At 45.6% G+C, this 54,665-nt stretch carries 63 protein-coding genes, 6 tRNA genes and 4 pseudogenes; 47 read left to right on the plus strand and 26 right to left on the minus strand.

What is annotated here, in order from left to right:
* Positions 1–132 precede the first annotated feature (132 nt).
* The 30 genes from C7N83_RS01010 (at position 133) to C7N83_RS01155 (ending at position 26,908) form a co-directional block, all read left to right on the plus strand.
* The gene (locus C7N83_RS01010; RefSeq protein ID WP_106739974.1) at positions 133–414 is read left to right on the plus strand and encodes a hypothetical protein; all 282 of its coding nucleotides are present in this window, start codon (positions 133–135) and stop codon (positions 412–414) included.
* A gap of 13 nt (positions 415–427) precedes the next feature.
* Positions 428–682 carry a hypothetical protein gene (locus tag C7N83_RS01015; protein WP_146135065.1) on the plus strand — a complete coding sequence of 85 codons (255 nt, stop codon included), beginning with the start codon at positions 428–430 and terminating at the stop codon, positions 680–682.
* Positions 672–929, plus strand: coding sequence for a lipopolysaccharide heptosyltransferase (locus C7N83_RS01020; protein ID WP_106739978.1), 258 nt, complete (start codon positions 672–674; stop codon positions 927–929). The genes C7N83_RS01015 and C7N83_RS01020 overlap by 11 nt, the downstream gene beginning before the upstream one ends.
* A 9-nt stretch (positions 930–938) precedes the next feature.
* Positions 939–1,151 carry an excisionase family DNA-binding protein gene (locus C7N83_RS15600; protein WP_245911080.1) on the plus strand — a complete coding sequence of 71 codons (213 nt, stop codon included), beginning with the start codon at positions 939–941 and terminating at the stop codon, positions 1,149–1,151.
* A gap of 115 nt (positions 1,152–1,266) precedes the next feature.
* A complete protein-coding gene (locus C7N83_RS01030; RefSeq protein ID WP_245911081.1) occupies positions 1,267–2,238 on the plus strand; it encodes a tyrosine-type recombinase/integrase in 972 nt (323 codons plus the stop codon).
* Positions 2,239–2,531: 293 nt separating this feature from the next.
* Positions 2,532–3,212 (plus strand): lytic transglycosylase domain-containing protein, encoded by a 681-nt coding sequence (locus tag C7N83_RS01035; RefSeq protein WP_106739980.1) that lies wholly within the window; start codon positions 2,532–2,534, stop codon positions 3,210–3,212.
* 66 nt (positions 3,213–3,278) lie between these two features.
* Positions 3,279–3,596: a hypothetical protein gene (locus C7N83_RS01040; protein WP_003759653.1), complete on the plus strand. Its 318-nt coding sequence runs from the start codon at positions 3,279–3,281 to the stop codon at positions 3,594–3,596.
* A gap of 20 nt (positions 3,597–3,616) precedes the next feature.
* On the plus strand, positions 3,617–4,048 hold the full coding sequence (locus tag C7N83_RS01045) for a VirB3 family type IV secretion system protein (RefSeq protein WP_106739981.1): 432 nt from the start codon (positions 3,617–3,619) through the stop codon (positions 4,046–4,048).
* Between the two features lie 7 nt (positions 4,049–4,055).
* On the plus strand, positions 4,056–6,338 hold the full coding sequence (locus tag C7N83_RS01050; RefSeq protein WP_106739983.1) for a VirB4 family type IV secretion/conjugal transfer ATPase: 2,283 nt from the start codon (positions 4,056–4,058) through the stop codon (positions 6,336–6,338).
* Positions 6,339–6,497: 159 nt separating this feature from the next.
* Positions 6,498–7,160: a TrbJ/VirB5 family protein gene (locus tag C7N83_RS01055; protein WP_106739985.1), complete on the plus strand. Its 663-nt coding sequence runs from the start codon at positions 6,498–6,500 to the stop codon at positions 7,158–7,160.
* Between the two features lie 21 nt (positions 7,161–7,181).
* Positions 7,182–7,388, plus strand: a complete 207-nt coding sequence (locus C7N83_RS01060; RefSeq protein WP_003759644.1) for a hypothetical protein — start codon at positions 7,182–7,184, stop codon at positions 7,386–7,388.
* A 59-nt stretch (positions 7,389–7,447) separates the two neighbouring features.
* Positions 7,448–8,428: a TrbL/VirB6 family protein gene (locus C7N83_RS01065; RefSeq protein ID WP_106739986.1), complete on the plus strand. Its 981-nt coding sequence runs from the start codon at positions 7,448–7,450 to the stop codon at positions 8,426–8,428.
* 21 nt (positions 8,429–8,449) lie between these two features.
* Complete coding sequence (locus C7N83_RS01070; RefSeq protein WP_106739988.1) at positions 8,450–8,911, plus strand: cytochrome C oxidase subunit III; 462 nt, start codon at positions 8,450–8,452, stop codon at positions 8,909–8,911.
* Positions 8,912–8,929: 18 nt separating this feature from the next.
* Entirely contained in the window at positions 8,930–9,091 is a 162-nt protein-coding gene (locus C7N83_RS01075) for a pesticidal protein Cry5Aa (RefSeq protein WP_106739990.1), read from the plus strand.
* Between the two features lie 194 nt (positions 9,092–9,285).
* The gene (locus tag C7N83_RS01080) at positions 9,286–10,026 is read left to right on the plus strand and encodes a VirB8 family type IV secretion system protein (protein WP_106739991.1); all 741 of its coding nucleotides are present in this window, start codon (positions 9,286–9,288) and stop codon (positions 10,024–10,026) included.
* The gene (locus C7N83_RS01085; protein WP_106739993.1) at positions 10,023–10,862 is read left to right on the plus strand and encodes a TrbG/VirB9 family P-type conjugative transfer protein; all 840 of its coding nucleotides are present in this window, start codon (positions 10,023–10,025) and stop codon (positions 10,860–10,862) included. Before C7N83_RS01080 ends, C7N83_RS01085 begins: the two co-directional genes overlap by 4 nt.
* On the plus strand, positions 10,859–12,088 hold the full coding sequence (virB10, locus tag C7N83_RS01090) for a type IV secretion system protein VirB10 (protein ID WP_106739995.1): 1,230 nt from the start codon (positions 10,859–10,861) through the stop codon (positions 12,086–12,088). The genes C7N83_RS01085 and virB10 overlap by 4 nt, the downstream gene beginning before the upstream one ends.
* A 93-nt stretch (positions 12,089–12,181) precedes the next feature.
* Positions 12,182–13,279 carry an ATPase, T2SS/T4P/T4SS family gene (locus tag C7N83_RS01095; RefSeq protein ID WP_106739996.1) on the plus strand — a complete coding sequence of 366 codons (1,098 nt, stop codon included), beginning with the start codon at positions 12,182–12,184 and terminating at the stop codon, positions 13,277–13,279.
* Positions 13,280–13,461: 182 nt separating this feature from the next.
* Positions 13,462–14,241, plus strand: coding sequence for a hypothetical protein (locus tag C7N83_RS15105; protein ID WP_245911082.1), 780 nt, complete (start codon positions 13,462–13,464; stop codon positions 14,239–14,241).
* Positions 14,242–14,244: 3 nt separating this feature from the next.
* Positions 14,245–14,619, plus strand: coding sequence for a hypothetical protein (locus tag C7N83_RS01105; RefSeq protein ID WP_106739998.1), 375 nt, complete (start codon positions 14,245–14,247; stop codon positions 14,617–14,619).
* Positions 14,620–14,693: 74 nt separating this feature from the next.
* On the plus strand, positions 14,694–15,098 hold the full coding sequence (locus tag C7N83_RS01110; protein ID WP_106740000.1) for a single-stranded DNA-binding protein: 405 nt from the start codon (positions 14,694–14,696) through the stop codon (positions 15,096–15,098).
* Positions 15,099–15,175: 77 nt separating this feature from the next.
* Positions 15,176–17,227, plus strand: coding sequence for a type IV secretory system conjugative DNA transfer family protein (locus C7N83_RS01115; protein ID WP_106740002.1), 2,052 nt, complete (start codon positions 15,176–15,178; stop codon positions 17,225–17,227).
* Between the two features lie 71 nt (positions 17,228–17,298).
* Positions 17,299–17,940, plus strand: a complete 642-nt coding sequence (locus C7N83_RS01120; RefSeq protein ID WP_106740004.1) for a hypothetical protein — start codon at positions 17,299–17,301, stop codon at positions 17,938–17,940.
* A 21-nt stretch (positions 17,941–17,961) separates the two neighbouring features.
* The gene (locus tag C7N83_RS01125; RefSeq protein ID WP_170064753.1) at positions 17,962–20,391 is read left to right on the plus strand and encodes a UvrD-helicase domain-containing protein; all 2,430 of its coding nucleotides are present in this window, start codon (positions 17,962–17,964) and stop codon (positions 20,389–20,391) included.
* A 94-nt stretch (positions 20,392–20,485) separates the two neighbouring features.
* Positions 20,486–23,506, plus strand: coding sequence for an LPD7 domain-containing protein (locus C7N83_RS01130; protein ID WP_106740007.1), 3,021 nt, complete (start codon positions 20,486–20,488; stop codon positions 23,504–23,506).
* Positions 23,507–23,574: 68 nt separating this feature from the next.
* On the plus strand, positions 23,575–24,171 hold the full coding sequence (locus C7N83_RS01135) for a hypothetical protein (protein WP_106740009.1): 597 nt from the start codon (positions 23,575–23,577) through the stop codon (positions 24,169–24,171).
* Between the two features lie 107 nt (positions 24,172–24,278).
* Positions 24,279–24,815: a ribbon-helix-helix domain-containing protein gene (locus C7N83_RS01140; RefSeq protein WP_106740011.1), complete on the plus strand. Its 537-nt coding sequence runs from the start codon at positions 24,279–24,281 to the stop codon at positions 24,813–24,815.
* 11 nt (positions 24,816–24,826) lie between these two features.
* Positions 24,827–26,062 (plus strand): relaxase family protein, encoded by a 1,236-nt coding sequence (locus tag C7N83_RS01145; protein ID WP_106740013.1) that lies wholly within the window; start codon positions 24,827–24,829, stop codon positions 26,060–26,062.
* A 187-nt stretch (positions 26,063–26,249) separates the two neighbouring features.
* The gene (locus tag C7N83_RS01150; protein WP_049231193.1) at positions 26,250–26,480 is read left to right on the plus strand and encodes a FitA-like ribbon-helix-helix domain-containing protein; all 231 of its coding nucleotides are present in this window, start codon (positions 26,250–26,252) and stop codon (positions 26,478–26,480) included.
* Complete coding sequence (locus C7N83_RS01155; protein ID WP_106740014.1) at positions 26,480–26,908, plus strand: type II toxin-antitoxin system VapC family toxin; 429 nt, start codon at positions 26,480–26,482, stop codon at positions 26,906–26,908. The genes C7N83_RS01150 and C7N83_RS01155 overlap by 1 nt, the downstream gene beginning before the upstream one ends.
* Positions 26,909–27,382: 474 nt before the next feature.
* Here C7N83_RS01155 and C7N83_RS01160 read toward each other — a convergent pair whose 3' ends face one another.
* The 5 genes from C7N83_RS01160 to C7N83_RS01180 all read right to left on the minus strand — a co-directional run bounded on the left by C7N83_RS01160 (position 27,383) and on the right by C7N83_RS01180 (position 30,940).
* Positions 27,383–28,378: a CBASS cGAMP-activated phospholipase gene (locus C7N83_RS01160; RefSeq protein WP_106740016.1), complete on the minus strand. Its 996-nt coding sequence runs from the start codon at positions 28,376–28,378 to the stop codon at positions 27,383–27,385.
* Complete coding sequence (locus C7N83_RS01165; RefSeq protein WP_106740018.1) at positions 28,365–28,793, minus strand: hypothetical protein; 429 nt, start codon at positions 28,791–28,793, stop codon at positions 28,365–28,367. The genes C7N83_RS01160 and C7N83_RS01165 overlap by 14 nt, the downstream gene beginning before the upstream one ends.
* A gap of 50 nt (positions 28,794–28,843) precedes the next feature.
* A complete protein-coding gene (locus tag C7N83_RS01170) occupies positions 28,844–29,239 on the minus strand; it encodes a ThiF family adenylyltransferase (protein ID WP_170064754.1) in 396 nt (131 codons plus the stop codon).
* Positions 29,240–29,696: 457 nt separating this feature from the next.
* The gene (locus tag C7N83_RS01175) at positions 29,697–30,485 is read right to left on the minus strand and encodes an N-6 DNA methylase (RefSeq protein ID WP_106740021.1); all 789 of its coding nucleotides are present in this window, start codon (positions 30,483–30,485) and stop codon (positions 29,697–29,699) included.
* 56 nt (positions 30,486–30,541) lie between these two features.
* Positions 30,542–30,940, minus strand: coding sequence for a phosphoglycerate kinase (locus C7N83_RS01180; protein ID WP_106740022.1), 399 nt, complete (start codon positions 30,938–30,940; stop codon positions 30,542–30,544).
* 603 nt (positions 30,941–31,543) lie between these two features.
* Here C7N83_RS01180 and C7N83_RS01185 point away from each other — a divergent pair.
* Positions 31,544–31,930: a hypothetical protein gene (locus C7N83_RS01185; protein ID WP_106740024.1), complete on the plus strand. Its 387-nt coding sequence runs from the start codon at positions 31,544–31,546 to the stop codon at positions 31,928–31,930.
* 45 nt (positions 31,931–31,975) lie between these two features.
* Here the strand turns inward: C7N83_RS01185 and C7N83_RS01190 are convergent, their stop codons facing one another.
* On the minus strand, positions 31,976–32,380 hold the full coding sequence (locus C7N83_RS01190) for a type II toxin-antitoxin system VapC family toxin (protein ID WP_003759582.1): 405 nt from the start codon (positions 32,378–32,380) through the stop codon (positions 31,976–31,978).
* On the minus strand, positions 32,377–32,664 hold the full coding sequence (locus tag C7N83_RS01195) for an AbrB/MazE/SpoVT family DNA-binding domain-containing protein (RefSeq protein WP_106740026.1): 288 nt from the start codon (positions 32,662–32,664) through the stop codon (positions 32,377–32,379). The genes C7N83_RS01190 and C7N83_RS01195 overlap by 4 nt, the downstream gene beginning before the upstream one ends.
* A 263-nt stretch (positions 32,665–32,927) precedes the next feature.
* Here C7N83_RS01195 and C7N83_RS01200 point away from each other — a divergent pair, with 263 nt between their 5' ends.
* Positions 32,928–33,167, plus strand: a complete 240-nt coding sequence (locus C7N83_RS01200) for a hypothetical protein (protein ID WP_106740028.1) — start codon at positions 32,928–32,930, stop codon at positions 33,165–33,167.
* 3 nt (positions 33,168–33,170) lie between these two features.
* On the opposite strand, the gene C7N83_RS01205 is transcribed toward C7N83_RS01200, so the two are convergent.
* Together C7N83_RS01205 and C7N83_RS01210 are read right to left on the minus strand one after the other, a co-directional pair.
* The gene (locus C7N83_RS01205) at positions 33,171–33,938 is read right to left on the minus strand and encodes a hypothetical protein (protein ID WP_106740029.1); all 768 of its coding nucleotides are present in this window, start codon (positions 33,936–33,938) and stop codon (positions 33,171–33,173) included.
* Between the two features lie 6 nt (positions 33,939–33,944).
* Positions 33,945–34,130, minus strand: a complete 186-nt coding sequence (locus C7N83_RS01210) for a Cro/CI family transcriptional regulator (protein ID WP_003759576.1) — start codon at positions 34,128–34,130, stop codon at positions 33,945–33,947.
* A 104-nt stretch (positions 34,131–34,234) separates the two neighbouring features.
* On the opposite strand from C7N83_RS01210, the gene C7N83_RS01215 reads away from it, so the two are divergent.
* The 4 genes from C7N83_RS01215 (at position 34,235) to C7N83_RS01230 (ending at position 36,824) form a co-directional block, all read left to right on the plus strand.
* Complete coding sequence (locus C7N83_RS01215; RefSeq protein ID WP_245911083.1) at positions 34,235–34,891, plus strand: LexA family protein; 657 nt, start codon at positions 34,235–34,237, stop codon at positions 34,889–34,891.
* A 646-nt stretch (positions 34,892–35,537) separates the two neighbouring features.
* Complete coding sequence (locus tag C7N83_RS01220; RefSeq protein WP_106740032.1) at positions 35,538–35,834, plus strand: hypothetical protein; 297 nt, start codon at positions 35,538–35,540, stop codon at positions 35,832–35,834.
* A 5-nt stretch (positions 35,835–35,839) separates the two neighbouring features.
* A complete protein-coding gene (locus C7N83_RS01225; protein ID WP_106740034.1) occupies positions 35,840–36,214 on the plus strand; it encodes a hypothetical protein in 375 nt (124 codons plus the stop codon).
* A 331-nt stretch (positions 36,215–36,545) separates the two neighbouring features.
* Positions 36,546–36,824 (plus strand): hypothetical protein, encoded by a 279-nt coding sequence (locus C7N83_RS01230; protein WP_170064755.1) that lies wholly within the window; start codon positions 36,546–36,548, stop codon positions 36,822–36,824.
* 3 nt (positions 36,825–36,827) lie between these two features.
* On the opposite strand, the gene C7N83_RS01235 is transcribed toward C7N83_RS01230, so the two are convergent.
* On the minus strand, positions 36,828–37,202 hold the full coding sequence (locus C7N83_RS01235) for a hypothetical protein (protein ID WP_106740037.1): 375 nt from the start codon (positions 37,200–37,202) through the stop codon (positions 36,828–36,830).
* Between the two features lie 186 nt (positions 37,203–37,388).
* On the opposite strand from C7N83_RS01235, the gene C7N83_RS14440 reads away from it, so the two are divergent.
* From C7N83_RS14440 to C7N83_RS01270, 8 genes are all read left to right on the plus strand, one after another.
* Positions 37,389–37,556, plus strand: coding sequence for a hypothetical protein (locus C7N83_RS14440; protein WP_019271420.1), 168 nt, complete (start codon positions 37,389–37,391; stop codon positions 37,554–37,556).
* Positions 37,557–37,684: 128 nt separating this feature from the next.
* Positions 37,685–38,236 carry a TrbM/KikA/MpfK family conjugal transfer protein gene (locus C7N83_RS01240; RefSeq protein WP_106740039.1) on the plus strand — a complete coding sequence of 184 codons (552 nt, stop codon included), beginning with the start codon at positions 37,685–37,687 and terminating at the stop codon, positions 38,234–38,236.
* A 224-nt stretch (positions 38,237–38,460) separates the two neighbouring features.
* Positions 38,461–39,225, plus strand: coding sequence for a P-loop NTPase family protein (locus C7N83_RS01245; RefSeq protein WP_106740041.1), 765 nt, complete (start codon positions 38,461–38,463; stop codon positions 39,223–39,225).
* Positions 39,203–39,661, plus strand: a complete 459-nt coding sequence (locus C7N83_RS01250; RefSeq protein WP_245911084.1) for a hypothetical protein — start codon at positions 39,203–39,205, stop codon at positions 39,659–39,661. The genes C7N83_RS01245 and C7N83_RS01250 overlap by 23 nt, the downstream gene beginning before the upstream one ends.
* 1 nt (position 39,662) lies before the next feature.
* Positions 39,663–39,893 carry a hypothetical protein gene (locus C7N83_RS01255; RefSeq protein WP_106740042.1) on the plus strand — a complete coding sequence of 77 codons (231 nt, stop codon included), beginning with the start codon at positions 39,663–39,665 and terminating at the stop codon, positions 39,891–39,893.
* Complete coding sequence (locus C7N83_RS01260; RefSeq protein WP_009311191.1) at positions 39,887–40,150, plus strand: hypothetical protein; 264 nt, start codon at positions 39,887–39,889, stop codon at positions 40,148–40,150. The genes C7N83_RS01255 and C7N83_RS01260 overlap by 7 nt, the downstream gene beginning before the upstream one ends.
* A complete protein-coding gene (locus C7N83_RS01265; protein ID WP_094105974.1) occupies positions 40,147–40,476 on the plus strand; it encodes an excisionase family DNA-binding protein in 330 nt (109 codons plus the stop codon). Before C7N83_RS01260 ends, C7N83_RS01265 begins: the two co-directional genes overlap by 4 nt.
* Positions 40,359–41,402, plus strand: a complete 1,044-nt coding sequence (locus C7N83_RS01270) for a tyrosine-type recombinase/integrase (RefSeq protein ID WP_146135068.1) — start codon at positions 40,359–40,361, stop codon at positions 41,400–41,402. The genes C7N83_RS01265 and C7N83_RS01270 overlap by 118 nt, the downstream gene beginning before the upstream one ends.
* 35 nt (positions 41,403–41,437) lie before the next feature.
* Here the strand turns inward: C7N83_RS01270 and C7N83_RS01275 are convergent.
* The 16 genes and pseudogenes from C7N83_RS01275 to C7N83_RS01365 form a co-directional block, all read right to left on the minus strand.
* Positions 41,438–41,527: transfer RNA gene (locus tag C7N83_RS01275), tRNA-Leu, on the minus strand.
* A gap of 31 nt (positions 41,528–41,558) precedes the next feature.
* A tRNA-Cys gene (locus C7N83_RS01280) sits at positions 41,559–41,632 on the minus strand.
* 39 nt (positions 41,633–41,671) lie between these two features.
* Positions 41,672–41,747, minus strand: a tRNA-Gly gene (locus tag C7N83_RS01285).
* A gap of 28 nt (positions 41,748–41,775) precedes the next feature.
* A tRNA-Gly gene (locus tag C7N83_RS01290) sits at positions 41,776–41,851 on the minus strand.
* Between the two features lie 28 nt (positions 41,852–41,879).
* Positions 41,880–41,955: transfer RNA gene (locus C7N83_RS01295), tRNA-Gly, on the minus strand.
* 17 nt (positions 41,956–41,972) lie between these two features.
* Positions 41,973–42,048: transfer RNA gene (locus C7N83_RS01300), tRNA-Gly, on the minus strand.
* Between the two features lie 90 nt (positions 42,049–42,138).
* Positions 42,139–42,711 carry a CDP-diacylglycerol--glycerol-3-phosphate 3-phosphatidyltransferase gene (pgsA, locus tag C7N83_RS01305; protein ID WP_106740046.1) on the minus strand — a complete coding sequence of 191 codons (573 nt, stop codon included), beginning with the start codon at positions 42,709–42,711 and terminating at the stop codon, positions 42,139–42,141.
* Between the two features lie 136 nt (positions 42,712–42,847).
* A complete protein-coding gene (locus C7N83_RS15605) occupies positions 42,848–43,921 on the minus strand; it encodes a DUF2062 domain-containing protein (RefSeq protein ID WP_245911085.1) in 1,074 nt (357 codons plus the stop codon).
* A 177-nt stretch (positions 43,922–44,098) separates the two neighbouring features.
* Positions 44,099–44,650, minus strand: coding sequence for a FixH family protein (locus C7N83_RS01320; RefSeq protein WP_106740049.1), 552 nt, complete (start codon positions 44,648–44,650; stop codon positions 44,099–44,101).
* A 1-nt stretch (position 44,651) separates the two neighbouring features.
* On the minus strand, positions 44,652–46,187 hold the full coding sequence (gene ccoG / locus C7N83_RS01325; protein ID WP_106740050.1) for a cytochrome c oxidase accessory protein CcoG: 1,536 nt from the start codon (positions 46,185–46,187) through the stop codon (positions 44,652–44,654).
* 16 nt (positions 46,188–46,203) lie between these two features.
* Positions 46,204–46,894, minus strand: a pseudogene (locus C7N83_RS01330) (IS1595 family transposase).
* Positions 46,895–47,098: 204 nt separating this feature from the next.
* Positions 47,099–48,169, minus strand: coding sequence for a 3-isopropylmalate dehydrogenase (gene leuB / locus C7N83_RS01335; protein WP_106740052.1), 1,071 nt, complete (start codon positions 48,167–48,169; stop codon positions 47,099–47,101).
* A 379-nt stretch (positions 48,170–48,548) separates the two neighbouring features.
* Positions 48,549–49,172, minus strand: a pseudogene (locus tag C7N83_RS01340) (IS1595 family transposase).
* 582 nt (positions 49,173–49,754) lie between these two features.
* The gene (locus tag C7N83_RS01355; RefSeq protein WP_146135067.1) at positions 49,755–50,135 is read right to left on the minus strand and encodes a ferredoxin reductase domain-containing protein; all 381 of its coding nucleotides are present in this window, start codon (positions 50,133–50,135) and stop codon (positions 49,755–49,757) included.
* Between the two features lie 26 nt (positions 50,136–50,161).
* On the minus strand, positions 50,162–50,617 hold the full coding sequence (locus C7N83_RS01360) for an FAD-binding oxidoreductase (protein ID WP_106740057.1): 456 nt from the start codon (positions 50,615–50,617) through the stop codon (positions 50,162–50,164).
* 5 nt (positions 50,618–50,622) lie between these two features.
* Positions 50,623–50,806: pseudogene (locus C7N83_RS01365) on the minus strand (VOC family protein); the annotation flags it as partial.
* Positions 50,807–51,025: 219 nt separating this feature from the next.
* Here C7N83_RS01365 and C7N83_RS01370 point away from each other — a divergent pair.
* The 3 genes and pseudogenes from C7N83_RS01370 to C7N83_RS01380 form a co-directional block, all read left to right on the plus strand.
* Positions 51,026–52,567, plus strand: coding sequence for a Re/Si-specific NAD(P)(+) transhydrogenase subunit alpha (locus tag C7N83_RS01370; RefSeq protein ID WP_106740059.1), 1,542 nt, complete (start codon positions 51,026–51,028; stop codon positions 52,565–52,567).
* Between the two features lie 11 nt (positions 52,568–52,578).
* Entirely contained in the window at positions 52,579–53,964 is a 1,386-nt protein-coding gene (pntB, locus tag C7N83_RS01375) for a Re/Si-specific NAD(P)(+) transhydrogenase subunit beta (protein ID WP_106740061.1), read from the plus strand.
* Positions 53,965–54,126: 162 nt separating this feature from the next.
* Positions 54,127–54,420 (plus strand): annotated as a pseudogene (locus C7N83_RS01380) (transposase); the annotation flags it as partial.
* Positions 54,421–54,665 lie beyond the last annotated feature (245 nt).

The following is a 54,665-nucleotide window of genomic DNA, read 5'->3' on the forward strand; positions in this document are numbered from 1 at the left end:
CTGAACCATTTCAGACGGCCTTTAAACCGTTAATCTTAGCGCAGGGCTTCCACCTGCTCCCCAACCTGTTACCGGTAGTCAGTCTCTATCAAGGACATCTCGAAAATACAGCAAAGACTGATAAGACGTGATATGGGCGAATTTCTGATTGAGCTTGAAAAGCAGCAAGAAGCCATTACGCAAGCGGCGGCAGAACTCAAAACCTACCGCGAGCAAATACTGGCCGATTTGTTGCACAAAACCAATGAGCAGTTGGAAGAGAGCGAGGGGCATCTGTATGGCGCAATTCAGAAACGGATTGCAGTACACACGGAAGCGCAAATCAATGAAGTGGTTAAAACCATGCGTTACACGATGGTCGCCACGGTTGCAGTTTGCCTTGCCTTGATACTCATTGCGAAATGGATATTTTGACAAGGAGCAGGAAATGGCTGTTTCTGGAGATGAAGAGAAGTTCAGACAATCCATGCTGAATGGCGGTTACGAACGGCTGATTGCCAAACCGCCGCATAAGCTCAACGAATGGCCGTTGAGTAAAGTAATTGAGTTTAAAAATTCACTTTATGAAGCGAATACGGCTTATGCCCGTCTCAAGGCCGGACAAAACTATTCCGCCAGCTTCTTCAGAAACGCCAATCGTATTTTGCAGTTTTATCAGGAGAAATCGCAGAATGCTGATTGAAGAAAAGCGTGTAGTGGCCACTATCAAGGTAGATGCGGCATTCTCGCCGACAGAGGAGGAATACCCGCACTACTGGCTAATTCCGTTTGATACGGACAAGCAGGGTTATTTTTGTTTGAGTTTCTACGTTAGTCCAAACAGTTATTTGATGATTGAACCAAGAATCAAGCGGTATCAGGCGGTTAAAAAATTGGTGATGTTGTTGGAGACTGCCTCTTTCAGTATTTATGAAGTGGCCAGACGGTAGGAGTAGGCTATGTTTGTAACTTATGATGTTGAGGGTGTAGCCGAATTATGCAAATGCCACGTTGAAACCATACAGGAGCATATCCGGGAAGGTCGTTTAAAAGCGAGCAAACCCGGACGTGCATATTGTATTACACAAGCCGCGCTTGACGGGTTTTTGCATGAACTGGAAAATACCCAAATGCAGGCATCACTCGAACGCAGGAGTGAAAAAAATGCCTAAATACAATAACGGAATCTATGAGCGAAACGGAATTTAGTATATCGACTTTATCGCACCCAGCGGCAAAAGAGTTAGACGATCTGCTAAGACCAAGAACAAACGTGAAGCGGAAGAATTGAGGGATAAGCCCAAACATGAAGCATGGCGTGTTTCAAATCTTGGTGAAAAACCAAAGCGAATTTGGGATGAAGCAGCAGTTCGCTGGATTCAGGAAAAGTCGCAAAAGAAAAGCATTGATGGCGATATAGCCAAGATACGCGCCCTGACACAACTTCAGGGCGTTTATCTTCACCATATTGACCGTGATTTAATACAAGCCATAGTTGGGAAACTACGCTGTAAAGACAGTACCAAAAACCGCTACCTTGCATTGATACGCTCAATTTTAAGAGCAGCAGTCAATAAATGGGAATGGCTGGATAAAGCCCCGCATATTGAACAGTATCGGGAGAGTGAAAGCCGTATTCGCTGGTTGAAGCCGGAAGAAGCCCAAAGGCTGATTGATGCTGCAAAACCCCGCTATTTTGCTGATTTGATTATTTTCAGTTTGAATACAGGGCTTCGACAGACAAATGTCTTAGGGTTGAAGTGGAATCAGGTTGATTTAGAACGGCGTATTTGCTGGTATCATCCTGATGAAATGAAAGCCGGTAAAGCTCTAGGTGTCGTGCTCAATGAAGCAGCGGTTTCGGTATTGGAACGTCAAATAGGGAAGCATCAAACTTTCGTTTTCGTGAACAAACGTGGTAATCCGATAACGGAGATAGATAGCCGGTATTGGAAATACTCGCTAGAGCAAGCGGGAATTGAAGATTTTACTTGGCATGATTTACGCCATACTTGGGCAAGCTGGCTTGTTCAACGTGGTGTGCCGCTGAGAGTGCTTCAGGAGATGGGTGGTTGGAAAACTTTGGCTATGGTTCGGTTCAGAGGTATGCACACCTCACGCCGGAGCATTTACACCAACACGCTCATGTTCTGCATGATCTTGTCGGGAACTTGGACACAGAAAATGCGCTATTTGGCACAAATAAGGCACAAGAAAAAAAGACAGCTTAAGAAATTAAGCTGTCTTACTAGAATTTAAAATCTGTAAGTATCAGTAATTAATAAATATTATTGGTGCCCGGAGCCGGAATCGAACCGGCACGACCTGTTTAGGGTCGACGGATTTTAAGTCCTTTATGTAAAACCTAACCCATTGTTTTTAAATAGAAGTGAAGTCTGCACATACCATCACATACTATTTATTTCAATGTGTTTCAGTCACAAAATGGACACACCCCAAAGAACGAAAATCCAAGCATTCTAACTTTCAGTTTGCTCAGATTTTCGTTTTTTTATGTAAGTATTGTAGAAAATGAAGGATGTGAACAAAACATGAAAAAAATCTTGAAACTGACAACCTCACTCTTTGTTCTCTGTCATTCATCGGCGTTTGCCGCCGCCCCATACCCGCAATATGAGGCTTTAGTTGAAAAACATGCCGCATTGCAACGTTTGGATAAAAACATTGTATGGGCTGTTATGGGCAGGGAAAGTAGTGGCAACCGTTATGCCCTGTCTAACAAAAATGCACGGGGTCTGTTACAGGTTATTCCGCCAACGGCAGCACGAATGGGGGTCAACCCCAAATACCTTTACGATCCGGAACAAAACATCATCGCAGGTACTCGTTACCTGCGTTTTTTATGTAACCATTTTCCTGATAGATCCAGTATTCACGGCTGTAATCTTGACTTAGTGCTTGCCGGCTATAACGCCGGCGAAGGAGCAGTTCGTAAATATGGTGGTATTCCACCATATCGGGAAACCCAGCACTATGTGCGCAACGTCAAAGCACGTTACGCACGTTTAAGTGGGAAAAATCCTGCTGCAATACAACCTGTTCCGGTAACGGTTGCCAATAAGAAAACTTCGGATTCGCCATACAGAAAGGTAGTATTCTCAGAATCATCCAATTTCTCTGATACACCTGTCCGAATTGAAAGAGGAATACATCAACAAGTTGTTCTACAAAAACCAGAACCTAAGTCTTGGGATGTTTTCGGTGATTTTTAATACACGACCTTATGGTCGTTTTTTTGTATCCGCCATATTGGCGGTCTTTTTTTTGGAGCTTCAAAAATGAAATATGTGAGTGAAAACACCCGTCAATGGGTAAAAGCGGTTTTGTTTAGTGCAATGTTGGGTGGTATTCAGACGGCTTTGGCCGCCGGCGGCCTGTCAACCGGAGAGAGTACAGTCAAACAATGGTTTCAAGAGTGGTACAACATTCTGGCTATTGTTGCAGGTGTGGCAATTGTCATGGTTGCTGTTGGCGGTTATTTTCAAGAAAAAACTATTGGAGACATTCTTCGGGTTTGCGGTTGGATTTTTCTGTTCGGATGCGGACCGGCGTTGGCGGCAGGGATTATTAAAGCAGCAAAAAGCGTTAACTTCTAATTGACACAGGGTGAATACGGATGAACGGATTACCCGAAATCAATATTGACACAGAGTACAGTTCTTATGAGGGACTGTCACGTGTCGCCATGCTGGCCGGAGTTCCTATTATTCCGGGCTTTATTATCTTAGTGGTATTTATGGCTACCGCCATGTTCCTTATGCCTGTTTACGGTTTGAAGGCTTTCGGGATTTTCCTGCTGGCCCTGCCCTGTATCTATTTCTTGAGGGTGCTCACGAAAAGAGATGATCAGGCATTACGTATATTGGGTTTGGAAATTTACTGGTGGTTCGTCCGGAGGAAGTCAAATCTTTTCGGTGACACCCTAACCATTACAGCAACCAAATTTGGAAGAGACCGCGATGATTACATCCGATTTATTAAGGAAGAAACTGAAGAGGCAGCCGCCGCAGCAAAACTTTTTTCCGAAAGTCAGTCGGCACGTTGCTGAGCACATTGTGCATTATGAAAACGGCTACTTGGGCTTTACCGTTAAATTTGACGGTATTCCGTTTGAAGGCGTGAATGACGGGCACTTGATAGCGGCAAACGAAACCCTCAAAAGGGTTTTGAATGCCGCTGGCAAGCAATATGGTAGTCGGCTTGCCATATGGACGACGCTCCAACGGCAGAAAATTGATTTGAAAAGAAACTATATTTTCAAAAATAACTTCTGCCGACAGTTTGCAGATCACTATATCGAACAATTCAACCAAAAAGACTATTTTGAAAATTTGTTCTACTTATCAGTCGTCTTGAAATACCATGATTTTTCAGATGGGGTTGAAGAAACGGCGGAGCTGTTGGATTTGATCGTAAAAGGATTAAGCATATTTGATCCCGAACCGTTGGGCGTTTATGAAAACGAGAACGGGGTGGTATTTTCAGATGTCTATCAATTCTTTGGAACACTTTGCAATGGGGGATTAAGGGAAAATATTCCCCTAACCCCTTCTGCGGCATATAAAGTCATCCCTACTGCCGACCTGCATTTCGGTACGGATATTCTGGAGATCAGAAGTGCGGAACACCGCAAGTTTGCTACCTGCTATGATTTGAAGGACTTCGGCCGAAGTAAAATTATGACTTTACTGCCGGTCTTGTCACTTCCGTGTGAATTTACGCTGACGCAAAGTTTTATCTATACGGAAAATGCTGATATGCAGTCGGCCATCAACCAACAGCGTAACGCTTTGAAAAGTGCAAAAGACGAAGCGACGGATCAGCAGGATGAACTGACTTTGGGTAAAGGCGAGCTGTCTGCCGGACGCACCATGTTCGGCGATTACTCCGCTTCCCTCGTTGTATATGGGGATACCCCGAAAGCCGCCCGTAAAAACGGCTCGACGGCGATGACGGAGTTCCTCAATGCAAACGGATTCCGTTTTGTCCATGCAGCCGGTTCAATGCCCTCAACCTTTTTCAGCCAAATTCCGGGTTACAAACAGCGTCCACGGATGATGCCGAAAACAACCACCAATCTTGCCACCGTATTCGGAATGCACAACTATTCGCAAGGGAAAAGCTGGGGCAATCCGATTGGCGACGGTTCGCCGCTGATGCCGTTGAAAACGCTGTCAAACACCCTGTTTAACCTGAACCTGCATTACAGCCGCAAAGACATTAATATGCGCGGCAAACGGATTGCGGGACATACTTTGATTACTGGAGCAACCGGTACGGGTAAAACCGCTCTGGAAACCGCAATTCTGACCTTTATGGCGCGGTTTGATCCTTATCTGTTTGTTCTGGATTTAGATAGGGGGATGGAAATCTTCGTTCGGGCATTAGGCGGAACTTACTACGCGGTCGAAGAAGGCGTTGACAACGGTTTTAACCCGTTCCAACTGCCCGATCAGCCGAAACACCGTAGTTTCTTGTACCGCTTGGTCAAACAATGTGCCGGCGGCGCAGACGCTTCGGAGGAACGACAAATCAAGTTGGCTGTCGATACACTCTACGAACTGGAGTTTGACCTGCGTAATTTCAGCACCCTGCTGGACAACTTGCCATACTCTACCGCACCAAACTCTTTGCGTACGCGTCTCTCCAAGTGGTGCCGCAGTGAGGGCGGAGAATTTGCATGGTGCCTGGACAGCCTGTCAAACCGCTTTGATCCGGAAGCGTTTTTCCGTATCGGTCTGGACGTAACCTGTATCTTGAAAGATGATTACGAGCCGACAGGTCCGGTATTGGCTTATCTGCTGTATTTGAAGGAAATAATGGCAGACCGTGTGGCAGATGAAGGCAGTTTGATGGCTTCAGTCATTGCCGAGTTCTGGTATGCCGACCGGTTTGATATTACAGCCGATTTGATGCTTAAAACACTGAAAACCGGCCGTAAATCAGGTGAGTTTTTGATTTTGGATTCCCAGTCGCCGGAAGATGCTGCCAACTCTCCCAATTTTGCGGCCATCGTACAGCAAACGCCGACCAAAATTTTCCTACCTAACCCTGACGGCAGCAAAGAATCTTACATGAAATGCGGCCTTTCCGATAAAGAATGCGCCGAACTTCTCAAATTACCGCTTGAAAGCCGTATTTTCCTGATTAAGCAAAGTAAGCAGAGTACGTTCGCTACTCTTGATTTACACGACTTTCATGACGAGTTGGTCGTACTTTCAGGCACATCAGAAAATGTTGCCCTGATGCACCGCATTATGGAAGAAACTGGCAGCGAAGACCCCGATGTTTGGCTGCCACTGCTTTATCAGGCTGTATCTGGTAAAACATCCACTTAGTTCGAAGGAGAAAAGCTGAACGCAGATATTCACTGAAATATAAACACATAGGCCGTCTGAAACTGTTTTCAGACGGCCTTTTACTTTCCTGCCGTTTACGGACGGCCTCCCCCTTCCGCCGCACAATGCGGCATTTCTCATTATTCGTAGGAGATTTCCATGAAACTGTACAAAGTCAAAAAAACAGCGGTGGCATTAGCTTTGGGTCTGATGGTTGCTACCTCTGCCCCGACGATGGCGAGCGGTATTCCGGTTTTCGACGGTGCCTCTGTCGCCCAAGCCATTCAGCAGGGTGTTCAATTGGGGCAACAAATTCAAAACCAGATCAAGCAAATTACCGAATTGAAGAACCAAGTCAAAGCCCTGACCGGCAACCGTAATTTGGGCAATATCCTGAAAACCGACGCACTTGAACAACTGCCTGATGAGTGGAAATCGGTTTATGATGCAGCCATGCAGACGAAAGATGGGAACTTTAACAATCTATTGAGTTCCAAAGGCTATAATCAAAACGCGGATAATGAGCGTTTGATCAAACATTTTGATCTTACTCTGAAAGCCATCAAGGATTCAGAACTACGCTTCCAAAACATAAAGGCGTTGATGGATAGGGTAAATACTACCCAAGATGCGAAAGCGGCCGCAGACCTGCAAAACCGTATCTCCTTGGAAAAGGCCTATATCCAACAGAATCAAACTCGGCTGGATATGATGGAGCGGTATATGGCGCTGGATGAAAAAGTCCAGTTTAAGAAACGACAGGCATATGATAACTGTCTCCGCGATAACAGAATTAATAATACAAACAAATCGTGTAGTTAAACCATTAATAGGACATCTGAAATGAAACTTCATCTGTTGGGACTGATCTATGCAACATTATTATTGTCCGCCTGCGGTCAATCCGAAGAAGAAAAGTTTTATGAGAAGATGAACAAGGATATGGAAATCAGTAAAATCCAACAAAAACGTGATAATTGTATTCGAGATAACAGAATCAATAACACGAATGTGGATTGTGATAAAAAATTTCCTGTTCCTGAAAAATAACTACCGAATAACCCTGCAAAACCACCGTTCCGACGGTGGTTTTTTTATTGGAGACGTTTATGTCAACCTTTTTTGCCGACGTGGCCAAAACGCTTGGGGCGGATTTGGGGCAGAATCTTCTGGATAAGACCGGGGATTTTATTGGGCAGATTACACCGCTGTTCGTCGCCTGTTTTTCTTTTTATGTACTGCTTGTCATTTGGGATTATTACAATTCTAGTCTTGATGTTCTGGCAGTGGATTTCATCAAAAAATGCTGCGGATGGATGTTGATTATCGGACTCTCGTTGGCTCCGGCGACTTACATGAAACTGGCCCATATCATTTACGGAATGCCGGACGAGATTGCCGGAATCTTTGCCGGCGGCTACAAAGTGGATGCGTCGGCAATGGATGCCAGTTGGAAATTGTTGATGGACTTATTAGATACTATTTCAAAACTTCATGAAAAATATCAATGGTATGATATTGGAGTTCATTTTGGAATAGTTATCAAAATAGGTTTGGTTATCACGATTTGTGGAGCATTGGTTGTTGGGCTCTCTTTTGCCTTTTATATGGTTGCTAAGGTATCGCTGGCATTGGTGTTGATGATAGGCCCTTTATTTCTCGGCTGCCTGTTGTTTCCGGCAACGCGGCAGTACGCGATCAACTGGATCGGCCAGTGTCTGAACCATATTCTGACCTGCACGATGTTTGTCCTGTTGGTTAAAATACAGATGGCGGCATTTGATAAGGCGATTAACATGGCTTTAAGTGGAAGTGCCTTCGATTATGTTTCTGCTGAATTACTACCACCGCTGTTTTTGTTACAAACCATCATCTTCCTAGTCGTCGTTTTCAACATTCCGAGTATTGCCTCAGCATTGACGGGTGGTGCGGCTGTGTCGGGTGCTTCCCGTCATATGATGTCTCTCGTAAGCGGTTTAGGTACTGCGGGCCGTTTAGTAGGCCGGGCCGGAACTGCCACACTCAATGCGGCCTCCAATCGCCGTAGTGGCGGCGGTGTCTCCCCGGTATCCAACAAACGCCCATCTTAATTTAATCGATAGGAGTCGAACATGACTGCACGCCTGTCTTGGGTTGCGTATATCCAGTATTTTGTTATAGGCATCCTGCTCTATCTGTTTGTTGTGTCTTCTACCTTTGCCATTATTTCAGGGATACTTGGCTTGACATTAGGTAAAAGCGCGGCACAAACGGTATTGTACGGTCTGACACTGCTGTATCTGCTCGGGTTCGGTTGGATACTGTTCCGACTCTCCTGTTGCCGTGCCTATATGGATGAGACCGGTGTATGGTATTACAGCGGTCTGTTTCCATGGTCTGAAGGTATTCGCGGCATTCGCTGGGAAAACTTTGATCAGGCACAGTACCGGCAAAGTATTTTCGGCTGGGCTTCTCATAGTTATACCATCTACCTGCTCGACAGATATGGAAGAAGCGTTACGGTCAAAAACCTGCATAACGGCCGCGACTGGAGCGCATTTGTTAATGATTATGCCTTTGATAACATCAAATAAAGGAGAGGAAATTCCATTATGAAAATGTTGCTAGGAGTTGGTATCGTGTTCGGTTTAGTATTTATTGCCTATTTGAACCGCCATAACAACATCGGCCCTGCCATTATGATGGCTTTGGTGTTCCCTATCGCATTGGTAGGAATGGCCAGTTCCGACCGCAGAGATTGGTACGACAACTGATTTATACCTGAGCGTTAAAAGCCCGACAGTATCCACTGTGCGGGCTTTTTTCTACTTTTAAAAAAGGAAATTGATATGAAAGTAATTTTATTGGCTGCACTTGCCGCCGTTCTGGCCGCCTGCTCCTCCGCACCCAAACAACCTTATGGGCAGGCATTTCCGATTAACGTTCAGCAACATACCGGAGCACGATAATGTTTTTCCGTAAAAAAACCAAACAACCGCAGAATGAAGAACAGTTGCAGAAAGAGCAAAAAAAGCGCATCGGCAAAGAAGTAGATCAAATGATCCGGATGGCACTGGGATTTGAAAAAACCTTGGTGGATATCGCACAGCAAAATGCAAGCACTTGGAAGCGCGTCGGTATTGGCGGACTAGTTATTGCAGGTTTGTCTGTTGTTGCCGTTACCAGTCTTACGCCCTTAAAAGAGGCCTTTCCCTTTGTTATCGAAGTAGATAAGACTACGGGAGAGACCAATATCGTAACTACTATTAAAAACAAACAGATGACTTACGATGAGGTGATTAATCGACACTGGCTGCGCCAATATGTCATGTTCCGAGAAGGTTATAACTGGAATACGGTTCAGGCGACCTATGATACGACAAAACTCTTCAATTCTCCCGAAGTTCAAGCCAAATACCGAGCTTTTTACGAAAGTCCAACTGCACCGCATAAGGTTTTGAAACAAAATGCCGAAGTGCTTGTAAAGGTGACCAATATCTCGTTTGTAGGTGATATGGCGCAGGTACGGTTTGAAAAACGGTTGGTTCCTGTGGGTAATTCCGAAATCAAACCGGCACCGCCGCAAAAAATGATTGCCACTATTGCCTTTGAGTTTAAGACAACCCCAATGACCGAGGCGGTTCGAGATATTAATCCTCTGGGCTTTCAAGTGTTAAGTTACAACGTTACCGAAGAGGTTGCGCAATGATGAAAAAAACCTTGCTGATAACCGGCCTTGTGGCCGGTTTGTCTTTTCAGACGGCTCTGGCCGCAGTCAATCCCAACCGCTCACCATATGATAAGAGGATTCAAAGTATCAACCATAATCCATATGATGTTGTGGTTGTAAGGGCAAAAGTCGGATATGCAACTTTGCTTCAGTTGGAGGATGGAGAAACGGTTGATGTTGCCAATCCCGTGAATGAAGGTTTGGTAACGGGATATGGTAAAGCCTGGGGGGTGAAGGTTCGCGGAAACAATATTTTTTTCAAACCAACCAAACCCCAACCGTCCACCAACTTATTGATGGTATCCAACAAAAAACGCCGTTATTCGCTTGATTTAAAAATGGCAGATCAAAATCATCCACCTACGTTTGTATTGGAATTTCTCTATCCGAACGATGTCCGCAAACGGCAACAGGCTGAAATGTCGAAACAGGTTGAAGCTGCTGCCGTTTTACGTGCCAACGAAGCACGTAATCCTAGCGGTGGCGACTATAACCGGAATTATTGGGGGCGCGGCAAAAAATCATTGGCACCGACCGAAATTTACGACGACGGTCGTTTTACCTACTTCCGTTATGACAATGCTAAAGATTTGCCGGCCGTATTCAGAGTAAAGGCCGATGGATCTGAAGCTGCCGTAAACAGTCATGTTGAAGGCGATACGTTGATTGTCCATGAAACGGCAGAAAAATTTGTTTTGCGGCTGAATAACGCAGTTCTCGGTATAGAGAACCGCAGTTACAACCCGCAAGGTAAGTTCAATCTGACCGGCAGTACTCAAAGCCGAACCGTCCGTATGAAAAAGGATAAAAAATGAAGCAAAACGAAATCAGACCCGATGATGAACAACCGAGCCTGCAAGAACGTATCGGTGACGACAGCATTGAACGCGGCATTCCTACCGACCTAAATGTTAAAAGCAGGAGCACCATGAAAAACATGATGTTCCTGTTTGCTGCATTGGCTGTTGCCGGAGTTTCCGCAGCCGCTCTGTTTAATTATTCCGGAGGTTCCGACGAAGTAGAGAAAAAAACGGAAGAGGAAGTGGTTGACGGTAAGGCAGACAGTAAAAATTTTAAAGCAGAGCAAGATGAAATTTTAGAAATGGCTCCCGATACTCCGCCAGCCGCAGCATCCAAGCCTGCCGCGGCGAGTGAAGCAAGATCTGCATCAAATCCACAGCCTCCGAAAACGGACCCTGAAACGGGATCTGAAACGGTCGTTAGAAAAGAAATTCCGCCTGACGAGCGTTTTGATGTGGATCTATCCCCTCAAGGCATGGATGGAGGAACAGTTTCAGGCGCTGCGGCAGCCACACTTACTAACATACGCCCTGACAGTACGGTTGTCGGAGAAACGGATGTAGGTTCGTCAATCTCTTCGGGCAACCCGCTGACCGCAAGACTGAGCCCTGGAAATTATAAGCCTACCGTTGCTGAAAGTCGCGGCGACTTAACCTATGTGTTGAATCGCGGTACGGGTATTCCCTGTGTCACTACCACAAAGATTGTCACAACCCATCCCGGTTTAACCCGTTGCCAAGTGGCACGTGACGTCTATTCGGCCAACGGCAAGACGGTGCTGGTTGAGCGTGGTTCTACCATTATCGGCGAACAGACTTCCGCGCTGACACATGGTCAGGCCCGAGTTTTTGTTTTGTGGAATACATTGGAGACACCGGAAGGCATCCGTGTGGCCCTGGACAGTCCCGGCGGCGATTCGCTCGGCGCATCAGGGCATCCTGCCAAAGTGAATTATCACTTTTGGCAGCGGTTCGGCGGTGCCATCATGATCAGCATGATTGGCGACATAGGCAACGGATTCAGTAATGGACAGAACCGCACGTCGGGTAATAACAACCACATTTCGTATGAAAATACGGGTAATACCGCACAGGAAATGGCTACCGAAGCCCTGAAGAACAGCATCAACATTCCACCAACCGGATACGTCAATCAAGGCACGGAAATCATGGTCTTTGTTGCCCGTGATGTAGATTTTTCAGGGGTATATGAAAACGTAACGGTCTCCAACCGATATTGACCCGAAGCCGCTCACTTAAAAGGAGCGGCTTGTTCTATAACTGCCACTGACTGGCAGTTATAGAACAAGCCGTTAATAACAAAGGAATATGTAATGGTTCACGATAATTCTGTTTCGTCACGCAATCTACTGGACAAGTTGAAGCTGACGGAATATCTCAATACCCCTGGAGTAACCGAAGTATTCATAAACCGACCTGGGGAAGTGTTTCTTGAAGATGCCGACGGCTGCCGCCGTATTGAACGACCTGATTTACCCCTGCCCGTATTGGAAAAACTGGCAAATACACTATGTACTTACAATAAAAAGCATATCTCATACGAATCCCCCATTCATTCGGTAACGCTACCCGACGGTGAGCGCGGCCACATCATGATGTCCCCCAGTTGCGAAAACGGAACGGTTGTTTTTGCTTTCCGCAAACCTTCGAACAGCCGTTTCACGATGTCGGACTATCTTGATACAGGTCGTCTGAATGGTTTTAACGACGTATCGGGGCACGGCGTGGCAGAACGTCGTACAGAGTCGGAAATCGAAATAGAGAGCCGCTGGGTCCGTGACGTATCCGACAGGATGAAGCTACCGTCTGACGTCAAATTGACCGACTGGCAGTACAAAATGTTGGAACATAAAGCCAACGGCGAACTGAATGAATTTTTCAGAATTGCGATAGCACAGAGGTTGAATATTTGCATGGTAGGCGGTACGGGGTCGGGTAAGACTACGTTTACCAAGACACTGGCCGACATGATTCCCACTCATGAACGGCTGGTTACTATTGAAGACACTCACGAACTCGATCTACCTTTACACCCTAACCATGCACATTTGTTTTACAGTGGGCACATCACAGCCAAAATGATTATTGCGGCGTGTATGCGGCTTAAACCTGGACGGATTTTTTTGACGGAATTAAGGGGTGATGAGGCTTGGGACTATCTTGCCGCTCTTAATACCGGACACCCGGGAGGACTGACTTCCGTTCATGCAAACAGTGCTCGTGATGTTCATTACCGCATCATGCAGTTGGCCAAAGAATCAGCTACCGGCCAAACTATGGATCCCAGTTATATTCTTAACACTGTCCGTTCCACTATTGACGTGATCTGTTACTTTGAAAAAACCCGCATGACCGAACTTTACTTCGATCCTGTCGAAAAATACTACGCTATGCAAGGGCGTTTACAGTAATACAAGGTCGTCTGAAAACTTTTTCAGACGACCTTTTTACCTTGTGAAAAGAGTTGGATATGTCTGTTTACATAGATGATGAGGGACTTGGGGACTAACATCATCAAATATCATCGTATATGCGATTTTGCCTATAGATGAAGAATCCTATAAAATTGTCAGACATTAAAGAGAGGTTTGAAATGGCTGTTGCTGAAACTATTACATCAACTGTGAAACAAAGGCTTGATCAAGCACTGGAGCAAGAAAATCCGCGCCCGCTGCTGCTTTCCGGATTGGAACGGGATGCAAAGTCTTTGTTTGGCACACCGGACGCTTCTTTCGGTTATCTGATACTGGGTATACTGGATGCAATCAATAACCGTAAGAACAATTTCGACAAACACTTTGATTTTATTTCAGCACCGGAAGTCCTGAATAATGCTAGTTTTTACAGGTTGATTGGTTTAAACAGAATGGGATATTTTGATGATGCAATCGTATATCTAGAAGAAATGTTCAAGGCCTCCAGAAATACAAATGACCCTTTATTGTTAAGAGCGCTGGCTCAGCTCGGAATGTTGTATGGTTTTATGGAGCAACCCGGACTGATTATCGAACGCCTTAACATGATGACATCCCACAACCCAAACCAAAACGTTGGTCTGATACGTTTGTTGCAACTTCTGAAAAATACAAAAATCAAAGAAGCTGTTTTAGTTTCTGTAATTTTAGCTGGTAAAGAACTACTAAAAGAAAAAGGGTTTCAGATACCTACGTATGCTTTCCATTATTCAGTAGAATTAGATAACGTTATTGAATTAAGAATGCTCTGTTTTTGCAATAACCTTGCAAAGTTGGTAGAAGCTGACGAAGCATTGTCAGCCTTATTGATTGATATGGAAGATTCGGTTGATTCAAATCTGATAAATTTCAACATCTCCTGTCGACCATTCAACTCCAGTCACGGAATAGGATGTTGAGATATGATTGAGCCTCAAGACTTTATGTCAAGTGGAAAATTAATGCTTGGTAATGTTGAAATAAACAACAGGAATGCCATCAGCCGTATCTATTATGGTGTCTATCATATAAGTCTGAATTTTGCCAGCAACTATTTGGGATTTACCTATGAATCAGGGCAATCTAGACACAAGCAACTCATTAATTTTTTCAAATCCTGTAACGATAGGAAGCTAAAAGTCATCGGAAGACAAATGGAAAAACTCAGAAATGCCAGAAATGAGGCAGACTATTCTCTTGAAAGTTTTATTTCGTCTGATGATGCTAAATATGAATTGCTACGAGCAATACAGACCATTACCCAAATCGAACAACAGGAAAAGACACAATCTCCGTAATATCACGCAAAACTCAAAGCCATCCGAAGTTTAGGATGGCTTTTTTATACCCAGCAATTTTGAAAGGATAGTAAATGCCGTATGTCAATAAAATCGAAATTATGGGCAACCTAGGACGTAATCCAGAATTACGGTATATGCCCGACGGTCGGGCGGTTACGAATGTGTCAGTAGCCGTACAAAAAACGTGGAATGACCGTGAGACGCGCGAACAGAAAGAGCGCACTGAATGGTTTTCCGTCATATTGTACGGAGGACAGGCAGAAACCGTATGCAGACTGATGGAAAAAGGTGACTGCCTGCAAGTATGGGGGGAAGTACAGTCTCGGCAGGTTCAGGGGCGAGATGGCTCTGAAAAAACCGTGTTCGAAGTAATTGGCAAAGAGATGCAGATTATACGAACCAGCCCTCGTGAAAGGGTTTCCGGAGGTATTCACGACATGATGAAAACTTCCGTCGGACAGCCGGTTCAGAAATAACGGCTGGCACAACCACCTGCCACATACTGAGTTTTCTATGCCCGCCTTTTGGCGGGCTTTATTTTGGAGTATTTGTAATGAGAAAACCCGTAACCGACATTCTGCTATCCCTGCTACTAGCTATTACTACCATATGTGTCGGTCTGTATCTAGGAGCGGTGGTTTATACGAAATGGCTGGGACTTAAAACTGCACCGTCGTTATCTTTGCTTTATGCCTATTGGCAGCATTTCGACCGGTTACCGCAAGGCATGGTTTTTCCGCTGAAGGTTTCGACGGCAGTTGCAGCCGCTATCCCTGTGGTCGGACTGATTATGTTACTGGTCTCGGTTCTGAGGGGAAAAAGAAAGGAGTTGCACGGCTCTTCAAGGTTTGCGAGCGAGCGCGAAATCAGGAAATCAGGGTTGTTAGATAACCCGTCAGCAAAGAAACGAAAAAAGGGAAAGGATGTGCCGGACCTGATTTTGGGCAAATACAAAGGGAAATATCTGCGTTGGTCAAACGATGGTTTTCTCTACTTGGCTGCCCGTACCCGAAGCGGCAAAGGTATAGGTTTTGTTATACCCAATTGCCTGCACTACCGACACAGTATGGTGGTCAACGATATAAAGAAGGAAAACTTTCTGATTACCGCCGGATTCCGCGCCAAACACGGGCAGAAGGTGTTTTTCTTCAATCCGTCAGGAACGATGCCTTACCACACCGAAGAGCCTGACGCGCCGCTGATCAGTCATCGTTGGAATCCGCTGACTTATGTACGCCGCGATCCTGTTTATACCTACAAGGACGCACTATCCGTGGCGGCAATTTTTTATCCGCTTAGAAATGACGATAAGGACGGCTCGAATTTTTGGCAAGAAGCTGCACAGAAATTGTTCACAGGGTTGCTGCTGTATTTGATTGAAACCGAGAAGGAACGTGATCTCAATCTAATGCAGAATATGACAACAATGACCAATCTTTTCCGACTTACCTCCCCCGCCAACGGTAAGACTTTGAAGGAATGGATAAATGACGAACTGGAATTGCGTTCTGTTTCTTCTACGGCTAGTCTTAGTAGGAACTGCGTATTCTTACTGAGGGATTTTCTCCAAAAAGCAGAAAAAGAGGCGGCAAGCGTCGTATCAACAATGAATGCACCTTTGTCAATCTTTCTTGATCCTGCGGTAGAGGCTGCTACAAGCGGCGACGATTTCCGCTTAGATAGACTGCGCATGGAGCCGACAACCATCTATTTGGGTGTTGCTCCCAATGAACTGAAAATATATAGCACGCTGTTGAAACTGTTTTTCAGCCAATTATGCGATGTCAATGTCCAGCAGGGTCTGCCGTCTGACAACCCAAAATTGAAATATCAGTGTCTGTTGCTATTAGACGAATTTACCGCACTAGGCAATATCCCTGCCATCGAAAAAGGAGTGGGCTATCTGGCCGGTTACGGTATCCGCCCTATTCTCGTCTTTCAAACTCCTTCACAGGTGGAAGAAGTATATGGCAGTACAGCACGGCAGACGTTCTTCTCCAACTTTGCCGTCCGTATGATTTTTGCACCTCGCGAACAAAACGATGCGGAAGAATTGAGTAAGTTGATCGGATTTTATACCTATAAGGCGAAAGGAACGTCCCGCTCTCGAGGTAAAAGCAGCAGTAGCGGAGTGAGTGTCAGTGATCAAAAGCGTGCGGTCATGAACCCCGACGAGCTCAAGGTCATGCCGAATTCCGACTGCATCATCAGTATGGCAGGGATGTCCGCTATCTATGCAGAAAAGATTATCTATGATGAAGACCCTGCCCTCAAAGATCGCGCTTTCCTGCCTATCCCACATGTTCCCGAGTTGAATGTACATATTGAGGCAAAGAAACCGGTTGAGGTTTCTAAACCTGCATATGTTTCGCCGGAGGAGATGGAAAGTTTCAACTGGCGTGACGCGGTTAACGCTGAAGAACTGGCTCGTTCGGTACTGGAAGCGATTATTCCGGCTGGCAGCCCACCGGAATTTGTCGCGCAGATAGTTCCGGTAATTGCCCGCAATTGGGGCGAAGGCAGCCTATCCGTTATTGCCAGTATATTGAAAGAGACATCAGGTATTACGGTCAACACGAAAGAGATACACACAGAATCTGCTTAATGATGGTTTTCAGACGGTCCAACAGACCGTCTGAATTTTTAAGCAGCCCGTAAATTTATCGGAGGTTTGAGATGAAAAAAATTGTCCTGGTTACCGGTGGTTCAGAGCAACAACGTAACCGATATATTGCAATTCAACAGACTAAAATAAAGAACAGAGACATCAGAGCGATTCCGGCGCTGAGCAATGAAGAAATACTTCATGACATGGAATACGCATGGGGCATTGATTTATATATCGGCATGAACGATACTGAATACATTTCACAAGCAATCCTCGATAAGGTTACGGATCGTGTCCACTTATTGTATGAAAACGGGGAGCTTTCAGTCATAGAAACAGATTATTCCGGTAAACAAACCAAATATAAGTATGATAACCCAGCGGATATTTCATGTTGGCAGGCGATAACACAAACAAAAGTAATCATTATCGGGAATAGTGACGATGGCCGAACAGTCTTCCCCACTAATCTGTTAGATGATGAAGGTTGCGATACAGCCTTTTCTTTCGGTATATTGCTCTCTACAAGTGAATTGCACGATCCGTTCGCGCATTGGGACTCTGAAATTGCTAGCCGATTGGATAAGTTATTTCATTATCGACTCAATACTGTTTCCTATGACCCTAAAACACGAACAGGTTTTGCATCTATAAGCGATTCGTCCCCGCCTGCCGTAGGAACGATTCGCTGTCTGCCTGAAGATAATTAATGAGATGCGAGGAGAATGGGGTTGGATAAACAACTCAAAAAGCCATCTACTTCCAAAGCGAGTGATGATCCGCTTTTCGACCTGCTCAAACAAAGCCGGTCTCTTTGGGTACGGTTCGCAAGCCGAATATGTTCCACCCATTTCCTCGATGCCCTGAAAAAGTCTTTTGATTTAGGTTTCCGGCAAGGGAATGACGCCCCCCGAGAATTGCGGATCCGATATCAAGACAATGTTTCACTTCCCGAAAACGGTTTTGATGAATCCATTTACGGACCTGAAAAGTTTGCTGTAACAGACTCTCTCAAACGTCAGATGATTGATGATACGCAGAAAGCCGCTGACGCTGGTCTGGTTTCCATGCCCAGCGACTCACAATGGGAAATGATATTTTCCGATCATCCTGCGTCGAGCGTTGTTGCCGGGGCAGGTTCGGGTAAGTCCACTACCCTGGTACTCAGGGTAGTATTTATGGTCTGTTATCTCAAAATCGACATTAATGAAATTCAGTTGATTTCTTTTACCCGTGCTTCGTGTGAGGAGTTGAGAGAGAAAATAAAAAAGGTCTTTTCTTTTAAAGAATGGCAAAACGTCATTGATTTGAATGAGGACGAATTGGATAAACAATTAAAACGGTTAGTAAGAACATTCCATTCAGCCCTTTATGCACTCTCGTGCAGACAATACCAAAACTTTGAGATATTTGAGTTTTTAGGAAATAACGAAGCACAGGACGGATTTAATCCGCTTTTTGCAAGCAAACTGACGGATGAGCAGAGAGAGGTTGTGCTAGAAGCATACCGCAACTGCTTTTATGATGTAGCTAAATTTCGAAATGCTATCGTCAAACTGTACAAAAAAACCATTCTTACTAAGAAACTCAAATTGGCCGATTCCGGTAAGGATTACAACAATCAAATGCTCAAGATAGCATCTGACAGGGATTTTCTGTTAACTGAAACAGTGAACAAACTATGGAAAAAAGACTTTGAGCGTGCCGGTTTGGATATTGATCTTGTACCGAAGCCTTTAGGTTACTATGACGGCCATTTGTTTTATTGCAATGCCATGATTAAAACCGATAAACAGGATATTCCTTTGTTTATCAGTTTACGCGGTCGTAAAAATAATCAGGAAATAACCACTGATAATGAGGAATTACTAAAACAAGTCAAAACGATACCCATTGCATTAATGATGAAAAAGAATATTGTCCTTCAATATATTGCCACTGAGTATCTGCATGTTCAAACTTCGGATGTTCTGGAAAAACTGAAATCCGCCTTGAAATTCGCAGAAGGAAACGAGATTCCGAAAGAGGCTCCACGTTTCGAATTTCAATTAGAAGGTGATATAAGCAAAACTTCAATTGAAGAAGCCTTGCTCACGGAAGCAAATTTTATTGAAAATCTTGGAATGGAAGTTCCTGATGCGATTAAAAGGATTTTTGAAAAGAAAATTTTTAGGCAATCTTACGATGAATATCAATTTGCTACTGCACTTTTCCATTTCATACCGTATCTAGGAAAAACATTGTCGGAAAACAAAATTGTTTTGTTTAACCACCTGTTTTTACGCGGTGCAAACGATGAAAACGGGCTACCACAAAATTGCCGGCAATTATTTAATTTCAAGCATTTGCTGATTGACGAATTTCAGGATATTTCCCCTCAGATTGTCAACTGGATTAAAGCCATACACCGGAAACTTGTGTCAAATGGCTATGCTCCCTCCATTATGGCCATTGGCGATGACTGGCAGTCTATTTATGGCTGGAGAGGCAGTGCACCGGAGTTATTCATCAATTTTCACAAGTATTTTCCCGTACATAGAGACTTAGGTGGGAAACCTGCTTATTACCAAATGATGCACAATTATCGGTCGTTGGAGCCTATCTTAAGAGATGCTGAAAAAATACTGAGACCGGTAAAGAACAAAATAGACAAAAAGGCAATAGCCGTTAAGGAAAACGATACCGGTTGTCTTGGGGTGCAATTGATAACAGGGATAGACTTTAAAATGGATAAAGACATCCAGTCTATCGCCGACCAAATTATTGAAGAGAAAAATTGGGTTTCGAATTTACCCAATAAGGACAAAAATCAAGTAATGATATTGTCACGGACAAGGGATGTACGAGATAGAGTAGTTGACGAGTTAAAATGGCGCGGTTCTTTAGCGGGTATAAAACAATATACCTTCCATCAATCAAAAGGTTTACAGGCTGAGGTGGCTATTCTTTGCGGAGATACACGTTACGATTTAAACCACAGGTTCAGGAATGCTGTTTATGAAGTAAGTGGTATTTTCAATCAGACTTATGATGAAGCTGCGACCGATGAGATTTACAGACTGGCTTATGTTGCTGCTACACGTGGTATTCGCCGCGTAATTTGGTTTGTTGATGATGCCCAAAGTACCGGAGCCTCTTTCCAACTAAAGCCACATCAGTAGTATACGGATTTAAATTATTTGCCGCCATTGACCAGGTGTTAATGGCGGTTTTCTTTTGGGAGGACATTTATGAACAACTATGAAGGAAACAAAAATGGCGGAATATGATGAAATTCGGGCGGCGTTGAGCCATATCGGTGCAGACGACCGCGATATGTGGATACGTATGGGCGCAGCTGTCAAAGACGAAATGGGTGAAGACGGTTTCCACCTGTGGGATGAATGGTCTCAGACAAGCGGCAGTTACAATGCCCGCGACGCAAAAGCCGCATGGAAGTCGTTCAAACCAGGGCATATTAGTATAGGCACATTGTTTTATCATGCCCGGCAGAACGGCTGGAGGCCTGAAAAACCGTATATTCCGCTTTCCGATGCCGAAAAAGCCCGGCGGCAGGCAGAATCCGAAAACAAACGGCTTGAAGCAGAGCGGTTGCGACAAGAGGGTTACGAACGTGTAAAGGGGACTGCTCAAAGAATATGGGCGCAGAGTGTGCCCGCCACATTGGCACACCCCTACCTTACAGCCAAAGGCATAACCGATCCCGCCGTAGTTTCAGGTATCCGCCAAAACGAATACAACGACAGTCTGAGACTGCAAATCCCCGTTTTCTACGACGGCCAACTGTACAACCTGCAATCTATTGATCCCACCGGCAACAAACGCTTTTTGAAAGACGGTCGAAAAGACGGCGGTTATACGGTGATCGGCGATGCATCCAAAATTTCAAACGGCGTGGTGATAGCAGAGGGTTTTGCCACCGCCGCCAGTATCCATCAAGCGACTGGACAGCCTGTTATCGTAGCTTTCGATGCAGACAATATGGTCAAGGTGTCCGAAAAACTGGCGCGAAATCTACCATCCGACACCAAAGTAACGATTGCGGTCGATAACGACGCATCGGGAAAAGGTTTGCATTCTGCCCAGCAGGCGGCGGCCTTATTCAATGGTCGAGCTATTGCCATCGAGCCGGAATTCAGTATGCAGCAGATTCAGAAGTTTCAACAGACGGCGGGAATGGATAAACAAGGCAGACCAAAACTGCCGAGCGACTACAACGACCTGCACCAGTTGGCGGGCATCGAAGCCGTCAGAAAGGCTTTGACAGAAGGTCGGAATCTGGCCGCTCCTGAATCCGAGCATCGCATCCAGCTTGATACAGATATGGAACAGGCCATTGCAGACGAGATTGCTGAATGGCAGGCACGGCAGCAAGCATCGGAGCGTGGTCATACGGCAGAATCCTCGGTCAGGTCGTCTGAAAGCCCTGCATCCGAACAGTCCGGCAAACAGAAGGAAGAAGAGATGATTCAACAAACCGAAACATTGCAAGCTGTAACCTCAAGTCAGGCAGAAGCCAACGGCATCGAATACGCGGAAAAATGGCGTGAACGGACAACCGAACCTTATCAGCCGATTGATCCCGATCATCCATACGGTATCGGCCGTACCGGCAGTCATTTCGGCGACGCTCCACCGTTGGAAACAGATGCGCACGGCAAGGCAAAATATTTTTACGAATCCGACTTTGCCAAGTATCAACTCGATGATGCCAGAACCGATATACGTTATGTCCGCACCTCACCCGAAGCCATACAGAAAGACTTGGATGCTGCGGGAGACATCAATTTTTATTACGGTATTACCGAAAGTGGTCGGACGGTCATGTTTACCAAGACTGAACAAGGATGGCAGTCGCCGCAGCCCGGCGACCGTCCCATCCCAGCTCCAGATAGAGCCGAGCGGCCACCACAACAGGAATCGGATACCGAACCGCTGCGGGCTTTGCAAAATGAGGGAAGAAAAGCCGTTCTCGATCTGAACTACAATATCCCGCCGGACAGTATTGCCCACCGTTATATCGTTTCAGACGGTAAATATATGTCTGCCGAAAACGGCACGACCGTAATGTTTACCGACAAAGGCAACAAATTAAGTACGGCCCGTTCGGATACGCAAACCGTCAATGATATGTTGGAAGTAGTCAAAGAAAAAGGCTGGGACAACATCAAACTGACGGGCAGCAAAGAATTTAAGCGCGCAATGTTTCTTGCAGCAGAAAGCCGGGGGATCCGTACCACCGGCTACCGTCCGACCAAAGAAGATTTGGCTTATCTCGACCACCTGCGTGAGGGACGGGCATTGAACGGCGTGGAAGAACAGCACACGCAAGAACCGGTTAAAGCCGGAGAAGGCAATTCTCCATTCCCCCAACATAACAAAAATCGTGATATGTCGTCTGAAAAGGCAGTGCCAACCCGCGAACAGTCATCCGTACCTGCCGAGGGCGAGCGTATCGTGACCGTCGGCAGCGCCCCCTATCTTCATAATGCCCAAAATAAGGAAAGCCCGTATATCGTACTGGAACGGGACGGCAAAGAGCGCACGGTATGGGGTGTGGACATTCCTGACGCAATGGACCGCAGCGGCGCAGAAGTCGGTGACCGCATCCGGCTTCATTCGTTGGGTAGGCAGCCGGTAGAAGTGGAAGTACCGATTTACGACAAAGACGGCAAAGTTACCGGTATGGAAACCAAGGCTGCATACCGTAACATGTTTGACATGGAAATCGTACGCGAACAGGACAAACAGAAAGAGCATGAAACCTCTGTCTCGCAACCTGACACCGCCGCCCTGTCGAAGGCAGACGAAATGCTGGCGCGGAGCAAAACACCTTCCGATGCCACCATCAATACTTCCCATACCGCCGATACCCAAGCAGGCGTACCGTTACAGGGTATAGGCCAGGGTGAAATACCTGCCGAAGTGGCGGTACGCGCGGCCAAGATGAAATCTGACGCGCTGGATACCCGGCTGCAATCGTCCAAAGCCGTCTATATGACCAAGGCCGGAAAGCTGTCCAAAGCCAACAAATCCCACCTGCAATTCCACGAACGCAACGTTATGGATGCAATTCGGGGGGTGAAAGGAGATGCACGAAAACTGGCCTTGGCCAACTATTACGAACATACCGCCGAGAAAATGAAGGGGTCGAAGCTGGATTTACCCAAACCGGTTCAGATACCAAGCCCGCAGCATTCGTTGGATCAGGTACGGCAACAGAACGACCGGGATCGGCAACATGAGAAAGAGCAGGAAATGGAACAGGGTCGTTAAGTTTGTCTTTCAACCATACGGTCTGAAACAGCATTGTTTCAGACCGTTTTTTTTTTTGGAGTAAAACGATGGCAAATGAACTTCAACAACCGTGCAGCAGAAGGGAAATTGTGAAATCTCAAGATAACATCGAGCGTGTGAGTAATGCCGACATTCCCGAGTTTTTGAAACCGATGATTGAGTCTGGCGAAATTACCCAATGGAGGGAATTCCCGAACCGCTTTTTTGTCAATGGCGTGGACAAAGCAAGAATTATTTGGCACACGGACGAACAGGAGTTCGGTTATGCCTACCTCAACGAACTACCGAAAGAGCAGTTTGAGAAATTCCGCGATACCTACAACCATATCCGTACACTGCACAAGGCAGAGAAAGAGCATCTATACAGTGCACAGGAGGGGGCATTGGAAAAAACAGGCGTTAAGGAAGTGCCCACTATCCGGGACGTGGTACCGTCTTCCCCTGAAGAACGGCTACACACCGCCAAACATCGTTACCTGATGCAGGATACTTTTTTGACGCAACCCGAAAGACAGAAGCGGCAATTTAAAGAGTATCTGATGGAAAAAGCAGTCCACGACATGCCGCCCGATATGCAAGTAAAAGCGCGGGCTAATTTTTACGAGTCGCAGATTATTGAAACTGCCAAGGAACAGGACAAGTAATCGGATAGTCCTGGTTTTGATCCGATACGGTGTTTCTCCCCTCCTCTATTGAATTCTACCCTTCAAGGCCGTCTGAACATCAGACGGCCTTATTTTTGAGTAATCGTATGAATAATGAAAATGGTAAAAGCAGCCCGATCAGGGTGTTCGGTCTATCCCAAAATGAACAGTCATCATTGCGCGCCTTAGCTGTGATGCGATACGGCAAAAATAGCATTTCTCTGCTGCTTAAGAAAACAGCACAATCTTTATTAGAACAAGCCGCAGAACCTGAACCAGTTTCACTGCCGCCGCCCAAAAGCAACAAACGTATTACCATCCGGCTACCGGAAAAAGACCGTGCTTATTTGGAAGAGGCTGCTAAACAGCGTGGCGGCACGATCAACGATGCAGTACGCGACATCATACAGACACATATCAGCCGCCATCCCATCCTTTCCGCCGTCGAACTGGACGAATTACACCATTCAAATTACCAACTTTTGAGTATCGGACGAAATCTCAACCAAATCGCCCACAAACTCAATGCGGGCGAACCTGTCTCTCTGACATCACAATACATCGCCGAACTGCGCGAAATCATCAACAACCATACCGAGCGCGTCGGGCGGGTACTGCATACCCAGCGAAGGCGTAAAAAATAAGGAGGCAGACTATGGCGACCAATCCCATAGACGACTGGTTTTTAGGTTATAAAACCCGTGCCGTCAAATCCAAAGACCGGGGCGGCTTGTATTTGGGTCACGGCCGCCGCCCGTCAAAACCGCTGAAATCCGGCAGCGGCCTAACCAATCTTAAGGCCGCCGCTCTCAAGCACCCCGAAGTAATGGTAAAAATACCTCGCCGCCTCAGCAGTAATTCAAAAGGGATTGCCGGAGTACGCGGCCATTTGGACTATGTATCACGCAACGGCAAAATACAGGTTGAAACCAATGACGGCGAACGCTTAAATGGTAAACGGGCGGTACGTGACTTGGTGGAGGATTGGAAACGATTGGGTATTGCCGAACACACCAAGCATAAAGAGGCATTAAACATCGTACTGTCGATGCCGCCAGGTACACCGCCGCAAGCTGTATTGGATGCTGCCCGAAACTTTGCTGCCGAGCAATTTGAGGGGCACAAATACGCCTTTGCACTGCACCACGAGTCGGACAAAGAGGGGGAGCCGCCGCATCCACACGTCCACCTATGCGTACTAGTGCGTAATCAGTTCGGTGATCGGCTCAATCCGCGTAAAAACGACCTGTTCGAATGGCGTGTTCGCTTTGCCGAAAAACTCCGTGAAGAAGGTGTACAGTGCGCCGCCACTAGGCGACAGCATCGAGGAATAACGCAAAAACCGGAAAACAGTGTCTTTCGTGCCATAAAATCACGCGGCCAAGTACCGAACCGCTACCGGCAACAGGCTGAAGAACTGATTGAAGCCGTCAAACACAACGAACGACCGACACATAAGTCTTGGAAGAAAATAATGCACACCCGCGGGCTGATAGTGGATGAGTACGGCAAAATAGCCAAAGAGCTGTACAAAATGGGACATAAGACCGAAGCACGTATCATCAGCCGGTTGGCCAAAGAAACCGCCGCTCAACCGCGTGATACTAAGGCGCAGCAACAGTTTGATACAGCCGTCAACAACGGCATGACTGCTGAAAAACTGACCCAAAACCTGAAGCATCAACTTGATGAAAGCGAGCAATTCAGCAATCTTGCACGAAAATTGTCGGAAAGCGGACATAAAACGGAAGCGAAGCTTATGCAGGATATTGCCGTTGCGGCAGCCGGTCGATCCATTGTCGGAGAAACTTCATTGGAACGCAGCAATAGCCAATCTGCAGAAAAACCGTCCCCGCATCATGAACACGGGGATGACGGGTTGACACGGTAGTTTTGAATCCGTACATACTACAAACCATATTTGCAGAAACCATACGGCAACGACAACCCGGCCGCAGCACTGGAAACGGTGCTGCGGCCGGGCTTTTTTGTTTATAGGAAATACCCATCTCACTTGCTATCAATTTGCAAAAATGATAGCATTTGACAGTATTCAAACAACCTCGAAAGGAACGGATATGCCTTCCATTACAGTCAGAAACCTATCCGAAGAGACCCATCGAGCCCTTAAAGCACGTGCCTTAGCCGCCGGTCGGAGTACGGAAGCCGAAATACGGCTGATACTGGATCAAGCTGCACGCCCCAAACAACGTGTCCGTCTTGGCTCACTGTTATCCGATATCGGTCGAGAAGCAGGAGGTGTGGATTTAGACATAGAACGGAAAGAGCAAACTGAGGTACGGTTTTAATGATTCTGCTGGACACCAATATCATTTCTGAACCGCTCCGCCCCAAGCCTGATTCTGCCGTCATCGCTTGGTTAGACAGACAACCGGTGGAAACACTATATCTTTCCAGCATTACCGTGGCGGAACTGCGTTTCGGCATCGCCATCCTTCCCGAAGGCGGAAAAAAATGGTTGTTATTGGAAAAATTGGAAGAAACAATATTACCTGTATTTTCAGACCGAATTTTGGATTTTGACATCGAAGCTGCCACTACTTATGCCAAAGTCCGTGCAACAGCGCGGGCGGCAGGATTCACCGTTGCGGCGGCAGACGGTTATATTGCGGCCATAGCCTGTTACCACCATATGACGGTAGCTACCCGAGATACGACTCCGTTTACCGCAGCCGGATTAAAAGTCATCAACCCGTTTCTAGGTGGTAAAAAATAGTCCATACCTAACAACAGCTCTCTTAACCGACTGACAAACAAAAAAACCCTGTGGTCGTACAAGATTTGGTACGACCACAGGGTTTTTTAATGTCTAAATTATCAGTACTATAATCTCAAACACTAGTTAGTTAAATTTCCATCTGACCTCTATAAAATTGTCGGTTGCTTTACGCATCGTAGTGGTGCGCGTTTACCATATAGACAACACAGTTAAAGCTACTGATTCTGCTGCTGACCATTTCAAACCCTCCGGCTTAACCGCTGACATTTAACTAAATTTCCAAAATTCTCAACTCCATCTAATCAGAACATTATAGTTCTATAACAATCTGCATCTATAATGTTGTAAGGTTTTAATCATAATGATTTTAGCAACCTCTTCTCATAGGGATAATTCTAACTTGAACTTAATTTCCTTTGTGATCTAGGACAACCATCCAATTCTTATAAATATTTTACTCAAGGATTTGCATCAACGATTAAAAAACCGAGGTGCTTTTACATGTTCGTCAAAAAATGCTCGTACTTTTTCTTTTCCAAACGCAGCCTTAGATGATTGATTTGCATTGGATATCAAGATCTGTTTGGCAGAATCAGTCACGTTATCTAAACCAACATACTTAGCCGAACTTTCAGTTAAATTTTCGTCTATTTCGACTAAATTTTCTTTTATTCTATGCTTAACTATTTGTTGCATAAATAATTGTTGGGAACTTAGGGTAAGCTCGATAATATTTTTTGCTGCATTTATGAAATTTCCCTCTCCCCAGTCAACTAACCCGCCTTTTTTGTTCGTATTTGGATTAATTGTCTTTTTAGATGACATGGTACCAATGGAAAGTATTTTTACATTCTCTGTATTTTGTTTGAAATAATTTTCTGCTTCGTGCAAACCAATTAGACTTGGACTATTAGCAAACAATCCCCCATCAACATATTCACTTTTATTAATAGTATGTCGTTTAAAAAAGGTTGGAGCAGCAGAGGTGGCTAAAGCAACATCCACAATTCTTAATTCGCAATCTCGTATAAAATCACAGTTATGGGCGGTCTTGAAGGTTACAGGTTTACCGACCGTATAATCAACTGATGGAATTACTACTGGATGTTTTAAATCTCCTAATTTCGCGTCGCCGAACCACTCAGTTAAAATAGTTTTTAACCTGTCGGATTTATACTTGGCTTTGTAAATTCCTAAAAAAGTAAAATGGTTTTTTTTAAATATTTGTTTTCCATTCTTATCAAAAATATTAACTATATCTTTGGCAGGGATTTCGTAGGCTAATGCTAAAGCTATAATGCCACCAATTGATGTTCCTGTGATTAGATCAAAATAATTCGCAATACAATCATCTTTATTTTTCTTTTTTAAATGGGATTCAATATTTTCTAAAACCGTAGCGGTATACAATCCTCGATATCCACCACCAGTTAATGACAAAATCTTGAAAGATTCATTTATATTCATTTAATTCACCTGATACTCCACAAAATTGACATTTGTCATTCCCAATTAAATTAATATCTTCTATTTTATTCAGATAGTGAATTGAGTTATAACGTGTTTGATAATTTTTCTCAATCTTGCCCGTGCTCAACCACTCTAGAATCATATTTATTCCCAATGAAGTAGCCATCATTCCCCCTGATACCGCATAAGGTGTAAATGCAGAACACACACCTATACGCTGTTCCGGCGAAATGTCCTTAATTGGTAAATATTCTTGATGGAAACCATCGGCAGACGAACCTAAGCACTGAATGCAACCACCTTCTTTAACTTGCTGTGCAGGATCAATCCATAAACCCTGTACACACTCGCCATTACCAAAAATCCAAAGGTGTTGAAGAATTGGTCGTTTTTCCTTCGGTAATTTCTGCAAAGTTTCATTTAGATACTCTTGAACTTCAAGACTACCTGTTGCATCTACAATCAGATCAAAATTGTCTTTCTCAAAAAACTTTGAATCAAATGATGAGATGTTTTTAATTTCACATCGAATTTTTTTTGCTGAAAAAAGGTATTTTCAGCTAGATGTTGTTTTATGGCAGATGCCTTGAACTGACCACAATATAACAATCCCAAAAGATGTCTTGATACATTTTCTGCCAGAAACTGGTCTTTATCAACCAAAACAAAATCTGACTCAATTCCTGCTCCAATTTTTGTTAATGCATCTGCCATATATCCCCCAATCGCTCCAAGTCCTACCAATAATACTTTTTTGTTCAGTAGACCTTGGGGAGATTGGGCTGGTAAATATCGCAGTACACTTTTTTTAAAATCTAATTGTTGAGTATGAACAAATTGAACCGGTTCATCCAACAATCTTTTATTTTCTTGAGACTTTAATGATCTACTACAAATTCTCTCCCAAGAAAAACGACCGCCGCAGCCCCGTTACCGCCTCTCTATGTTCGGCAGAAACGTCCCCACGCCCCCAAGAGAAAAATAGGCGTGGCAATTTTGCAGGTTGCCGAAGGTGCCAGAAAAGTTGCCTAAGTCTGTTTTTCTCTTGGGGGCGTGGGGACGTTTCTGCCGAACATAGAGAGGCGGTAACGGGGCTGCGGCGGACGTTTTTTGACGTTAAGTTCCCTTATGCATATAAAGGTCATCTAAAACCGCTACTTCAGATAACCTTTATATTTTAGTAATGGTAAATAATTCGCCTTATAATCTTCAAACTTCATTGATTATCTTCATCGTAAACTCCTACACCATAGATAATTTTTTGTACAAACCTATAAAATGTGTTGCCCTTATACAACCTTTTTTAATGCTCACCTTAAAACAAAACTAATTGCTCTTCTAAAGTCAACAATGGAGCGGTTATCTTCGTTTCATCTTGACTGTGCTGTTTTGCGTCAAAAGCGGCTTTTTTTTCGGCTTCAATTTCAGCTCTCATATCGTCTTCAAAACCGCCACGCAACCAATGCACCGTCCGCCATGCCGTATGAAATTCGTTTTTTAAACTATCTCCATGTATGATTTTCGCGGGTATACCGTAAAAATGGCATTGCACAAAACACATCCACACACACAAAACATCTATATCCACCGCAACCGCTGCCATATGTAAAGTCGGAACTTTTCCGCTATCGGCGATATGTTCAGCAAAGGCAAGCAGATTCGCACCGCTCCCGCAACATGGTTCAAGTAAGGATACAAATCTTTGTTTCTCCAGTTTCTCCGCCGTGTCGATTCCTGCCAGTTTCGCCATCACCCTTGACACTGACATCGGCGTAAAATACTGCCCGTTACGCTCGTTTGACGCGCCCAAGTCCATATAAAGCTCACCCAAAAAATCTTCGTAGCTTCCGACGTTCCCTGCATGAAGACAGCCTGAAGTTAAAACGCCCAACAGCTCAGGAAAGATTTTAAAAGCCTCTTCTTTATATTCTCGGCGGATAGTGTGGTATCGCTCCTCGCGTATTACCCAACCATCATCCCGCATATAACTATTAAAAATCGCAAGGGCTGCCAGCTCCACGAAATCACGAAAAACATTAGACGGTTTATATGCCGCACCAAATGAATAAATAAGCTTTTTCAGGTCTTTAACCGTGTTTTCCATTTTTTGCTCCCGAAGGTTTCAGACGACCTTTGCCGCCCGAAACCGTTTAAATGCCATTACCACCAACTGTCATAAATAACTGCCCGTCCTTCGGCTATTGCTAATCGCGCATTCGCTATAAAGTTTTTGGTTTCTGTAATGTCTTCGGGATAAATTTGTGAATCTCCAAAGAAAAAGCCCGGCGTGTGTTCTAGTTTTTCTTCATTTAAATCAGCTTCCAGCCGTTCTAAATCTTCTAGTTCCAGCCGCACCGTACAACAATTAAATACATCGCATTTACCGCCTTTTTGCCGATATAGTTTTTCCATCCAGCCATGAAGATGGTTAAACTTCCGCCAGTACGCAAATTGATTCAGTTCTGCTTCATCGCGTTCATCTTCACTCACATTCACATCGGTTTGACGGTCGCCGACAAACTCGGCATTCATGGTGTAGCCGTACATATCAAGTCCCATTTGATAATCCTTTCATAAATGTTCATTCATAAATAAACAACCATCGGGGGCAGCGGCCGCCGTGTTGTGATGTCGTAAAAAATTTCAAAGCGCAAAAAGTCCAGACTGGCTTTGTGCGGCTTTCATCTTTGTCCGGTGCGCCCGTGGCGTGGTGGAAAAGGTGGAAGCCGTGCAAAGACACTTGTCTTGGTCTGGACTTTTTGCGCTTTGAAATTTAGACATCAACCAACAACACGGCGGCCGCTGCCCCCGATGGTTGTTTCAAACCTTCAGCCGCTTTGCGGCGTTTCCGCCCTTTTGGGCGGAATTGAAAAAACGCTTTAGGGCGTTTTTTGGCACTCGTTGCCTATCCTGCGTCTTGTTTTGATTTGCTGTTTATATGGGATATAGGCGTTACTTTGAGGAGGTGATACGCATGGACTTGGATATGTGTGAATATACTGAAGTATGGAAATGTATTTATTTGATTATTTGACATACTAATTATATAAATAATGATTATTTATAATTTATTTAGTATATTTTGGATTAAGAATATTGATTTTTGGAATAAATATGTATATATTGACACTTATATGTGAATATAAATGAATAGATACGTATATGAGTGATTTAGAAGACTTCGTGAAGAATAATGCCCCGTCAGGCAAAAAATCCAAACTTGATGCCTTTGCCGGAGAGATTTTCACATTAAAAAACTTGGGTTACTCAGAAAAAGATATTCTGAGATTCCTGCTTGAAAAAAAAGGAATGACAGTAAGCCAGCCAACTTTGAACAGGTTTATCCGTAGCCATACCGGTAAAACTGTCGCCTCACCCGAAATAAATCATCAATCTATTAATGATTCCGTACAAGTCAGAAACAGACAGGCCAGCACTGTTACTCAGACAGATCCTGACCAAAAACAAACTAACTCTGAAATATCGGGACGTCCAATCATCGGCAAGTTTGACTTGAACCGTAAAATTGACGTTGATGAACTGATGTAAAAAAGCCGTCTGATTCACTCAGACGGCTGTACCAACAATAACGAATTATTTAATCTGCTCGACTACCAAGCCCTTACTTTCAAGCAAAACTGCTGCCTTACGGTCAAAAGTAACGAAACACGATGCTCCCATCATGCGTCCCAAAAACTCGTTGACTCCGTCGGCAAAGTCGCCATTGTCTTCCATAATGGCAAACCCCGCTCCCAGCTCGTCCTCCTGAATAACCAAATTGGGGATAGATTCGGAAAAACTGCGAAGTTGTTGCAAAACAAGGTTTTTTTCCATTTTATAACTACGGGTCAAAACCCATACGCATTCTAAAAATACCGTGGTTGGCACAATCACACTATCAGCACTTTCCAGTAATTCCAATGCCTTATCTCTTTGTACCAAATCGTCATCAACGAACAACCGTACCAAAACATTGGTATCAATAGCAATCTGCCTCATTTGAGTTTCAATCCTTCAGAACCTGCCGCTGCCCCAGCATCGGCAATAGCTTCGTTCAGCTCGTCAATGGATAGATGGACATCATGCGGATTGCCTAAACAACCGGCGAAATCCCTAAATGATTTGTGAGATACAGTATTCTTTTTTTCTGCCCGTATCCGCAGCTCGCCGTTAGGCAGTTTGCTGACATGGATTCTGTCTCCGGCAGTAATGCCCAAATGCAGCAAAAACTCTTTTTTCAGCGTAACCTGATTTTTAGCGGTTAATCTCAAAGCCGTTCCCATGATTAATCTCCATCAAACAAAGTAAGGTAACTTTACCTTACTTTGTATCTCGTCTCAACCCATTTATCCACAAAACCTGTACATATCCCTCCCTCAAAAACGCTCTATATCCTCCCAAACGTCAATATCCATCTGTATCAGCCATAAATTGCACAAAAAACAATCAGGCGGCCGCCTGTAATATTTTTTGATAGTGGTCTGTGATCGTGGTCTTTGTATAAAGGTCGTCTTATGGGGACAAAGTTCTCTGTCCTCAAAAGCCAATGTTCTTTGATCAATATGTACAAACACAGTATTTTCAATTACTTATTTCAAACAAAAAAGCTGATTTTTATCATCTGATTTGGGTAATAATAGGAAGATGGGATGGAAAAACAGGTGGACATATCCCAATCTGCGCCGAAAAACAGGCAAAAAAGCCTTTCAGACGACCTTTCCGGCTTCAAAGGGCGCAAAAAAAGCTGCCGGAGCAGCATTTGGGCGTGGCGGTGCCAACAGCCTGATGATTACTGTTTTTTCCTAAAGAGGTTTTTGAGATTTTGGCGATCGGGATTATCGGGATTCCGCTGCCCACCAGTATCAGGGGGCGGATGGGAGGATTGTTTGATTTGCTCTTCATACTCAGCCCGCGCTTTGCGCGTGGCCGCCTCGGATGTGGACGGCGCGGGGATATTGGAGGAACGGTCAGATGGATAGAAGCCCGCCCAACCGTTCAGAATCGATTTCTGCATCACGACATCGAGGTCGTAGTTTTTGTTTTTGAGGTCTTTGAGCTGGTTGAGCAGGTTTTTTTTCTGCTTGATATTGAGGGGCTTGCCTTTTTCGGCACGCATCTTTAAAAAGTCATTCCAAAGTGTGAGGTTAATCCACTTCTCAAGGCGGAAATTGTCGGTATCGATATGATAACGGCTGTCGAATTGCGGCACTGCCTCGCCTTTAACTAGATAGCAAAGCTCCAATAAACGCTCTTTGTTGAGCTGCCAGTGCATTCTGCCGTGTACGCCTGCGCGTCGGCATTGGATCACGCCTTTGCCCAATAAAAATTCCCGCGCTTTTTCGTAGCCGCGACGGGTTAAGCCCAACTCAGCGAGCAACTGGACAGCGGTCTTGTAAAACCAACCCTGACGCTTCGGCTCTTTATCGGCCAAGTCGCTCCACCAAAACAGCCCCGTCAACAATGTCGCCGCATGGATATTAGAGCCGCACAAAAGCCCGAACTCGCGATAAACCACGAAGTCCGTTGTAATGTGATGGCGGATGTCAGCGGTGAGCATGGTTATTTATTTTCTCTTGTTGTAAAGAGAAGGATTGACTTTCAATTTTCCATTTGTGATTTTCTCAATCCTATATGCTTGTTTTTCGGGAATAATATCCTTCCATTGAGTGACTGCTGAAGGGCTAACATCCAAGTGCTGAGCGGTAGCACTTTTAGAGCCGAAGAATTTTAGGACATCTGCTTTCAACATAATTTTTACCTGTCATTTTAAGTATTCTTAAATTATAAGTGTGAAGAAAACTTAAAGCAAGATGGGTTAAGATAACTTAAATACTTCTCAAGCAGGCTAATATCGTGAATAAGACAATCGGACAACGGATTCGGCAAAAAAGGAAAGAGTTCAAATGGACTCAACAAGAACTGGCGAAGAAGCTCAAAGATATTTCCCACGTGGCAATTTCCCAGTGGGAATCAAATACGACTAAGCCTAATGCAGAAAATTTATACGAGCTATCTCAAGTACTCGGTTGCGATTTAGGCTGGCTTTTAAAAGGTGAAGGCGAAGATACAAACACCAATGTAGTTTTTATAGAGGATTCAAACAATCGGAAAATTCCCGTTTTGGATGTTGCTCAAATAGAAAATTGGAATCTGCGGATACCAATACCCAATCCAATAAAAGGAGCTTATCTTATGAGTAATATCCATGACCCCAACAAATGCTTCGCATTGAAAATTTCCGGTGATTCAATGAATCCAGATTTTGTAGAAGGAGATTTGATCGTCGTTGATATAGAACAAAAGCCTGAACCTGGTGAATTTGTAGTTGCTCGCATTGATAAGGATGTCGTCTTCAGAAAATATCAAGTAGTAAGTTCTGTGAACGGAGAACCCGAATGTTTTTCTCTTTCTCCATTAAATCGGGACTTTCCACCGTTCTCTTCTTCACGTCACACCATTGAAATTATTGGTACCATGATTGAACATCGCATTTTTCGAAGGAAGCGATAAAAAGTCTAATTCTCCCAATAAAAGGTCGTCTGAGTTATCAGATGACCTTTTATTTTATATATAAAACAAAGACATGGGTAAGCCCAATTACAAAAAATAAAGATATCTTAAATTTCAGCTTGCTTAATTATTTAAGTTATCTTAAAATTAGATTCATCGAAATTAAACGCTCTTTAAATCTTTGGAACGAAGCAACCGGCCTTCGGAGTTTTTTCGGAGTATAAACCCCGAAAAAACAGGCGTAGAAAAGGCGATCGAGCCTTTGGGTTAGAACAAACGGTTGCTGGCAGCTTTCAACCTGCCAAAAAAAAATGCCGCGCATCCGGGTAGCCTGATGAGAGGGTCCGGTAACAGGCGGCAAGTTGGACGTATTTTTTAATCGGGACGTACTCCCGATGCAGCAGCGATAATCTGCGGACAAGCTGCAAAATACATTTGGTTTTTCTTTTCCCCCGCCGTGAGCGGGTATTTATCGGAAAAATCCGATAGGGCGTATGCCCAAATGTTCAGACGGCTCTACCCGTCTTTAAACATGTATCCAAATCCAAGCCCACTTGTGCAAGAAGTGGGTTTCCGTTTGGGTTCATTCGAAATAATAATAAAGTTTATTATTTCAAATAGTTTATTATAGTTCAAAGGCGAAGTTATGACAAATATGACAAAAGATGAAATTAAAGCCCTGCAAATCAAAGCAGCAGAAATCAGTGATCATTTTGAAAAACGTTCGGCGGTTTATGTGCGATCGGGACAGGAAATTTTTGAGGCAAACCGTGAGAATCACGATGACGCATTCGTCACATCGTGCATCGCAAATGACTACTGGTGGAAGTTTGAGTGGTATCTGAAGGGCAGTGATCTTTGGAAAGACAGCGATTTTGACGATATTGATGAGGTGGCGGCGGAGTTTGAGGGGCGGTTTGCGGAATTTTTTCGGGAAGGTTGAGAACGATGGCGCTAATACTTAGTTTGTTATTTAATGATTATGGCCTTCCTAGTGGTAAGGCTTGGATATTTTTCACGATTATAATTTGCATAATCGCTGTTTTTTCAATGGTTTTTGATGAATCCGCTGATGGCCTACGCTCGTATCTTATTTCAGGCTGCGGTTTTGCCTTGTATTTAGCTTTATTTTTTTCTCTTGTTGCAATAAACCAATATGAGCATATACCTATCAGTGGTACGGATATTCAAAAGACCAATTTGAAAAGATGTACAGCTGGGAGAATCATTACACTCGAAAACATCGAAGATATTATGACTGACTGCCAAAACCGTGATCGGGAGCTGAAATTTAGGGCAAAAATTGAATCATTAGATAAGTAAATCCTCTTTGGAATAATCAGATTTTGTTCTTCAGGTCGTTAGAAGTTTCAGACGACCTTTTCTACCGCCTAGCTACACAAAAGGCGGCGGGCAACTCAGCGGCTCGAGAGAAAGGAAGACTGAGCGGTTCCGATACCGTCCGTGTGTGATGTTGTGTGAACAAACACTTCGCCCGTGAACAACCATCAGTAACGGGAGGGTAAAAATCGGCGGTATGGTATTTATCACACCCTGCCGTATTGAGCGACGCCCTGATAAGGCTGACTACCGGCAACAGGTCGGGGAGCAGGTGGAAACCCTGCATTTCAGCCTGTTTTTACGGAGAAGCGAAATGAAGCAAGAAAACGATACCTTAGTCCGACTGAAGGCAAACATAGATGCCAAACTGCGCCATGCAGTGGAATACCGCCGCGATCAGGAAGAACGTGAAATGCTGGAGCGCATGATTTCACAGGGCGTGATTCCCCAAGACGATTACAGCAAGGAAGAACGGAAACTGCTGGTTAAAGCGTTCTTCGCCAGTATTTTCGGGCAGAAACAGGTTTCCATCGAGGGGGCAACACAAGAGGTTGAAGCTGTATTGAGGGAAATTTTAAAGGCTAGAGGATAAACATTATTTTATCGAACTCTTGAGGCTTCTCGTGTCGTACGTATCGCCGCAAGCATCAATCAAACGCTGCCAAAAACGGGAAGAAACAGAAAGATTGGTTTTGCTGTCAACTGCTGTTTTCAAAAGTGAATGCAGTTCCTGTTCTGCCATATCCAACAATTCTCCTTTGTCCTCTTTTATGGCTCGAAACAATAAAACCGATAAAAGAAGGGAATGTTCTAACAGTTTATCTGTCCCATTTATCCTAACATTTTCGCGCATATCCCATTTAAAGGACAATTCGCTTACATCCCTGGACAGGCTGTCAACTTCATCGTTTAAATATTCAAGTTGCTGATTGATGGCATCCAAGATTGAAGGTGGTTTTGGCGATCTCATGGATTTACCTTTTTTTGATAAAGTTGGTTGTAGGAGACCTGACTATATCAAACGTCCTGCCTGACGTTAAGGGCTGACTACCGGCAACAGGTCGGGGAGCAGGTGGAAGCCCTGCAATTAAATTCTGAGGTCGTCTGAAAACGTTTCAGACGGCCTTCAATTTATCTAAAAGCGAAAGGAAGCAACATGAAAAAACTCCGCAAGCCCGTCAAACAAATTGTGATTGGCACTTACGAAAGCATGAAGGCTGCATCCAAGCAGGTTGACCTGTTGATGCGTGGTAATAGTGATTTATGCGTGAATATCGTTCAGGACGGTCGCAAATTTCAGGTTCGAACGGTTGCTTGGCAATAAAAAAGCCGCTTTCTTTCAAAGGCGGCTTTGGGAGAATTGGATAATCTCGTAGGGGTACGCAGATTATCCTTTTTTTCATCCATTATTTCAATACCCGCTGTTCGGCGGAAATTTAAAAAGGTGTGTGTATGAATAAATCTTTGGGTTTGCTGGCGGCCGCCATGCTGGGGGCTGCTCCTGCGGCTTATGCCGACGATGTGCTGACGGGTGATACTCGCTTGGCGTGTGAAGCGATTTTGTGTCTGTCGTCAGGCGACCGTCCAAGCGAGTGTACCGCTTCGATTAAGCGGTATTTTTCGATCCGGCATAAAAAGTTGGGGGATACTCTCAAAGCACGTCGGAACTTTTTAAAGATGTGTCCGGCAAGTTCTGAAAATCGGGAAATGGCTGGATTAGTAGATGCCATCGCGGAAGGTGCCGGTCGTTGTGATGCAAAAGAGTTGAATCGAATGATGCGTTACTCGGCATGGGAAGAGGTTTGCGAACAGAAAACCTATAACCGTCTTGGCCGAAACTACACCAAACAGGAAAACTGTAAGTTGGTAAAAAAATTCCGTGTCCGTCCCGATAAACCGCAATACTGCAAAGCATATTTTGAACATGGTTTGACAACCACTGGCGACAAAGTGCGTTATGTAGGCGAAGAGAAAACCGATGGTCGTTGGGTAGATGTTCGATAAACGTCTGAAAACCAACGAAACATCTGGTCCGATTTTTCCTCCTGTGTTCGGGCAAACCCTTTCCTGATGTCCGACACGTTTGTTCCCTGCGGGTTTTCCTTCCCGCGGGGCTTTTTACAGATCAAAGACCGTATAACAGGCGGGTTTTGATGTGTGAGAAATCCTAATAGCCGCGACTGCGGTATTTTTTTATGACGAAAAAACAATCAGGAAAGGTTGGAACAATGAAAGAAGTGAATTTGATAGTGCAGAGCAAAGGCGGCTGCGGAAAAACGTTTTGTTGTGCTTCATACGCACAATATGTGGCGGCAAAGGCTGCCAATCAGGTCGAAGTTCATTGCTACGATACCGACACGAGCAACCGTACACTGAGCCGATACAAGCCATTGAATGTCCATGTTATCAATATTCTGACACGGGACAACAACGTGGATATTCGTAATTTTGACGGACTGGTTGAGCAGTTTTTGGAAAAAGACGGTATAGGCATTGTCGATACCGGTTCCAACACTTTTATTCCACTGATGTCGTATATCGCTGAAAACAACATCGCCGAACTGCTTCGAGAATCAGGTGTGCGCCTGATTCTTCATGTGCCGATTGAAGGCGGACAGGCGCAGGTTGACTGCATCGAAAGTTTGGGACGGATTTTGAACGACGTCGACGCTGAAGTAGTAGTTTGGCTGAACGAGTTCCACGGCGCAGTGGAGAATGCTGGCAAACCGTTCGAACAGTTCGGTGTTTACCAAAAACACAAAGACCGCATTATCGGTATTGTGCGTGTGGAAAAACGTAATCCCGACACGTACGGCAAAGACATTGAACAAATGACCAAACTGCATCTGACTTTTGACGAGGTGGATGCTACGACAGAAATGACGTTTATGCCCAAACAACGACTCCGGAACGTGAAGCGCGATATTTTCGCCAAACTGGAAAGCCTGCCGGTGATGGCAAATGCTTTGAATGGTGGGGAAGATGGAAAATAAGGCGTCTGAAGTTATTGCCGAAGTGTTCCGACACTCCGGAACAAGGCTGACGGAAGACGATCCAATCGTCGTGATGTTGCTAATGCAGGAACAGTCTATCCGTCAAGCCTTTGACACCTTTGCGGAGCAGCAAGCGGAAGAGAGGCTGGCATTTTTGGAGGAGCTGGAAGTCCGTGAAGGCAACATCACCGCTGCCGCCTCCAAGCTGGAAAAGTACCGGGAACAACTGCTGGCAGAGCTGGCGCAATATGCCAATGGACAGATTGCCGAGTCCGAACAAAAAATCTATGGTTCGGTATCCCAACGTATCGCCCGTGATACGGAAGAAGCCAACGGACGGCTGGTCAAAAGGCTGGAACGACTGGTCGTCTGTACTGTGGCGGCAGCTTTGGCAGTGTTGCTGATAGTGGGATGGTTTTTTTGGAGAGGAGGTTGATGTGGATGAGAAAAGTTACAAGACCCTGCTTGCAAAGCCGCCAGAAGGAATCGGCAGTTGGCCGTTGGTTTTAATTATCGAATTTAAAGATGCCGTTTACGAGGCAAACATTGCCCTGAGTCGTTCGAGCTCTGCCAACGGCTGGCGGCAAACGTTTGCTGAAAAAGCTGAAAAAGTATGCGGTTTTTACCGACTCCAAAACGAAATAGAAAAAAGGAAGCACCAATGCTGATTGACAAAAAAAATCCCGTCAGTACGGTAAAGATACCTTCCATTGTAGTTCCGGCAGAGGAAGATTATCCACATTACCGGCTGATACCGGTGCAGACGGAAGCAGGCAACGATATGTGCCTGCTTTTTTATGTCAATGAAGAATACTATCTGATGCTCGAACCGCGCATCAAACGCTATTTGGCACTCAGAAAACTGGAACAGTTGACCGAAACTGCACCGTTTAAAGTATTCGAAGTGATGCGGGAGGCAGAATGAGTAAAACCTACACCGTGGAAGAGGCAGCAGAATACTGCAAATGCCACGCCGAAACCATCCGACAATACATCCGTAAAGGCATGCTCGAGGCCAGCCGACCTGGCCGCCGTTATTGTATTACCCAAGCCGCACTTGACGTTTTTCTGATGCGAAAAGAAAATGAACAAGTGCAGGCTTCGCTCGAACACAGGAGTAAAGCAAAATGCCGATCTACTTACGAAACGGCGTTTACTACGTCGATATTAGAACAGAAAGCGGCCGCAGAATTAGACAGTCTGTTGGAACCAAAAACAAAAAGGAAGCGCAAAAGCTTCATGATAAATTAACATACGAGTTATGGCAGCACGAACATTTTGACGAAAAACCGAAACGGCTGTGGGAGGAGGCCGCAGTCAGGTGGATTAAAGAAAAATCCGATAAAAAAAGTATCAAAGACGACATCTGCCGCTTGCGGATGTTGCCGAAATTGCGCGGAGTCTATCTACATCATTTGAGCCGTGATTTCATTATGGATGTGGTGGACAGACTGCCTTGTAGCAACAGTACCAAAAACCGTTATATTGCTTTGATACGGTCTATTTTGTACAAAGCTCAAAACGAATGGGGTTGGATTGACAAAGTTCCAAAGCTGAAGCTGAAAAAAGAGGCAGAAAAGCGTATTCGTTGGTTGAAACCTGAAGAAGCGGAGCGGCTAATCAACGCATTGCCGGACGATCATTGGCGTGCAATTGCCAAATTCAGTTTCTGTACAGGGCTACGGCAACGTAACGTGTTTGGTTTACGATGGGAACAAGTCGATTTAGACCGTAAGACGGCTTGGATCTACCCCGATGAAGCCAAAGCAGGCAGACCGATTGGTGTGCCGCTAAACGATGTTGCGATACGGGTCTTATCGGAACGAATGGGAATACACAAAACTTATGTGTTCACCAATCGAGAAAACAAACCCATAACGGCATTGTCGAGCAGAATGTGGAAACGCACGTTGGAAAGGGCGGGCATTTCTAATTTCAGATGGCACGACATCCGGCACACGTGGGCAAGCTGGCTAGTCCAGCGCGGAGTACCTCTAGTTGCTCTAAAAGAAATGGGAGGGTGGGAACGGTTAGATATGGTTATGCGTTACGCACATTTAGCGACTGACCATCTGATAGCCCATGCCGAAGTTTTGGATGACCTTGAAAATTTTGGACACAAATTGGGCACAAAGCAAAAAGACAGCCTGAATTATAAGCTGTCTTTTGGTAATTGATCATCTTAGATTATTCAATAAATTCATAGATTTATTGGTGCCCGGAGCCGGAATCGAACCGGCACGGCCGGTTTAGGGCCGACGGATTTTAAGTCCGTTGTGTCTACCTATTTCACCACCCGGGCAATAGGTTTATCAGAATAAAACTATTGGAAGTGGAGGCGGGAGTCGGAATCGAACCGGCGTAGACGGATTTGCAATCCGCTGCATAACCACTTTGCTATCCCGCCAATAAAAAAGCTGTACTATTTCAAACAACTTTGTTATTTTGGAGCGGGAAACGAGTCTCGAACTCGCGACCTCAACCTTGGCAAGGTTGCGCTCTACCAACTGAGCTATTCCCGCATTCGGTGTCACATTTAACGATAAACTTTGGAGCGGGAAACGAGTCTCGAACTCGCGACCTCAACCTTGGCAAGGTTGCGCTCTACCAACTGAGCTATTCCCGCATTCGGTGTCATATTTAACGATAAACTTTGGAGCGGGAAACGAGTCTCGAACTCGCGACCTCAACCTTGGCAAGGTTGCGCTCTACCAACTGAGCTATTCCCGCGTTTGATTAAATTTGAATGGAGCGGGAAACGAGTCTCGAACTCGCGACCTCAACCTTGGCAAGGTTGCGCTCTACCAACTGAGCTATTCCCGCTCAAATTTAATCCAATTGTTACGTGTTGTAACAAAGAAGACGTCATTATTATGGATTTGCTTCCAATCGTCAAGCGGTTTGTGCTGTTTTTTAACTTTTTTGCCTCATGTCTTTCCATGCCATTTTCAGATAATAGAACATCGAACAAATGGTGAGTACGGATGCGATAAACATCAACATGTTACCAATCATGATTAAGTCGAGGCCGTGAAAATTGGGCGAACCGGTTAAGAGCAATAAGATAGCGGCCATTTGTGCGGTCGTTTTCAATTTTCCGATGGTTGCCACGGCCACGCTGCTACGCCGTCCCATTTGTGCCATCCATTCGCGCAGTGCGGAAATGGTGATTTCGCGCCCGATGATGATCATGGCGAAAATGACGTAAGTGCGGTCGAGACTAATGAGCAGGAGCAGGGCAACGGCGACCATCAGTTTGTCGGCAACGGGATCAAGAAATGCACCGAAATCGGAGGTCTGCTTCCATAGCCGCGCGAGAAAGCCGTCAAACCAGTCAGTGACGGCGGCTGCGGCAAAAATAATGGCCGCTGTCCAGTTGACGGTTTGCGGGTCTATCCAGCTTTCCGGCAGATAAAAGAGTATGGTAAACACCGGAATAAGCAAAACGCGCATCCAAGTGAGAAGAATGGGAATATTCCAAGGCATTTGGGCGACCTTTTCAGTAGGTAGGGTAATGGTGGTTCGCTTGATATTAAATTGGTTATTATAGCGAATTTCATCCGCTACCGATAATATATGAGGGTAAAATTTCCGTCATGGGTGGATGGGTGGAAAGACGGATTTAAACCAGATTGAAACGGCGGTAGCGGGGAAGCAGGTTGCGTTGTAAGGGATTGTATAAAAACGGCTGTAAAGCCGTCTGAAAATCAGGTAGGTGTTGGGTATGGGCGTTGTGCGGCAAATAACGAGCGGCGAAGTAATGGGCGATTAAGTCGGCTTGTTGCTCCATATTCAAATTACTGAAATGCGCAATGGTGTGTGGTGGCGGATACATATAGGCTTTGCGGCGCACATAGCCGCCTACTGCCATCAGCAATATGCCTGCCCACCATATTTTGAAGCCGAGCTGATATTGCCATACATGGGTTAGCTCGTGAATCAGCCACATTTGATAATTCTGTCCGGCTAAAGTAAAATCGGCCGGACAGTTTTGACGTGGGAAAAAGACATGACCGTTCGGTGCGACGGCTACGTTGATGTTGGGCAGATAAGGAATGCCGCAATAGATTTTGACACGAGCATAATCAATGCTGTCTGAAAAAACACGGCGTGCCAAGTTGATTTCGTTTGCCGTCAAACGCCGCCAATGTTTACTCACGCGCTTCTTTTTGTTTTCGCCAATAATACTGGGTACGCAACCGCCAGCGACCAAAACAGCGACATAGCCAATCACCGCCAAAATCGAGTCCAAAACTGGCACACTGGCCAACAAAGGTTTGCCGGCATCTGAAATCCAGGTATCGAGTTTACTGAAAAATTGTGCAACAGACCAGCTTGGAAATTCCAGTTTATCTGCTGCTTCTACGCCTAAAATCAGAGAGCTGATTTTGTAGGCAGCATAATAGAGCGGCATATTATAGGTGACGGGGTTGGTGTATAACGTGCTGAAGACGGCCAGGGGCAGGTTGGTGCGTAGGAAATAGGCGGTGATGAGTGCACTGAGCATTTGGGTGAGGCCGGGTATTAAGCCGCAAAATATACCGACGGCAACAGATACCGCAGCTTGTCGGCGGTTGAGTGTCCAAAAATAAGGCTTGCCGAACAGCAGTGCAAAAGGTTTGCTCCAGCGCGAAGCAAAAATCTGGCGGCGGTTGGGCAATTTGTGGCGTAAACCGTGGGGCTTGGATTGGTTCATGGATAGGAATCGGAGTGAAACATAACAGGCAGTATGGTGGGTTGTGTCTGGCTTTCAAAGTGGAGGCCGTCTGAAAGAATAATCGATTAAAGATTGAACGGCAAAACACACTTTCCGGATTGCAGGCAATAGAAGGCCGTCTGAACATTGACAATCTGATTCAGACGGCCTTGGATTTTATCGGGTGTTACCAGTGCCGAATAATTTATCCATCGGCGTCAGATTGATGGCATTGCCTTGGCTGGTAATCCATTTGTCTTCGACTCGCCAGATACCGGCAACATCGGCCACGCGCACATACCAGTGATTGGTTGCCGGTAAGGGCTTGAACACGGCATCGTATTCCATGCGCCCGATTGAGCCATTGGTATCAACGGCTTTTAGTGTGATGGTTTGGTCTTCCGCTTTTTTGGCAGGATGCAGCAATTGCAGGTTGACCGGCTGCTTAGTGTCGAAATCGCCGCTAACAAAGACTTTTGCTTTATCCATATCGGGGCTGATTAACACCTGTGCCTGAATATGGCGTTTGACTGCTTCTTCGTCGCGGTGCAGTTCGATTTCGATGTGTTTGCCGTCCTTGTAGTAATCGTCTGATACCAAATCAGTCATGTTTTGCTTGGCCACAAAAAACATCGACACACTGGCAATCACAACAAATATCGGGCCGACCATCAAAAACCAAGGCCAGAAATTTTGATACCAAGGTTGTGCATTCTTTTTTGGGGGCATATTATTCTCCGATAAAGGTTGCTTCTTCTTCAATCACCACTTTATCCGCATCAGACTTGTCTGATTCTTGGTAGGTGAAGGTAAACTCAATAGGATGGCTGCCTTTGTCGGCATATTCCGGAATGGTGGCTACTTGTACCGGAATAGTGACGGTTTCGCGCGCAGGCAGTTTCAAGCCTTCTTCCGGGAAACCGGTCAAAACGATTTCTTCAAAGCCTTTTACACGGGCAGTCAGGACTTGGTCGTATTCGCTGTTGTTGATGATGCGTAAATTATACGCATTTTCCAGCCAGCCTTGCGTGTTTTCGCGAACCATGACGCCACGGTCTTTCAAAATGTCAACTTCAACCATTTTACGGGTAGAAATACCGGTGATAAAGGCAATAACTGCCACTGCCAACACCGCACCGTAACCGGCTGCGCGCGGGCGCTTTAAACGTTTTTTGATGTCGGATTCGGGATAGTCGTGTTCCAGCGCGCCTTCGGTGGTGTAGCGGATCAGGCCGCGCGGATAGCTCATTTTATTCATGATTTCATTACAAGCATCAATGCAGGCCGCGCAACCGATACATTGGTATTGTAAGCCGTCGCGGATGTCAATGCCGACCGGACATACTTGCACACACATATTACAGTTGATGCAGTCGCCCAACGGGGTGTCTTCGCGGGAAATGCTTTTCTTACGTGCGCCACGCGGTTCGCCGCGTTCGTAGTCGTAGGAAATGATCAGCGTATCTTTATCAAACATCGCACTTTGGAAGCGAGCGTAAGGACACATGTGCAGACACACTTTTTCACGCATGATGTGCGCCATGAAGAATGTCATAAAGCCGTAGAATGCCGCGGCAAACATGGCGCCACCGCCGGCCAAGCCATTAAACAATGCCGGAACAAATTCTCGAATCGGATTGAACCATCCGGCGAAGGTAATGCCCGTCCATGCGCAGAACAGGAAAATCAGCAGGTATTTGGTGGCTTTGATGCGGATTTTGGTAAAATTCCAAGACGATTTTTCCAGCTTCAAACGTTTGTTGCGGTCGCCTTCGACCAAGTTGTCAATCCACAGCATGATTTCGGTATAAACCGTTTGCGGGCACGAATAACCGCACCACAAGCGGCCTGCAATGGTTGTCCACCAAAACAGGCCGAATGCGCAAATCATCAACAGCAGCGCCAGGTAAATTAGGTCGCCCATGCCCAATGACAAGCTGAAGATATAGAAATGGCGGTCAGGAATATTAAACAATACTGCCTGACGGTCGAGCCAGTTAAACCACGGCACAATATAAAACACAAATTGCGTGGCCAATACTGCCGCAATACGCAGATTGGCAAAGCGGCCTTCGGCTTTTTTCGGATGGATGCGTTCGTCCAATGGATGAATTTGAATCGCGGCAGATTTCGGCTTGCCCGGTTTGGGCGGAACCGATTTTTCAGGTTTAGCTTGGACTTCACTGTCTTTTTGAGACCCGGCTCCAGGTTTGGCAGTATAATGTTCGGGTTCGGCGGCCGGTGTTGGTTTTTCTTCGGCAGACATAGGTTGTTCCTTAATATCAATATAAATATATTCTTAGAGGTTTAGGAAGCAAAAAACATAAAATCAGGTTATTTCGAAATATCTTTATTAATATTTTACCCAAATTTTCATGATGGTGGTTAAACCTAAATTCTGTTTCTTTTAAATGCAGATAAGCATATCTCTAGAAATACCATAGAATTTAGACAGGAGTCCTTTGACGGAAATATTCGATACCGTTAATATGTTGCTTCCTGAGGGTAAACTCATCGGCATCATGGTGGACACGGCAATGCTTCTCGTAGCCCATATCTACAAAGACCATCATTATGCCTTCCGGCCATCAGTGTCGATTCCGCCGTCGGCAGAAATGTGGCTGCATATTCATTTTGGTTAACAGAGCTTTTGGCGCATCAGGAACAATCCCGCTATTAAAACAACGCTGTTACGCTTCAATATTCTTGAAGACAAATCGGAAAGTAAAATGGTTTTACCCGAAACACTGCGCCTACGCCTATCCCTGATGCGCCGTACACCTAAGGCCCGTCTGATTCGACAATGCCGGACAGGGGCAGATTTGGTCCGCATAAGGATTTAATCCTGGGCCTGATTTTCAGGCAGACAGGATGGATACTGCGGATACTGATGACGGTCATGTTGGAGGTATCGGAAACAGTTAACTCAAGCGCGCAACAGCGGATTATTACGCTGAATTTCAGTTCTGAAATTTTGCTGAACTTTTGATAATTACTTTTTTAATTTAATAATCAGGAACTTATCATATTTTTTGGTGATTCCTCTCCTTAGCCCTCTATATATTGTTAGAGAACATCTTAACGTAGGTAATGCGAATAAATGTTTTCTGATGGTTGATTCTCTATTTAACCGGCATTGATAATCGCTGATGATATTAATGATTTTTTCAGACGGCCTTATAATACGGCCAAAACAGCATTACCCATTTCCGAGCAAGAAACCAGTTTGGTCCCTTCTTCGAAAATGTCGCCGGTGCGGAAGCCTTGTTTCAAAACGGTTTGTACGGCTTGTTCGATTTGTTGCGCACGCGCTTCGTCGTTCAGGCTGTATCGCACCAGCATTGCCAACGACAAAATGGTGGCGAGTGGGTTGGCCTTGTTTTGACCAGCGATGTCGGGCGCGGAACCGTGTGAGGGTTCGTAGAGGCCTTTGCCGGTTTCGTTTAGTGAGGCGGAGGGCAGCATACCGATGGAGCCGGTGAGCATGGAGGCTTGGTCGCTCAGGATGTCGCCGAAGATGTTACCGGTGGCAATCACGTCAAACTGCTTGGGCGCGCGTACGAGCTGCATGGCGGCGTTGTCGACATACATGTGGCTGAGTTCGACATCAGGGTATTCCTGCGCCACGGCGTTGAAAATTTCTTTCCACAATTCGGTGGTTTCCAATACATTGGCTTTATCGACCGAGCAGACTTTTTTATTGCGTTTTTGTGCCGCTTGGAAGGCGATGCGGGCGATGCGTCGGATTTCGCTCTCGCTGTATTTCATGGTATTGAAACCTTCGCGTTCACCGTTTTTCAAGGTGCGGATTCCGCGCGGTTCGCCAAAGTATATATCACCGGTGAGTTCGCGAACAATCAGAATATCCAAACCAGCAACCGCTTCAGGCTTCAAGGTTGAAGCATTGGCCAATTCGGGATACAAAATGGCAGGGCGCAGGTTGGCAAATAAATTCAGGTCTTTGCGAATTGCCAACAAGCCGCGTTCGGGGCGCAAAGTGCGTTCGAGCGTATCATATTCTGGACTGCCGACCGCACCGAGCAATACGGCATCGGCTTGACGGCACAGGTTTTGAGTGAATTCCGGATAGGGCGAACCGTATTTGTCGTAAGCTTCACCACCCAAAGGCGCGTATTCGTAAGCAGCATCCAAGCCTTGTTTGATCAGTTTGTCTAACACGCGAACGGCTTGGCCGATAATTTCAGGGCCGATGCCGTCGCCGCGGAGGATGACGATTTGTTGGGTCATTTTTGATTTCCTTTAAGAATCAGAGTAGAAAAAATCATTGATGATATAACTATTCGGAAATATCCAATATTCGGAAATATCCAAATTAATCAGCTGGTAAGAAAGAATACTCAACCATTTTGTATGGTTTCAATGGTAACAGCAGAAACATTTGCGCCTATTCATCTGCGTTGTAATTTTTCTTCGGCTAAAAGGGTGCTGCCGCTGCTTGCAAAACAATCAATATAATCGAATCAAGCAATGAAGATTGAGCAATAATCATTTCTAATATTTCCGCATTTTTTAGCCGGGTAGTATTGCGGGTTTTTATAATGGCAGATGTCTTGTAGTTTTTTGTCCTGATGCTCGTCTGCATATTTTTTTTAGGGACTGACGCAGATTAGCCCCAAACACCACACCATTGCCGCAACATTTCAAGCTGCCCGGACGGTGTGCCAAAGTCAAAGCGGAACCCGCATCCTTTCAAGGACATCAGGAAAGATTTACAGCCAACCCCATTGTATTTGCGCAAGACGTACCTAGCCCGGTTCCAACAATTTCCAATGCCGCCGATAGGGTTTTGACAGTCTGCAAAAAACCGTGAACGGTTGATACGCTGATGCGCGAACCTGCCCGCATCAAGCACGCCACAGCCCCTGTCACTACCGGCATAAACAATGCTGTCAGGTGTTATTGTCTGTTTGATAACAGGAAATAACGTATCCTTTCCGTTATCCCCCAAAACGGCGGTACCAACCTTTCCCTGCTGCCGCGCGTCCGCGTTTGCCCTTACGCCGACTGCCGAAACAACCTCCGTCCGGCCCGGTGGGGCCTCTGAAAACCCCGCCGGCTTCCTGTGCCAAATGACAGGCTGTCACCCGGCGGGTTTTGCGGTAGGACAACATAGCCCAACCGGGCCGGATACCCAAAATATCAGCGGCTGCACGGGCAGTGACTTCCGGTACAAAAAATTGAAGAAGTTTTCTTTGGGCATCTTTGTGAATTTACAATTGGTTATCTTTATTTTTGCAGTCTGATATGACTGATAATCTACTTCAATCCTTTTTTTAATATGCAGTACCCTGTTTTTTAGCTACTTGATTAGACTTTGATCGTCCAATAAATCTAATTCTTTAGGTTTACGACGCCGATACTTGCTTGAGGGAGGGAGTTGTCCACGCCATGCTTTTTCAGTTTTGCCGTTTAGCGTTTCTCTGGGAGCATGGGTTGGAATGGTATTATACCTGTGGCTGTCCGAATCAGTTTTTTTAAACAAGGTTTCTTTATTCTGCATCTAACACTTTTTGGGATGATGAAACCCAACATTCCGTACCGGTGTAATCGTGAACATTTAAATGCCTCTATTGATTGGTATTGATACAAATTACGGTATAGGGTAGAAAATACTTTTCAAAAGTTAAAGCGATTCCGTGCGATTGCGACACGATTTGACCGTTTAAAGCAGCATTATGAAGAATCGGTCGAGCCGGCCTGCATTATGCTGTGGCTGCTATTAGGACAAGTGTTTGATACTGGAATATTATAACTTTAATTTAAGATTAAAAGAATGAAAATGCTTTCATTGATTTTTGATAAACCGCAGCATTCAGGCGGCTTCAGTAAAATCTTCCGAATAAAATAAACCTTTAGGTAATCCACATTGTGTGGTCAGTAATGCAAATGCCTCTTCAACCATGGCGGGGGCGCAGCAGGCATAGATTTCATGGCCGCCCAAATCAGGATAATCGCGAGCCGCAGTGTTTTGCACACAGCCACTTTCACCTTGCCATCCCGGAGGCGGTGAAGTCAATACCGGTGTAAAGTGCGCATTGTTCAGACGGCGTAAGTAGTCTTGTGTTTCAATCAAGGCATACAAATCGTCTTGTTTGCATGCACCCCAATATAAATGCACGTTACGGCTGCTTTTTTGGCGGACAAGTTCGGCCAGCATGCTGCGTATTGGCGAAAAACCTGTACCGGTAGCCAAGAAAATGATGGGTTTCGCACTGTTTTTTACAGGCCGAATATCCCGAATGTGCCTTTAATGCGTACAACCCCTTTTCCCTTTAAGGCAGGTGGCTGATTGAAAATCATATTGCTGCAGGCATTTTGTTCACGCCGGCGGATATGTAGTTCTAAAAAGCCGATTTGGCCGGGTGTGTCGGCAATCGGATAGCTGCGCGTGATGTTGCCTGGCAACAGTAAATCAATGCATTGTCCGGCAGAGAACGGAAATGCCGATGCTTTGGGCAAACCCAAATGCAACACTGCTACATTGTGCTGAATGAGTACAGGGAGGAAAGGTTTTCGCCGCTTGTGGGATGGATTGTAGCCGTTGATGTGAATATCGGGATGGCTTTGAGCCATATGCAGCACAACAAAATTTTGCCCTGTGCTTTTTCCTGAGCCGATAAGGCTTTCGCCGAATGTTTGTTCATGATAATTTCGCCACCAAATCGTAGCTTTCATTCACCCCAGTTATAAGTCAGATCCAAAACGGTGTTTTCGGCTTCGTTGCCGTAACCGACGAAAGCCAAAGAGAATTTTCCTTCGGGATAATCGTGTTGGCGCAAGAACTGCATACCCAAAACACTCTGATAATAAAGCAAGTGATTTTTCCAGATTGCCAACGCGCAGTATGGTGTGGAGCATTCGCATGACGTATTCCTTTTGTTGGTTTAACACTATTTTAAGATGGCAATTTAAAAGGTATCTATCGCCCACCCTCCTTCCAAAGCATTTTTCGGACTATGCCCAGTTGGAATTAATATATTAAGAAACAGAATTTTTCATTGTGTTTCGCGCAAAAATTAGTTATAAAGTATCGTTTAAGATTCATTTACATAAGTTTGATTAACTAACTTAAAGGACGAAGACATGAGGATTGGTATTCCTAAAGAGTCTCTGGCCGGTGAAACCCGCGTGGCCTGTACGCCTGTGACTGTTTCCCAATTGCAGAAGCTGGGGTTTGAAGTCGTGGTAGAACACAATGCCGGACTGGCTGCCAGTTTGGACGATACCGCCTATGAAGCCGCCGGTGCTACCGTTGCCGACATGGAAACCGTATGGCAAAGCCCGTTGATTTATAAAGTCAACGCACCGACGGAAACAGAAACAGGCCGTCTGAACGCCGGACAAACCTTGGTCAGCTTCATTTGGCCTGCTCAAAACCCTGAGCTGGTGCAGCTCTTGAGCGATAAAAAGGTCAATGTGCTGGCGATGGACATGGTACCACGCATTTCCCGCGCTCAAGCCTTGGATGCGCTCTCTTCCATGGCCAATATTTCCGGCTACCGCGCCGTGATTGAAGCAGCCAATGCCTTTGGCCGTTTCTTTACCGGCCAGATTACCGCCGCGGGCAAAGTGCCGCCGGCGCAAGTGTTGATAATTGGTGCAGGCGTGGCCGGTTTGGCCGCCATCGGCACAGCCAATTCATTGGGAGCCATTGTTAAAGCATTCGATACTCGCTTGGAAGTGGTCGAGCAAATCGAATCGATGGGTGGTCGATTTCTGAAACTCGACTTCCCGCAAGAAACAGGCGGCAGCGGCGACGGCTATGCCAAAACAATGAGCGAGGAATTTATCGCGGCGGAAATGAAACTGTTTGCCGAGCAGGCCAAAGACGTCGACATCATCATCACCACTGCCGCGATTCCTGGCAAACCGGCACCGAAGCTGATTACCGCCGTGATGGTGGAATCAATGAAAGCAGGGTCGGTAATTGTCGATTTGGCGGCAGCCGCCGGCGGCAACTGCGAATTGACTAAACCCGGCGAATTGTTCGTCACCGACAACGGCGTGAAAATTATCGGCTACACGGATATGGCCAACCGTTTGGCCGGCCAGTCTTCGCAGCTGTATGCAACCAATCTGGTCAACCTGTCGAAACTGTTGCGCCCGAATAAAGACGGTGAAATCACGCTGGATTTTGACGATGTGATTATCCGCAACATGACCGTAACCCGAGACGGCGAAATCACATTCCCGCCGCCGGCCATTCAGGTGTCTGCACAACCGCAAGCTACGCCGTCTGAAAAAGCCGCGCCAGTGGCGAAATCCGAACCGAAACTGGTACTGCTGTGGAAAAAACTCACCCCTGCTGTGATTGCTGCCATTATGATTCTGTGGATTGGTGCGGTTGCTCCGGCCGAATTTCTGAACCACTTTATCGTGTTCGTTTTGGCCTGTGTGATTGGCTATTACGTGGTATGGAACGTGTCACACTCGCTGCATACGCCGCTGATGTCGGTAACCAACGCGATTTCCGGCATCATCGTGGTCGGCGCACTGCTGCAAATCGGGCAGGGACACGGTTTTGTTTCGCTGCTGGCGTTTATTGCCATCTTGATTGCCAGCATTAATATTTTCGGCGGTTTTTATGTAACCCGCCGTATGTTGAACATGTTCCGTAAAGGTTAAGGAGGCACGATATGTCTTTAGGTTTGGTAACTGCGGCCTACATCGTCGCCGCAATTTTGTTTATTTTCGCTCTGGCCGGTTTGTCCAAGCAGGAAACGGCCAAGCAGGGCTGCTATTCCGGCATGATCGGTATGGCGATTGCTTTGTTTGCCACTATTTTCAGCGAACAATCTTCCGGTTTTTTCTGGGTAGTGTTGGCGATGGCAGCCGGTGCGGCCATCGGTATTCACAAAGCGGAAAAAGTCGGGATGACCGAAATGCCTGAGCTGATTGCTTTGTTGCACAGCTTCGTCGGTTTGGCAGCAGTATTGGTCGGCTTCAACAGCTTTATTTATCCGGGTGATGTGCCGTCTGAAATGCACACCATTCATTTGGTGGAAGTGTTCTTGGGGGTATTCATCGGTGCCGTCACATTCACCGGCTCTATTGTCGCCTTCGGCAAACTCAACGGAAAAATCAGCAGCAAACCGCTGCAACTGCCTGCCAAGCATAAATTGAACCTGGCTGCTTTGGTGGTGTCGTTCATCTTGCTTTTGATCTTTGTTTCTGCCGGCGGCAGCTGGTTTGCCCTCATTCTGATGACCTTGATTGCTTTGGTTTTCGGCTGGCACTTGGTGGCTTCCATCGGCGGTGCAGATATGCCTGTGGTGGTGTCTATGCTGAACTCATATTCAGGCTGGGCAGCAGCAGCAGCAGGCTTTATGTTGGCTAATGATTTGCTGATTGTCACCGGCGCACTGGTCGGTTCCAGTGGCGCGATTCTGTCTTACATCATGTGTAAAGCCATGAACCGTTCGTTTATCTCCGTGATTGCCGGCGGTTTCGGTTCAGACGGCACGGCAGTCGCTGCAGGCGGCGATGAAGTAGGCAAATACCGCGAAACCGATGCGGCAGGCGTCGCTGCCATGCTGAAAGACGCTTCCAGCGTAATCATTACTCCGGGCTACGGTATGGCGGTAGCACAGGCGCAATATCCAGTGGCGGAAATCACCGAACGCTTGCGTCAAAACGGCACGCAGGTGCGCTTCGGCATCCACCCTGTGGCAGGCCGTCTGCCAGGTCACATGAATGTGTTGCTGGCTGAGGCGAAAGTACCTTACGACATCGTATTGGAAATGGATGAAATCAATGACGATTTCACCGAAACCGATGTGGTGTTGGTCATTGGTGCCAACGACACCGTCAACCCTGCCGCGCAGACCGACCCGAATTCACCGATTGCCGGTATGCCGGTGCTGGAAGTGTGGAACGCCAAAGAAGTAGTGGTATTCAAACGCTCAATGAACACCGGCTATGCAGGTGTGCAAAACCCGCTCTTCTTCAATGAAAACAGTGTGATGTGTTTCGGTGATGCGAAGAAAACCGTCGATGACATTTTGGCCGAACTAAAAAAATAAACAGAAATAAACTTGAGGCCGTCTGAAAAGTTTCAGACGGCCTCAATTACATAGAATAACAAACGATATAGAAGTAAGAACCATCAGGTTGTCTTAATTATTTAATTCGGTACTGTTCAAAAATCTGTGTCAATCCCCTACCCCCCATAAAGGAGAAGACACATGACCAAACCCTCATTTGATTTCGAAACCGCACTCAGGCAACTTCAGTCCGGACAGGTACTGACCGGTAAAGACGGCCCCCTTACTCCGCCCATCAAACAACCGGCCGAGGCCGCATTGGAAGCCGAAGCCGGACAATACCTCGAACAAAAGCAGTTGCAGCCCGGCCGGCGTAACGGCCACAGCAAAAAAACCGTCAAAACCGGTTCCGGCAGTTTCGGGTTGGAAACACCCCGCGACCGCAACGGCAGTTTCGAACCGCAAACCGTCAAGAAAAACCAAACCCGCCTTACTCGGCATGAGTGATCGCGACATCCAAAGCCATATTGCCGGCCGGTTGATACCCGAACTTTGATTTCAAATGTTTCAGACGGCCTTTAGGAACATAGTCCCGGACCTTTGCAAAAAAACAGATTTGAGCGTAGTCCGAAGTTAGAGCACAGAAAACGCAGACATATTATTACAAAGATAGGCAACGCATCACCCAAAAATGCACCAAAGACAGGGATTTTACAAAGATCCCGGGGCGTCTGAAAAAA

The organism is Neisseria iguanae, from assembly GCF_003013245.1.
GTDB classification, from domain to species: Bacteria; Pseudomonadota; Gammaproteobacteria; order Burkholderiales; family Neisseriaceae; genus Neisseria; species Neisseria iguanae.

Coding starts and splice junctions, on each gene's coding strand:
- C7N83_RS01010 (WP_106739974.1), top strand. CDS start 133: ATGGGCGAATTTCTGATTGAGCTTGAAAAGCAGCAAGAAGCCATTACG.
- C7N83_RS01015 (WP_146135065.1), top strand. CDS start 428: ATGGCTGTTTCTGGAGATGAAGAGAAGTTCAGACAATCCATGCTGAAT.
- C7N83_RS01020 (WP_106739978.1), top strand. CDS start 672: ATGCTGATTGAAGAAAAGCGTGTAGTGGCCACTATCAAGGTAGATGCG.
- C7N83_RS15600 (WP_245911080.1), top strand. CDS start 939: ATGTTTGTAACTTATGATGTTGAGGGTGTAGCCGAATTATGCAAATGC.
- C7N83_RS01035 (WP_106739980.1), top strand. CDS start 2,532: ATGAAAAAAATCTTGAAACTGACAACCTCACTCTTTGTTCTCTGTCAT.
- C7N83_RS01040 (WP_003759653.1), top strand. CDS start 3,279: ATGAAATATGTGAGTGAAAACACCCGTCAATGGGTAAAAGCGGTTTTG.
- C7N83_RS01045 (WP_106739981.1), top strand. CDS start 3,617: ATGAACGGATTACCCGAAATCAATATTGACACAGAGTACAGTTCTTAT.
- C7N83_RS01055 (WP_106739985.1), top strand. CDS start 6,498: ATGAAACTGTACAAAGTCAAAAAAACAGCGGTGGCATTAGCTTTGGGT.
- C7N83_RS01060 (WP_003759644.1), top strand. CDS start 7,182: ATGAAACTTCATCTGTTGGGACTGATCTATGCAACATTATTATTGTCC.
- C7N83_RS01065 (WP_106739986.1), top strand. CDS start 7,448: ATGTCAACCTTTTTTGCCGACGTGGCCAAAACGCTTGGGGCGGATTTG.
- C7N83_RS01070 (WP_106739988.1), top strand. CDS start 8,450: ATGACTGCACGCCTGTCTTGGGTTGCGTATATCCAGTATTTTGTTATA.
- C7N83_RS01075 (WP_106739990.1), top strand. CDS start 8,930: ATGAAAATGTTGCTAGGAGTTGGTATCGTGTTCGGTTTAGTATTTATT.
- C7N83_RS01080 (WP_106739991.1), top strand. CDS start 9,286: ATGTTTTTCCGTAAAAAAACCAAACAACCGCAGAATGAAGAACAGTTG.
- C7N83_RS01085 (WP_106739993.1), top strand. CDS start 10,023: ATGATGAAAAAAACCTTGCTGATAACCGGCCTTGTGGCCGGTTTGTCT.
- virB10 (WP_106739995.1), top strand. CDS start 10,859: ATGAAGCAAAACGAAATCAGACCCGATGATGAACAACCGAGCCTGCAA.
- C7N83_RS01095 (WP_106739996.1), top strand. CDS start 12,182: ATGGTTCACGATAATTCTGTTTCGTCACGCAATCTACTGGACAAGTTG.
- C7N83_RS15105 (WP_245911082.1), top strand. CDS start 13,462: ATGGCTGTTGCTGAAACTATTACATCAACTGTGAAACAAAGGCTTGAT.
- C7N83_RS01105 (WP_106739998.1), top strand. CDS start 14,245: ATGATTGAGCCTCAAGACTTTATGTCAAGTGGAAAATTAATGCTTGGT.
- C7N83_RS01110 (WP_106740000.1), top strand. CDS start 14,694: ATGCCGTATGTCAATAAAATCGAAATTATGGGCAACCTAGGACGTAAT.
- C7N83_RS01115 (WP_106740002.1), top strand. CDS start 15,176: ATGAGAAAACCCGTAACCGACATTCTGCTATCCCTGCTACTAGCTATT.
- C7N83_RS01120 (WP_106740004.1), top strand. CDS start 17,299: ATGAAAAAAATTGTCCTGGTTACCGGTGGTTCAGAGCAACAACGTAAC.
- C7N83_RS01130 (WP_106740007.1), top strand. CDS start 20,486: ATGGCGGAATATGATGAAATTCGGGCGGCGTTGAGCCATATCGGTGCA.
- C7N83_RS01135 (WP_106740009.1), top strand. CDS start 23,575: ATGGCAAATGAACTTCAACAACCGTGCAGCAGAAGGGAAATTGTGAAA.
- C7N83_RS01140 (WP_106740011.1), top strand. CDS start 24,279: ATGAATAATGAAAATGGTAAAAGCAGCCCGATCAGGGTGTTCGGTCTA.
- C7N83_RS01145 (WP_106740013.1), top strand. CDS start 24,827: ATGGCGACCAATCCCATAGACGACTGGTTTTTAGGTTATAAAACCCGT.
- C7N83_RS01150 (WP_049231193.1), top strand. CDS start 26,250: ATGCCTTCCATTACAGTCAGAAACCTATCCGAAGAGACCCATCGAGCC.
- C7N83_RS01155 (WP_106740014.1), top strand. CDS start 26,480: ATGATTCTGCTGGACACCAATATCATTTCTGAACCGCTCCGCCCCAAG.
- C7N83_RS01160 (WP_106740016.1), bottom strand. CDS start 28,378: ATGAATATAAATGAATCTTTCAAGATTTTGTCATTAACTGGTGGTGGA.
- C7N83_RS01175 (WP_106740021.1), bottom strand. CDS start 30,485: ATGGAAAACACGGTTAAAGACCTGAAAAAGCTTATTTATTCATTTGGT.
- C7N83_RS01180 (WP_106740022.1), bottom strand. CDS start 30,940: ATGGGACTTGATATGTACGGCTACACCATGAATGCCGAGTTTGTCGGC.
- C7N83_RS01185 (WP_106740024.1), top strand. CDS start 31,544: ATGAGTGATTTAGAAGACTTCGTGAAGAATAATGCCCCGTCAGGCAAA.
- C7N83_RS01190 (WP_003759582.1), bottom strand. CDS start 32,380: ATGAGGCAGATTGCTATTGATACCAATGTTTTGGTACGGTTGTTCGTT.
- C7N83_RS01195 (WP_106740026.1), bottom strand. CDS start 32,664: ATGGGAACGGCTTTGAGATTAACCGCTAAAAATCAGGTTACGCTGAAA.
- C7N83_RS01200 (WP_106740028.1), top strand. CDS start 32,928: ATGTTCTTTGATCAATATGTACAAACACAGTATTTTCAATTACTTATT.
- C7N83_RS01205 (WP_106740029.1), bottom strand. CDS start 33,938: ATGCTCACCGCTGACATCCGCCATCACATTACAACGGACTTCGTGGTT.
- C7N83_RS01210 (WP_003759576.1), bottom strand. CDS start 34,130: ATGTTGAAAGCAGATGTCCTAAAATTCTTCGGCTCTAAAAGTGCTACC.
- C7N83_RS01220 (WP_106740032.1), top strand. CDS start 35,538: ATGACAAATATGACAAAAGATGAAATTAAAGCCCTGCAAATCAAAGCA.
- C7N83_RS01225 (WP_106740034.1), top strand. CDS start 35,840: ATGGCGCTAATACTTAGTTTGTTATTTAATGATTATGGCCTTCCTAGT.
- C7N83_RS01230 (WP_170064755.1), top strand. CDS start 36,546: ATGAAGCAAGAAAACGATACCTTAGTCCGACTGAAGGCAAACATAGAT.
- C7N83_RS01235 (WP_106740037.1), bottom strand. CDS start 37,202: ATGAGATCGCCAAAACCACCTTCAATCTTGGATGCCATCAATCAGCAA.
- C7N83_RS14440 (WP_019271420.1), top strand. CDS start 37,389: ATGAAAAAACTCCGCAAGCCCGTCAAACAAATTGTGATTGGCACTTAC.
- C7N83_RS01240 (WP_106740039.1), top strand. CDS start 37,685: ATGAATAAATCTTTGGGTTTGCTGGCGGCCGCCATGCTGGGGGCTGCT.
- C7N83_RS01245 (WP_106740041.1), top strand. CDS start 38,461: ATGAAAGAAGTGAATTTGATAGTGCAGAGCAAAGGCGGCTGCGGAAAA.
- C7N83_RS01250 (WP_245911084.1), top strand. CDS start 39,203: ATGGTGGGGAAGATGGAAAATAAGGCGTCTGAAGTTATTGCCGAAGTG.
- C7N83_RS01260 (WP_009311191.1), top strand. CDS start 39,887: ATGCTGATTGACAAAAAAAATCCCGTCAGTACGGTAAAGATACCTTCC.
- C7N83_RS01265 (WP_094105974.1), top strand. CDS start 40,147: ATGAGTAAAACCTACACCGTGGAAGAGGCAGCAGAATACTGCAAATGC.
- pgsA (WP_106740046.1), bottom strand. CDS start 42,711: ATGCCTTGGAATATTCCCATTCTTCTCACTTGGATGCGCGTTTTGCTT.
- C7N83_RS15605 (WP_245911085.1), bottom strand. CDS start 43,921: ATGAACCAATCCAAGCCCCACGGTTTACGCCACAAATTGCCCAACCGC.
- C7N83_RS01320 (WP_106740049.1), bottom strand. CDS start 44,650: ATGCCCCCAAAAAAGAATGCACAACCTTGGTATCAAAATTTCTGGCCT.
- ccoG (WP_106740050.1), bottom strand. CDS start 46,187: ATGTCTGCCGAAGAAAAACCAACACCGGCCGCCGAACCCGAACATTAT.
- leuB (WP_106740052.1), bottom strand. CDS start 48,169: ATGACCCAACAAATCGTCATCCTCCGCGGCGACGGCATCGGCCCTGAA.
- C7N83_RS01360 (WP_106740057.1), bottom strand. CDS start 50,617: ATGAAAGCTACGATTTGGTGGCGAAATTATCATGAACAAACATTCGGC.
- C7N83_RS01370 (WP_106740059.1), top strand. CDS start 51,026: ATGAGGATTGGTATTCCTAAAGAGTCTCTGGCCGGTGAAACCCGCGTG.
- pntB (WP_106740061.1), top strand. CDS start 52,579: ATGTCTTTAGGTTTGGTAACTGCGGCCTACATCGTCGCCGCAATTTTG.